Origin of the sequence: Sphingobacterium sp. UDSM-2020 (genome assembly GCF_016132525.1) — a bacterium.
GTDB lineage: Bacteria > Bacteroidota > Bacteroidia > Sphingobacteriales > Sphingobacteriaceae > Sphingobacterium > Sphingobacterium anhuiense.
Genome location: NZ_CP066166.1, coordinates 1,578,253 through 1,635,923 on the forward strand (window position 1 = coordinate 1,578,253; position 57,671 = coordinate 1,635,923).

The 57,671-nt window shown below is 35.6% G+C and carries 48 protein-coding genes and 2 rRNA genes (1 of these 50 running past the window's edge); 30 read left to right on the forward strand and 20 right to left on the reverse strand.

The window, feature by feature from the left end; genetic code table 11:
• The 5 genes from rrf (JAZ75_RS06905) (at nucleotide 1) to JAZ75_RS06925 (ending at nucleotide 5,970) form a co-directional block, all read left to right on the forward strand.
• Nucleotides 1-112 (forward strand): 5S ribosomal RNA (gene rrf, locus JAZ75_RS06905).
• Between the two features lie 80 nt (nucleotides 113-192).
• Nucleotides 193-304 (forward strand): 5S ribosomal RNA (gene rrf, locus JAZ75_RS06910).
• A gap of 214 nt (nucleotides 305-518) precedes the next feature.
• On the forward strand, nucleotides 519-1,577 hold the full coding sequence (locus JAZ75_RS06915) for an efflux RND transporter periplasmic adaptor subunit (protein ID WP_132770034.1): 1,059 nt from the start codon (nucleotides 519-521) through the stop codon (nucleotides 1,575-1,577).
• 9 nt (nucleotides 1,578-1,586) lie between these two features.
• On the forward strand, nucleotides 1,587-4,664 hold the full coding sequence (locus JAZ75_RS06920) for an efflux RND transporter permease subunit (protein ID WP_132770033.1): 3,078 nt from the start codon (nucleotides 1,587-1,589) through the stop codon (nucleotides 4,662-4,664).
• A gap of 1 nt (nucleotide 4,665) precedes the next feature.
• Nucleotides 4,666-5,970 (forward strand): TolC family protein, encoded by a 1,305-nt coding sequence (locus JAZ75_RS06925; RefSeq protein WP_207898688.1) that lies wholly within the window; start codon nucleotides 4,666-4,668, stop codon nucleotides 5,968-5,970.
• A gap of 37 nt (nucleotides 5,971-6,007) precedes the next feature.
• Here JAZ75_RS06925 and JAZ75_RS06930 read toward each other — a convergent pair whose 3' ends face one another.
• The 4 genes from JAZ75_RS06930 to JAZ75_RS06945 all read right to left on the reverse strand — a co-directional run bounded on the left by JAZ75_RS06930 (nucleotide 6,008) and on the right by JAZ75_RS06945 (nucleotide 9,107).
• On the reverse strand, nucleotides 6,008-6,397 hold the full coding sequence (locus JAZ75_RS06930; RefSeq protein WP_021190742.1) for an SRPBCC domain-containing protein: 390 nt from the start codon (nucleotides 6,395-6,397) through the stop codon (nucleotides 6,008-6,010).
• Nucleotides 6,398-6,620: 223 nt separating this feature from the next.
• Nucleotides 6,621-7,832 carry a bifunctional phosphopantothenoylcysteine decarboxylase/phosphopantothenate--cysteine ligase CoaBC gene (gene coaBC / locus JAZ75_RS06935; RefSeq protein WP_132844414.1) on the reverse strand — a complete coding sequence of 404 codons (1,212 nt, stop codon included), beginning with the start codon at nucleotides 7,830-7,832 and terminating at the stop codon, nucleotides 6,621-6,623.
• A 20-nt stretch (nucleotides 7,833-7,852) separates the two neighbouring features.
• The gene (locus tag JAZ75_RS06940; RefSeq protein ID WP_132770029.1) at nucleotides 7,853-8,182 is read right to left on the reverse strand and encodes a DNA-directed RNA polymerase subunit omega; all 330 of its coding nucleotides are present in this window, start codon (nucleotides 8,180-8,182) and stop codon (nucleotides 7,853-7,855) included.
• Nucleotides 8,166-9,107 carry an outer membrane protein assembly factor BamD gene (locus tag JAZ75_RS06945; protein WP_208700813.1) on the reverse strand — a complete coding sequence of 314 codons (942 nt, stop codon included), beginning with the start codon at nucleotides 9,105-9,107 and terminating at the stop codon, nucleotides 8,166-8,168. Before JAZ75_RS06945 ends, JAZ75_RS06940 begins: the two co-directional genes overlap by 17 nt.
• 229 nt (nucleotides 9,108-9,336) lie before the next feature.
• On the opposite strand from JAZ75_RS06945, the gene JAZ75_RS06950 reads away from it, so the two are divergent.
• On the forward strand, nucleotides 9,337-9,618 hold the full coding sequence (locus JAZ75_RS06950; protein WP_021190738.1) for a NifU family protein: 282 nt from the start codon (nucleotides 9,337-9,339) through the stop codon (nucleotides 9,616-9,618).
• Nucleotides 9,619-9,680: 62 nt separating this feature from the next.
• Nucleotides 9,681-10,313, forward strand: coding sequence for a hypothetical protein (locus JAZ75_RS06955; RefSeq protein ID WP_208700815.1), 633 nt, complete (start codon nucleotides 9,681-9,683; stop codon nucleotides 10,311-10,313).
• 8 nt (nucleotides 10,314-10,321) lie between these two features.
• On the opposite strand, the gene JAZ75_RS06960 is transcribed toward JAZ75_RS06955, so the two are convergent.
• The 11 genes from JAZ75_RS06960 to polA form a co-directional block, all read right to left on the reverse strand.
• Nucleotides 10,322-11,551 (reverse strand): FtsX-like permease family protein, encoded by a 1,230-nt coding sequence (locus JAZ75_RS06960; RefSeq protein ID WP_208700817.1) that lies wholly within the window; start codon nucleotides 11,549-11,551, stop codon nucleotides 10,322-10,324.
• 5 nt (nucleotides 11,552-11,556) lie between these two features.
• Nucleotides 11,557-12,198, reverse strand: a complete 642-nt coding sequence (locus JAZ75_RS06965; protein WP_208700819.1) for an MBL fold metallo-hydrolase — start codon at nucleotides 12,196-12,198, stop codon at nucleotides 11,557-11,559.
• Nucleotides 12,199-12,280: 82 nt separating this feature from the next.
• Entirely contained in the window at nucleotides 12,281-13,024 is a 744-nt protein-coding gene (locus JAZ75_RS06970; RefSeq protein WP_208700820.1) for a shikimate dehydrogenase family protein, read from the reverse strand.
• Entirely contained in the window at nucleotides 13,025-14,431 is a 1,407-nt protein-coding gene (locus JAZ75_RS06975) for a tetratricopeptide repeat protein (RefSeq protein WP_208702373.1), read from the reverse strand.
• Between the two features lie 178 nt (nucleotides 14,432-14,609).
• On the reverse strand, nucleotides 14,610-15,989 hold the full coding sequence (locus JAZ75_RS06980; protein WP_132844404.1) for an OmpA family protein: 1,380 nt from the start codon (nucleotides 15,987-15,989) through the stop codon (nucleotides 14,610-14,612).
• Between the two features lie 248 nt (nucleotides 15,990-16,237).
• Nucleotides 16,238-17,248 (reverse strand): inorganic phosphate transporter, encoded by a 1,011-nt coding sequence (locus tag JAZ75_RS06985; protein WP_132770020.1) that lies wholly within the window; start codon nucleotides 17,246-17,248, stop codon nucleotides 16,238-16,240.
• Between the two features lie 32 nt (nucleotides 17,249-17,280).
• Nucleotides 17,281-17,928, reverse strand: a complete 648-nt coding sequence (locus JAZ75_RS06990) for a DUF47 domain-containing protein (protein WP_021190730.1) — start codon at nucleotides 17,926-17,928, stop codon at nucleotides 17,281-17,283.
• Nucleotides 17,929-18,017: 89 nt separating this feature from the next.
• A complete protein-coding gene (locus JAZ75_RS06995; RefSeq protein WP_132844402.1) occupies nucleotides 18,018-19,052 on the reverse strand; it encodes a sensor histidine kinase in 1,035 nt (344 codons plus the stop codon).
• A gap of 69 nt (nucleotides 19,053-19,121) precedes the next feature.
• A complete protein-coding gene (locus JAZ75_RS07000) occupies nucleotides 19,122-19,775 on the reverse strand; it encodes a phosphatidylserine decarboxylase family protein (protein WP_208700822.1) in 654 nt (217 codons plus the stop codon).
• A gap of 35 nt (nucleotides 19,776-19,810) precedes the next feature.
• Nucleotides 19,811-20,914, reverse strand: coding sequence for a toxin-antitoxin system YwqK family antitoxin (locus JAZ75_RS07005; protein WP_208700824.1), 1,104 nt, complete (start codon nucleotides 20,912-20,914; stop codon nucleotides 19,811-19,813).
• A 22-nt stretch (nucleotides 20,915-20,936) separates the two neighbouring features.
• Nucleotides 20,937-23,723 carry a DNA polymerase I gene (polA, locus tag JAZ75_RS07010; RefSeq protein ID WP_208700826.1) on the reverse strand — a complete coding sequence of 929 codons (2,787 nt, stop codon included), beginning with the start codon at nucleotides 23,721-23,723 and terminating at the stop codon, nucleotides 20,937-20,939.
• 109 nt (nucleotides 23,724-23,832) lie between these two features.
• Between polA and rsgA the strand changes: the two genes are divergently transcribed.
• Nucleotides 23,833-24,753 carry a ribosome small subunit-dependent GTPase A gene (gene rsgA, locus JAZ75_RS07015; protein WP_208700828.1) on the forward strand — a complete coding sequence of 307 codons (921 nt, stop codon included), beginning with the start codon at nucleotides 23,833-23,835 and terminating at the stop codon, nucleotides 24,751-24,753.
• Between the two features lie 5 nt (nucleotides 24,754-24,758).
• On the opposite strand, the gene JAZ75_RS07020 is transcribed toward rsgA, so the two are convergent.
• Nucleotides 24,759-27,170, reverse strand: a complete 2,412-nt coding sequence (locus JAZ75_RS07020; RefSeq protein ID WP_208700830.1) for a hypothetical protein — start codon at nucleotides 27,168-27,170, stop codon at nucleotides 24,759-24,761.
• Nucleotides 27,136-28,035, reverse strand: coding sequence for a hypothetical protein (locus JAZ75_RS07025; RefSeq protein ID WP_231577846.1), 900 nt, complete (start codon nucleotides 28,033-28,035; stop codon nucleotides 27,136-27,138). The genes JAZ75_RS07020 and JAZ75_RS07025 overlap by 35 nt, the downstream gene beginning before the upstream one ends.
• A gap of 268 nt (nucleotides 28,036-28,303) precedes the next feature.
• Between JAZ75_RS07025 and JAZ75_RS07030 the strand changes: the two genes are divergently transcribed.
• The 4 genes from JAZ75_RS07030 to JAZ75_RS07045 all read left to right on the forward strand — a co-directional run bounded on the left by JAZ75_RS07030 (nucleotide 28,304) and on the right by JAZ75_RS07045 (nucleotide 35,244).
• A complete protein-coding gene (locus JAZ75_RS07030) occupies nucleotides 28,304-30,109 on the forward strand; it encodes a hypothetical protein (protein ID WP_132770010.1) in 1,806 nt (601 codons plus the stop codon).
• Nucleotides 30,110-30,254: 145 nt separating this feature from the next.
• On the forward strand, nucleotides 30,255-31,976 hold the full coding sequence (locus tag JAZ75_RS07035) for a TrkH family potassium uptake protein (protein ID WP_232789373.1): 1,722 nt from the start codon (nucleotides 30,255-30,257) through the stop codon (nucleotides 31,974-31,976).
• Between the two features lie 10 nt (nucleotides 31,977-31,986).
• Nucleotides 31,987-32,673, forward strand: coding sequence for a potassium channel family protein (locus JAZ75_RS07040; RefSeq protein WP_132770008.1), 687 nt, complete (start codon nucleotides 31,987-31,989; stop codon nucleotides 32,671-32,673).
• Between the two features lie 93 nt (nucleotides 32,674-32,766).
• Nucleotides 32,767-35,244: a YfhO family protein gene (locus JAZ75_RS07045; RefSeq protein ID WP_208700832.1), complete on the forward strand. Its 2,478-nt coding sequence runs from the start codon at nucleotides 32,767-32,769 to the stop codon at nucleotides 35,242-35,244.
• Nucleotides 35,245-35,279: 35 nt separating this feature from the next.
• On the opposite strand, the gene JAZ75_RS07050 is transcribed toward JAZ75_RS07045, so the two are convergent.
• A complete protein-coding gene (locus tag JAZ75_RS07050) occupies nucleotides 35,280-35,876 on the reverse strand; it encodes a ribonuclease HII (RefSeq protein ID WP_132770006.1) in 597 nt (198 codons plus the stop codon).
• A 431-nt stretch (nucleotides 35,877-36,307) separates the two neighbouring features.
• Between JAZ75_RS07050 and JAZ75_RS07055 the strand changes: the two genes are divergently transcribed.
• The 4 genes from JAZ75_RS07055 to fabD all read left to right on the forward strand — a co-directional run bounded on the left by JAZ75_RS07055 (nucleotide 36,308) and on the right by fabD (nucleotide 42,088).
• Nucleotides 36,308-39,148: an outer membrane beta-barrel protein gene (locus JAZ75_RS07055; protein WP_232789374.1), complete on the forward strand. Its 2,841-nt coding sequence runs from the start codon at nucleotides 36,308-36,310 to the stop codon at nucleotides 39,146-39,148.
• Nucleotides 39,149-39,309: 161 nt separating this feature from the next.
• A complete protein-coding gene (locus tag JAZ75_RS07060; protein WP_021190724.1) occupies nucleotides 39,310-39,762 on the forward strand; it encodes a GNAT family N-acetyltransferase in 453 nt (150 codons plus the stop codon).
• A 21-nt stretch (nucleotides 39,763-39,783) separates the two neighbouring features.
• Nucleotides 39,784-41,013, forward strand: a complete 1,230-nt coding sequence (locus tag JAZ75_RS07065) for a M16 family metallopeptidase (RefSeq protein WP_132844380.1) — start codon at nucleotides 39,784-39,786, stop codon at nucleotides 41,011-41,013.
• A 184-nt stretch (nucleotides 41,014-41,197) separates the two neighbouring features.
• Nucleotides 41,198-42,088: an ACP S-malonyltransferase gene (gene fabD, locus JAZ75_RS07070; protein WP_132770002.1), complete on the forward strand. Its 891-nt coding sequence runs from the start codon at nucleotides 41,198-41,200 to the stop codon at nucleotides 42,086-42,088.
• 45 nt (nucleotides 42,089-42,133) lie between these two features.
• Here the strand turns inward: fabD and JAZ75_RS07075 are convergent, their stop codons facing one another.
• Complete coding sequence (locus JAZ75_RS07075; protein ID WP_208700834.1) at nucleotides 42,134-42,859, reverse strand: RDD family protein; 726 nt, start codon at nucleotides 42,857-42,859, stop codon at nucleotides 42,134-42,136.
• 33 nt (nucleotides 42,860-42,892) lie between these two features.
• On the opposite strand from JAZ75_RS07075, the gene JAZ75_RS07080 reads away from it, so the two are divergent.
• Genes JAZ75_RS07080 through JAZ75_RS07105 form a run of 6 tightly spaced genes read left to right on the forward strand, consistent with a single transcriptional unit; the run spans nucleotide 42,893 to nucleotide 49,057 of the window.
• Entirely contained in the window at nucleotides 42,893-43,855 is a 963-nt protein-coding gene (locus JAZ75_RS07080; protein WP_132844376.1) for a stage II sporulation protein M, read from the forward strand.
• Nucleotides 43,846-44,760, forward strand: a complete 915-nt coding sequence (locus tag JAZ75_RS07085) for an ABC transporter permease (protein ID WP_208700836.1) — start codon at nucleotides 43,846-43,848, stop codon at nucleotides 44,758-44,760. Before JAZ75_RS07080 ends, JAZ75_RS07085 begins: the two co-directional genes overlap by 10 nt.
• Nucleotides 44,750-45,544 (forward strand): DUF4129 domain-containing protein, encoded by a 795-nt coding sequence (locus JAZ75_RS07090; protein ID WP_156169609.1) that lies wholly within the window; start codon nucleotides 44,750-44,752, stop codon nucleotides 45,542-45,544. Before JAZ75_RS07085 ends, JAZ75_RS07090 begins: the two co-directional genes overlap by 11 nt.
• Complete coding sequence (locus JAZ75_RS07095) at nucleotides 45,541-46,740, forward strand: DUF4350 domain-containing protein (RefSeq protein ID WP_208700838.1); 1,200 nt, start codon at nucleotides 45,541-45,543, stop codon at nucleotides 46,738-46,740. The genes JAZ75_RS07090 and JAZ75_RS07095 overlap by 4 nt, the downstream gene beginning before the upstream one ends.
• A complete protein-coding gene (locus tag JAZ75_RS07100; RefSeq protein ID WP_208700840.1) occupies nucleotides 46,740-47,729 on the forward strand; it encodes an AAA family ATPase in 990 nt (329 codons plus the stop codon). Before JAZ75_RS07095 ends, JAZ75_RS07100 begins: the two co-directional genes overlap by 1 nt.
• Nucleotides 47,729-49,057 (forward strand): DUF58 domain-containing protein, encoded by a 1,329-nt coding sequence (locus tag JAZ75_RS07105; RefSeq protein WP_232789375.1) that lies wholly within the window; start codon nucleotides 47,729-47,731, stop codon nucleotides 49,055-49,057. The genes JAZ75_RS07100 and JAZ75_RS07105 overlap by 1 nt, the downstream gene beginning before the upstream one ends.
• A 100-nt stretch (nucleotides 49,058-49,157) precedes the next feature.
• Here JAZ75_RS07105 and metK read toward each other — a convergent pair whose 3' ends face one another.
• Nucleotides 49,158-50,411, reverse strand: coding sequence for a methionine adenosyltransferase (gene metK, locus JAZ75_RS07110; RefSeq protein WP_021190713.1), 1,254 nt, complete (start codon nucleotides 50,409-50,411; stop codon nucleotides 49,158-49,160).
• A 312-nt stretch (nucleotides 50,412-50,723) separates the two neighbouring features.
• Between metK and JAZ75_RS07115 the strand changes: the two genes are divergently transcribed.
• The 8 genes from JAZ75_RS07115 to JAZ75_RS07150 form a co-directional block, all read left to right on the forward strand.
• Nucleotides 50,724-51,602, forward strand: coding sequence for a diacylglycerol/lipid kinase family protein (locus JAZ75_RS07115; protein WP_132844369.1), 879 nt, complete (start codon nucleotides 50,724-50,726; stop codon nucleotides 51,600-51,602).
• A gap of 8 nt (nucleotides 51,603-51,610) precedes the next feature.
• Nucleotides 51,611-51,961 (forward strand): translation initiation factor, encoded by a 351-nt coding sequence (locus tag JAZ75_RS07120; protein WP_031288702.1) that lies wholly within the window; start codon nucleotides 51,611-51,613, stop codon nucleotides 51,959-51,961.
• A gap of 468 nt (nucleotides 51,962-52,429) precedes the next feature.
• Entirely contained in the window at nucleotides 52,430-53,260 is an 831-nt protein-coding gene (locus tag JAZ75_RS07125; RefSeq protein ID WP_132769984.1) for a MotA/TolQ/ExbB proton channel family protein, read from the forward strand.
• Nucleotides 53,261-53,358: 98 nt separating this feature from the next.
• The gene (locus tag JAZ75_RS07130) at nucleotides 53,359-54,018 is read left to right on the forward strand and encodes an ExbD/TolR family protein (RefSeq protein WP_021190709.1); all 660 of its coding nucleotides are present in this window, start codon (nucleotides 53,359-53,361) and stop codon (nucleotides 54,016-54,018) included.
• A gap of 24 nt (nucleotides 54,019-54,042) precedes the next feature.
• On the forward strand, nucleotides 54,043-54,597 hold the full coding sequence (locus JAZ75_RS07135; protein ID WP_021190708.1) for an ExbD/TolR family protein: 555 nt from the start codon (nucleotides 54,043-54,045) through the stop codon (nucleotides 54,595-54,597).
• A gap of 36 nt (nucleotides 54,598-54,633) precedes the next feature.
• Nucleotides 54,634-55,521: an energy transducer TonB gene (locus JAZ75_RS07140; protein ID WP_021190707.1), complete on the forward strand. Its 888-nt coding sequence runs from the start codon at nucleotides 54,634-54,636 to the stop codon at nucleotides 55,519-55,521.
• Nucleotides 55,522-55,821: 300 nt separating this feature from the next.
• On the forward strand, nucleotides 55,822-56,757 hold the full coding sequence (locus tag JAZ75_RS07145; protein ID WP_208700843.1) for a PstS family phosphate ABC transporter substrate-binding protein: 936 nt from the start codon (nucleotides 55,822-55,824) through the stop codon (nucleotides 56,755-56,757).
• A gap of 26 nt (nucleotides 56,758-56,783) precedes the next feature.
• Nucleotides 56,784-57,671: the 5' portion of a tetratricopeptide repeat protein gene (locus JAZ75_RS07150; protein WP_132769978.1), read on the forward strand. 831 nt of this gene lie beyond the right edge of the window; only the first 888 of its 1,719 coding nucleotides appear in the window; it begins with the start codon at nucleotides 56,784-56,786; the stop codon falls past the right edge of the window.

Consider the following 57,671-nt stretch of genomic DNA (forward strand, 5'->3'; position numbering starts at 1 on the left):
TTAGGTGCCTATATCGGCGGTGTCTACCTCTTCCCATTCCGAACAGAGAAGTCAAGCCCGCCAGAGCCGATGGTATTGCCGTAACAGGTGGGAGAGTAGGTCGGTGCCTTTTTTTATACAGAATAGCCTTTTAACAAGGCTATTTTGCTTTAATCTGATTTGTTTACATCAACATTGTTGATTCAAAATATTTTAGGTGTCTATATCGGCGGTGTCTACCTCTTCCCATTCCGAACAGAGAAGTCAAGCCCGCCAGAGCCGATGGTATTGCCGTAACAGGTGGGAGAGTAGGTCGATGCCTTTTTTTATACAAAGCCTCTAGAATTATATTCTAGAGGCTTTTTGCTGTATAATGCTTTTTTATAGATCTGTAATTGTACAATTGGAATTTATAATGGTATTATTTATTCTGTTATTATCATAACAATATTACGAAGTTCTACTTATTTAGTCGTTAAATTTTTATAAACTTGAATATTGAAATGTATTTTACGCATTTCTATATGCTATACTGGATTATGAAAATTAAATATATTGTCATTGCGCTACTAATTCTTGTATTTGGATACTTGATCTGGCAAAGAATAACGACAAATAAAGAGAAGAATGAAGTTCCGACAGCCGGAAAAGGAAAAGCGGCTACCATGTCTGTATATGGTGCTGTTATTTTTGCTGAATCGTTCGCTGATAATCTTAATCTGACAGGTACCATTGAACCAGATGAACAAGTGGAAATTCGTTCTGAGGTTTCTGGATTAATAGATCAATTAAATTTTTCTGAAGGAAGTCGCGTAAACAAAGGTGCTATACTTGTGAAAATCGTTGCCTCAGATTTATTAGCACAATTAGAGCAAGCTAAAACAAGAACGCAATTGACTTCGGAAAATGAACGAAGAGCAAAACTGCTACTGGAGAAAGAGGCGATTAGTCAAGAGGAGTATGATATTGCAAGTGCTGATTATAGAACGGCGAAATCGCAAATCGCATATATCGAAGCACAATTATCTAAAACATACATACGGGCACCATTTTCTGGAATAATTGGTTTGCGATCTGTATCTAAAGGCGCATATATCACTCCTACTACCCCTATTGCGAAACTTGTAAAGTCAGATCGTGTTAAATTATCATTTGCGATCCCAGAAAAGTATGTAAGCAGAGTGTCGGTGGGTAAAAAGATTTCATTTACAATTCCTGAATCTAAGGAGGTTTTTGCAGCAGAAATTTTTGCTATTGATCCTGCTGTTGATTTGACAACTCGAACTTTACTAATAAAAGCTCGTGCTGATAATTCAAATAATAAATTTGTTCCTGGTGTCTTTGTGAATGTGATCTTACCACTGGAGAGCATTGATGATGCTTTAATGGTTCCTTCCGAAGCACTAATTCCTATTCAGAATGGAAAGAAAGTATTTGTTGTAAAAGAGGGGAAAGCAAGAGAGGTGATTGTAGAAACAGGAGGAAGAACTAAGGATAAGGTGAATGTATTGTCTGGTTTAATGAACGGTGATACTGTTTTGACTACAGGAGTAATGTCGCTGAAGAATGATGTTAAAGTGAAGGTTACATTACGTTAATCGTGTTATATGAGTTTATCTACAACAAGTATTAAACGCCCAGTATTAACTATTGTACTGAATTTGATGTTGATCTTATTTGGTATCATTGGTTATTCCTACTTGGGTGTACGAGAATTCCCTTCTATTGACCCGGCTCAAATATCGGTTAGGACAAGTTACGCTGGTGCTAATGCCGATATTATCGAGTCTCAGATTACGGAACCTTTGGAGAAGGCTATTAATTCCATCGATGGGATCCGAAATATTTCCTCATCGAGTAATCAAGGTACTAGTAATATAACGGTGGAATTTAATCTAGGTAAAAACCTAGAGGAAGCGGCAAATGATGTGCGCGATAAGGTGTCACAGGCTGTTCGAAGTCTACCTCAGGATATTGATGCAGCACCTGTGGTATCAAAAGCTGATGCAGACTCTGAACCTATTATTACCATGACAGTGCAAAGTTCTGAAAAGAATATTTTGGAATTGTCTGATTATGCTGAAAATACGATTTCACAGCGTCTTCAAACAATTCCAGGGGTTAGTTCGGTACAAATCTGGGGGCAGAAGAAATATGCTATGCGACTTTGGCTAGATCCAGTCAAATTGAATTCTTATGGTGTTACTGTTCTGGATGTGCGATCTGCTTTAAACCTACAGAATGTTGAATTACCTTCTGGTAAATTAACGGGTTCTAACACGGAGCTGACAGTAAAAACCATCGGTAACTTGGCTTCGGAAGAAGAGTTTAATAATATTATTATTAAATCGACAGGAAATAGTATTATCCGTCTGAGTGATGTTGGGAAAGCTGCGCTAGAGGCTGAAAATTTCGAAACTAAAATGTCTGACTCAGGATTACCCATGTTGAGTATGGCTGTGATCCCACAGCCCGGCACGAATTATCTGGAAATTGCAAAAAGTTTCTACAAGGAATTTGATCAGTTGAAAAAGGACCTCCCTGATGATATTGTCATGAAAATAGCACTTGATAATACGCTTTTTGTTAAGCGTGCTGTTCTAGAAGTCGCGGAAACATTATTGATTTCTGTTGTACTGGTGGTCCTCATCATTTTCCTATTCTTTCGGGATTGGTCGATTGCATTTCGACCTTTAATTGATATACCTGTTTCATTAATTGCTACATTTTTTGTGATGTATCTCTGTGGGTTCTCGATTAATGTGTTAACGTTATTAGCGATCGTTCTTGCCACAGGACTTGTTGTTGATGATGGTATCGTCGTCACAGAAAATATATTTAAGAAAGTGGAAGAAGGTATGTCTCCTATTCAGGCGGCTATTAAAGGTTCTAATGAAATTTTCTTTGCTGTTATATCGATTTCTATTACACTTGCCGCTGTATTCTTACCTGTGGTTTTTTTAGAGGGATTCGTAGGTCGGCTTTTTAGGGAGTTCGGAATCGTTATTGGAGCTGCTGTACTTATCTCAGCATTTGTCTCCTTAACATTGACTCCGATGTTGAATGCTTATTTAATGAAGGGCGGAGAACAGAAGAAAACTAAATTTTATGATCGGACAGAACCTTATTTTGTGGCGCTAACAGATGGATATGCAAGTTCTCTGATAAAATTTTTGAAAAAGAAATGGATCAGTTATCCAATTGTTTTAGCTTGTTTTGGTCTTATTTATCTTTTCTTTAGCTTATTACCAAAGGAAACGGCTCCCTATGATGATAGAAGCTATCTGACAGTGCGAGTCACTGCTCCTGAGGGTGTATCTTATGATTATATGGATCGTTTTATGACTGAATTAACAACTCTTGTCAATGATTCAGTTCCTGAAAAAGATGTCAGTTTGGTGATTACTTCTCCCGGATTTGGGTCAGCCGCGGCTAATAGTGGTATGATTCGTCTTGGTCTTGTACAGCAGGAGGACCGAGAGCGTACGCAGGCGGAAATAGCACGTGATTTGTCTCGTTTAACGCGATCTTCTTCTGAAGCTAAGGTTTCAGTTATGGAACAACCGACTATCTCTGTGAATAGACGAGGGGGGCTACCTGTTCAATATATTATACAGGCTCCTAATTTTCAGAAGTTGGAAGAGAAAATACCTGAATTTATGGACGCGGTGAATGATGATCCAACTTTTTCAATCTCTGATGTTAATTTGAAATTCAATAAACCTGAGCTTTATGTCAATATTGACCGTGAAAAGGCCTTAAGTTTAGGTGTTTCTATATTAGATGTTGCTCAAACATTACAAATGTCTCTTTCTGGACAGCGATTTGGGTATTTTATGATGAATGGGCGTCAGTACCAAGTTATTGGTCAGTTTGATAAAAAAGATACGAGTACGCCACTCGACCTTGCCTCGATCTTTGTTAAGAACAAGGATGGACAATTGATTCAGCTGGATAATATTGTAAAGATTGAGGAACGGAGCAGCCCTCCTCAGCTCTATCATAATAATCGCTACATGTCTGCTACTGTTTCTGCTGGTTTAGCCCCAGGAAAGAGTTTAGGAGAAGGAATAGAAGCAATGGACCGGATTAAAGCCAAGGTACTGGATGAGACTTTTACGACAGATTTAGGTGGTGAGTCGAGAGATTTTAAAGAGAGTGGATCCAATACAATGTTTGCCTTTGGTTTGGCTTTACTTTTAATTTATTTGATTTTAGCAGCGCAATTCGAAAGTTTTATTGATCCTTTCGTCATTATTATTACAGTACCACTAGCCGTTGCGGGAGCATTATTTTCACTTTGGTTATTTGGTCAGTCTTGGAATATATTTAGTCAGATTGGAACGATTATGTTGATTGGACTGGTAACGAAAAATGGTATTCTAATTGTAGAATTTGCCAATCAGTTAAGAGAAGAGGGGAAATCTAAATATGATGCAATTGTTGAGGCTTCTGCTGGGAGATTACGCCCGATTTTAATGACGTCTTTAGCAATCGCGCTTGGAGCCTTGCCGATTGCCTTGTCATTGGGAGCAGCCTCTACAAGTCGTATAGGAATGGGCGTTGTTATCGTAGGAGGAACTATGTTTTCACTCGTATTGACTTTATTTGTGATTCCTGCAATCTATTTAATGTGGTCTAGAATAAAGAAACACAATCCTGAACTGACGAATATTGAAGATTAATATGAATAAGATTTTTTATCTACTAGCCTTGCTTTTTATTCCTGTAGGCAGTGCTTTCTCACAAAATGTACTTACTGCTCACGATGCAGTTGCTATAGCTATGGAAAATAACTTTGATGTATTGCTGACAAAGAAGGATGTGATCATCGCTAAGGAAAATGCAACATATGGGAATGCTGGAATCTTACCAAATATTACTGCAAATTTTAGCCAGAGCAACAGTAATCAGAATTCCAAGCAAACACAAAGTACAGGTGAGGTGAGAGAGTTGGAAAACGCAAAAAATAACAGCATGAATTATGGTGTTAGTTTAGGCTGGACCATTTTTGATGGCTTTGGTATGTTTGCGCGGTACGAGAAATTGAATCAACTGAAAGCAAGGGGTGACCTCGAGTTGAAATCGATCATTTTAACAACTGTTGGCGATGTGCTGAATATGTATTATACAATTGTTCTGGAAGAGAATCTTTTGCACACCATAGATTCTTCAATAGTTATTTCCACTGATCGTTTAAAAACGGCAGAAAATCGTTTTCAAATTGGAAAAGCTTCTAAATTGGAAGTTCTCAATGTACAGGTGAACTTAAATGCGGACCAATCCTTGCGATTAAAAAAATTGGAAACTATTGCCAATTTGAAAACGGAGTTAAATAGATTGATGGCTCGGGATTTAACGATAGATTTTGAGGTTCAATATGAGTTTCAATTCAATGAGAATTTGGAAATTAATGCTTTATTAGAACAGGCTACTAATCAAAACATCGAGCTTCAATTAATCAAATTGGATAAACGTTTGGCCGAGCTGGAGCAAAAGGATGTCCGCTCGAAACGCTTACCTGTTGTTCGTCTTAATTCTGGCTATAACTTTTCGTCATCAGAATCTAGTTTGGGATTTGTTTCTCAATCTAATGCAAGAGGTTTGACTTATGGTGTAACGGCATCGATGAATATTTTTGATGGTTTTAATCAACGGAGGAGTGAGCGAGTGGCTAAACAAATGGTGGAAAAAGCCTCGATTCAAATTGAGAGATCCAAAGAACTCATTAATGCCACTATTTTGAAAGCATATCAAAGCTATGTGACAAATATCAGCTTAGCTAAACTGGAAGAGCGAAATGAAAAAATCGCAAAGCAAAATTTAAATATAACTTTAGACAAGTATAAGATAGGTACGATAAGTGCAGTTGAATTTAGAGATGCTCAAGAAAACTATGTAAATGCTATGAGCAGGCTTAAAGAGGCTAGCTATCAGGCTAAGCTGTCTGAGATAGGTTTAAAAGAATTAGTCGGTAACTTAGACCTCTAACTCTTTTATAAATAAGCTAAGAGCCTTAAAAGGGCTCTTAACGTCCATCTTCTGTATAGAAGTCTAATAAAGAGCTCATGTATGGATCATCCCATCCATCAACAATATCATCATAAGCTTCATCAGGTATATTGACGTGGTTTATCTCGACTGAAGTTCCTTTTTTGTGTTCATGTAGTTTGATGGTAACAATGGAATCAGCCTCTTCTTCTCCAAAATACCATTGCTGAACAATCGTTTTATTGGGAACCAAATCGATAAATTTTCCTGTGATAGCACCATCCCACATCGAGAACTCACCACCGATAACAGGATCGATTTCTACTAAATCACCTGTCCAAAGACGTATGGTAATGTCCGTCGTCAGTGCTAGGTATATTTCTTCTGGCTCTGCAGGTATTATATAATATTTTTTGAAATCTTTCATAGCACAAAAATACGTTAATTATGAAAGAGTGCCTTCATCTATTTTAATCTTTTCTTGAATGAAAAAGGCTCTTGGAAAATATTTAGAAAACTGTTATTTGTTTTATGATGGGGTGATCTAACAGGGAACAGCTTGGTAAGAGATCGTGCAATATCTGATCAGTTTTAATTATGATGGAATAGTATCTTGTTCAGCTTTTGAGGAGAAGCTATAGTTAATAGTACTATTTTTGAGTTAAAATAGGGTGTTGTACGATCAGTTGACAAATATCTTTTGCAACATCTTCTTTTGATTTTAATGTAAATTCTTGAATATGCTGAAAACGGTCAATTACAGTTACTTTATTGGTATCTGTTGCAAAACCTGCTCCTTTATCCTGCATTGAATTTAAGACAATGAAATCCAGGTTTTTACGCATTAATTTATCTTTTGCATGCTCAACTTCGTTATTTGTTTCTAAAGCAAAGCCGATTAAGAGCTGTTTTTCTGTTTTCTTAGTTCCGATAGATGCTAGAATATCTGTCGTTTTCTTGAGTGCAATGGAGAATTGATCTTCTTTCTTTTTTATTTTCTGCGAAGCAACTTCGATCGGAGTATAATCCGCAACAGCAGCACTCATAACAATAATGTCTGATTGTGAAAAATGTTGTACGACAGCTTCAAGCATTTCATGTGCAGAAGTAACTTGAATACGATCTACGTTTTGCGGGGCATCTAAAGCGGTAGGTCCACTGATTAAGGTTACCTTAGCACCAAGAGCTACAAGCTGTTTTGCTAAAGCATAGCCCATTTTTCCACTAGAATGATTCCCAATAAATCGTACAGGGTCTATCGCTTCATATGTAGGTCCAGCAGTGACTAATGCATTCCTTCCGCTTAAAGGGAGTTGAGGAGAAAAGCTTTGCGTAATAAAATCTAAAATTTCTTCAGGTTCTGCAAGTCTTCCTTCTCCAATTAAGCCGCTAGCTAGTTCTCCATTACCGGGATGAATTATTCTGTTTCCATAGGATTGGACTAAGCGGATATTGTTTTGAGTCGAGGGATGTTTCCACATGTCTAGATCCATCGCAGGAGCTATAAACACAGGACATTTTGCAGATAGGTAGACCGCAGTTAACAAGCTATCACAGATTCCATTTGCGAGTTTTCCAATAGTATTGGCAGTTGCTGGTGCAACCAGTATCAGATCAGCTTGTAATCCGATATGGACATGATTATTCCATTCCCCTGTTTTAGGATCGAAATAATCGATTAAAACGGGGTTATTTGAAAGGGTTGACAACGTGAGTGGGGTAATAAATTCAGCCGCTTCTTTTGTCATAATGATCTGAACATTCGCTTTTTCTTTAACTAGCAGTCTAGTCAAATGTGCAATTTTGTATGCGGCAATACTACCGCATACAGCAATCACAATATTTTTTTTAGCTAAGCTCATATCAACTAGGATGAAGCAAATTATTCTTGCTCTTTAGCGGGATTTCTGAAATAAACCTTATCATGTAAGAATTCATCAATCGCAATAAGGGTAGCTTTTGGCATACGCTCATAGTGTTTTGAGATTTCAATTTGCTCACGGTTTTCGAATACCTCTTCTAAGTTATCATTGTTAGTAGCAAATTCTGCAAGTTTGCTATTCAACTCCTCTTTGATGTCAACAGAAATTTGATTAGCACGTTTGCTGATCACTACGATTGACTCATAAATATTGTCGGTAACGGTGTCTAATTGTCTTAAATCACGAGTTACAGTTGAAGTTGCTACAGTGCTGTTATTTTTTTGACTCATTTTTTTGGGTATTATCTTTATTATCTTTATTTTCTTTAGCGGCTATTGCTGCTTTTCTTTCTTTTTCTTGCTCAGCTATGGCTTTATTAACAGTTGCCATGTAGTTCTCAGCAGTTTTCATTTTTTTCTCGGCGCTATCGCGAAGAGATTCAACTTCCTTCATATACTTGCTATTCGGGAACGACATTGCAAATGAGCGATAGTAGTCAATAACTTCAGAAAATCGATCTGCTTGCTTAACAGGATTACTCTGAGTTGCAAGATTATATTGAGACTTTAAGGTAAGGTACTCAATTTCTTCTGCATACTTCGTGTCAGGGTAAGCTTTCAATACGTTTTGCAATGCAATCACAGCAGCTCTATAATCATCGTTTAATCCCATGTCATAAAGTAGTTTAGCATTTGAAAACGCTTTAAACTCTAATTTATCACGCAGCTTTTGAATTAAATCTCCTGCTTCTTTTGCCCTTTCAGATTCGGGATACAAATTGACAAATAACTGTAGTGCATCGATTGCTTTCCTTGTATTCTCTTGGTCAAGACTTGACTTTGGAGAATCTAGATAATAACAATATGCAGACATAAAACGACATTCTTCGGCTCTAGGACTGTTGGGATATACATCTGCGAAATCTTTAAAATGATAACGTGCAGAGGTGTAATCCTTTAGTCTGTAGCTTGCAAAAGCTGTGAAATAATATAAATTTTCTGCTTCGGCCTGTCCTCTAAATTTAGTTCTTAAATCTTCGAACAATATTAAAGCCTTGCTATATTTTTTGTTTTCGTATAGTTTCACCGCTTCTTCGTACTTCTGAGCGATATTATTGCTTGCTCGCAACTTCTCAAACTTACTCTTACAGCTACTGAACGATACCAATAACAAAATTCCGGCACATAAAGCCGCTATACGCCTATTTAAAAACATTTTACAAAGATAAGTGAATTTGTAATACTAATCAATTAAATTTTTATGTTGCAATATAGTGCAATATTGGAAGCTATACAATGAATTTAATCATATTAACTTTTTTTAACCATAAATTCTGGAATGTTTATGCTATTGTCATTTGCTTGTTTAAAAACAGTATCAATCGGATAGTCTTCTTATCATTTTAGTAAATTTTGATTATATTTACATTCAAATTGTTTTTAGTATGACATTAAAAGAAAGAGTTGAACAAGCATTGGATACAATTAGACCGTATTTGGAAACTGATGGTGGTGATGTTAGTGTGGAAGAAATCACTGCAGATAATGTTGTTCGTTTGAAATTATTGGGAGCATGTGCTTCATGCTCTATGAGTATAATGACTTTTAAGGCTGGTCTTGAACAAGCCATTAGAAAGGCTGTACCTGAAATTACTGCTGTGGAAGCGATTAATATTACGGACATGAATGACCCTAATGCTAGTTTGCCGACACCTAAGGCATTATAATTGACCGCTTTAATTAACACAATTTAACAGCAGTGTAACTGTTAATGTCTTAGATTTGTGCTATGAAATTCAACTACCACTTTATTTTTGTTCTATTTTTCATCCTCTCTGGGTATGCTTCATATTCCCAAGAGCGCAAAATCTTGCAGTTTAGTGGTATTGTAGAAACGATTAGCTCTGGTCTTCCTGTGGGCTATACAACTATAACGAATGAAAGCTTTCGCAATGAAGCCTATATGGCCAATAACGAGGGCTTTTTCTCTTTTGTAGCGCATGTCGGAGACACGCTCCGTTTTACATCTGTCGGTTATGAGACCTTAAGGTATGTTATTCCAAATATTCAGGGTGATCGTTTGTCCACTGCGATCGTTATGAAAAATCTGATTACGGAGTTACCGATGGTGACACCTTATCCTTGGGCAAGTATTGAGGAATTTAACATTGCATTTATGAATCTGGAGGTTGATTCAGACAATATTATTCGTGCGAAGCGAAATTTGTCGAAGGAATCTTTAGATGCTTTGGCAGCTAGAGTACCTCGAACTGCCGATGAGATGCATAATTATAATGTAAATGATAATCATCGCAGTATGAATAATAAAGTTATTAATCAGCGGTATGCGAATCCTCTATTAAACCCTTTTGCTTGGGGCAACTTAATTCAACAAATTTCCAAAGGGAAAAAAGGGAAGTAAACTATCCTTTATTCTGTCGCTTCTAATTTATTTAATTCCAGTACACTTATTTTCGAAGTAAAATAGGCAATCAATCCAGCTATGCTTGTTATGGTAAAGAAGACGATGATAAAATCTGTCCAACGGATCGCAATGGGGTAGCTGTCAATTAACATATTAGCTCCCTCTTCCACTTTTATGATACCATAGTTTATTTGTAAATAACAAAAGATGTAACCAATTAGCAAGCCCGTGACACAACCCACTAAGGATATCATTAGTCCTTCATAGAAAAATATTCTTTGTATTAACGAGCTGTTAGCACCGAGATTCTTTAAGATGATCATATCTTCTTTTTTATCTAGTACGAGCATGGTTAATGATCCTACAATATTGAAAAGGGCAATTATACTGATCAATGTCAAAATAAAAAATACGGCCCATCTTTCAACGCGAACATTTTTATAAAGAGTCGGATTTTGTTCTTCCCTGTTTTTTACAATATATTTTTCTCCAAGATCCGTCTGTAGTTTCTTTTTGAAATGTTGAAGATTTGCTTTGTCTTTTACATAAAATTCAATTGCTGAAACGCGATTATATTCTCCAAGCACTTCTTGTGCAAAGGAAATTGGGGTGATAATTAAATTGTCAAAATCTTGTTGACTTTTTAATATTCCTTTTGGCTGTATAGATCTGATATTAAATTCATCGGCAGGATTTGCTGCATTTTTAACCCCCTTTCTAGGTGAATATACATCAATATTACGGAGGCCACTGTGAATGGATACGCCCAAGTTTGCTTGAACACCGGCTCCAATGACCGCAGATGGAATACTGTCAGTTTGCAAGTTATAACTTCCACTTATTAGTAAACTATCTTTCCTTTTATGGTCTATTGAATTTGCTTGAATACCTTTAATAGTACCAATATACTGACGGTTATCGTATTCCAATAGTACCTTTTCCTGCAATACTTCGGTGTAATCGATTACATTGGAATCTTTTTTTAACGCAAGGATAGCAGGTTGATTTGCATCAAACAGCTTTCCTTTTGCAGGTTCTATCTTTATTTCTGGCACAAACTGGCTATACATGGAAATTATCAGGTTTTCCATACCGTTAAATGAAGACAGTAAGATAATGAGTGCTGCACTGCTTACCATAACACCAACGATGCTAATACCAGATATAATATTGATCGCATTAACAGATTTTTTTGAAAATAAGTATCTTTTAGCAAAAAGGTATGGTAAGTTCATTTTGATTAGCCTCTAATAAATGGGTTGGTCGCTTTTTCAAAACCGATGGTCGTAGTCGGTCCATGTCCAGGATAAATAGTAACTTCATCGGGAAGTACATATATTTTTTCCTTGATATTCTTTAATAACAAGTCATGATTACCTCCTGGAAGGTCTGTTCTACCAATGCTGTTTCTAAATAAAACATCGCCGCCAATCAGAAATTTTTGTGGTTCACTATAAAAACATAAATGCGCAGGGGAATGACCGGGAGAAAATATAATTTTCAATTCGTGATCACCAATCTTTACCACGTTTTCTTCAGTAAGAAATGTTTCTCCAATCGGGGAGATATCATACCTGAAACCCATTTGTGGAGCATAGTTCTGTACCTCGATCAATACCGGAAGTTCTCCCTCATGAAACTGGGGATAAAGATCATAAGTGTCAAATATGAATCTATTACCTAGAACATGGTCAATGTGACAATGTGTATTTAATAAGATCTTTGGGTTTAAACTATTTTGCTCAATGAAGTCTGTCAACATTCTTTCATCAGCGGGTCCATACATACCGGGGTCAATGATGATACAGTTTTTTTGTTCATCATATATGAGGTAAGTATTTTCTTGGTACGGGTTAAAGGTAAAAGTCTTGATCTGCAACATAATTTGTAAAATTAAAGTTTTATTTCGGATGTAGGGTATTCAAATTGTTTTCTATAAAACCATTGTAAATGAATATATTAAATTACAATTCATTCCAAATTTCCCAATTTTTCTCCGCCTGAAGCTCAAGCATTTCCAGTCCATTCTTAATTTTTGCGCCGTTCTCTTTGCCTTTTTTAAGAAATGCGGTTTCTGCAGGATTATAAACAAGATCGTATAATAAATGTTTATTGCCAATATATTCATAAGGAATATTGGGTGCATCTTCGATATTAGGAAAAGTTCCAACAGGCGAGCAGTTAATAATAATGTAATGTTCATTGAAGATGTCGGCATCAAGTTCGCTGTAAATCAGATTGTTTTCACTTTTATTGCGGCTAACAAATTTATAGCTAATACCAAGTTCATTTAATGCATACTCCACAGCTTTGGCCGCACCCCCATTACCTAGAATCAAAGCTTTTGTATGTTGCTCTTCCAGCAGTGGTTTCAGCGATTCCTTAAAGCCATAAACATCCGTATTGAAACCTTTTAAGAAGGGACCTGTCGGCGTGTGTTTAATTTGAATACAGTTTACTGCCTGAATTGCTTCGGCCTCGGGAGATAGCTCCTGAAGATAAGGTAGCACATTGATCTTATGTGGTATTGTTACATTAACACCATAAAAGTTTTGATCGTTAAAAATCCGTTCAAATTCCCGAATGTCTTCTATACTATATAGATCATAATTAATATCTGTAATAATTTCTTTATCAAATTTATCGAGATAGTATTTTTTAGAAAATGAATGTCCTAATGGAAAACCGATGAGTCCTAATTTCTTCATTTATTTAGGAGTATATTTTTTTATGATTTCTGAAATAATATGATTTCCTTGCAATTGCGGAAGATAGTCAAAAAGAATATAATGTTTTTCAGGGTCGGTTGCCAATCCTAATTCAAGAAACACAATAGCATCATTATACTTGCCATTAGCAAATAAATAGGCTACCATTCTAAAATATAATTCGGCAGCTTCTGGATTATTCGTAATAGCCTCCGATACAATTTCTATTGCTTCATCTACTTTATCTTGTTCAAAGAAGATAGAAGAATAATCTAACCAGGCATCAACATCTAGTGGATTTAATGTGACAACCTTAGCATATGCTTCTTGTGCAAGATCAATCTGTTTTAATTTATAGCGCGCATCCGCGATTGCAAACCAGTAATCTGGATTAGCATCGTCAAGTTCAAGTGCTTTTTTATAAAAATGGAGTGATTCAAAGTGTCTTTCTTCAAAGTCTAGTGTAACGCCTATCCCAAACCAGGCATCTGCTAAATCACCGTCCATTTTGACTGCTTTTTTATAGAAGACTCGAGCTTCTTCCATTTGCTCTAATTTTTCTAGGCACTCCCCTATAGCACAATAGGTGTCGGCGCTAGGTTTTTCATATTCAAAAGTTTGTTTATAAACCTCTAGAGCCTCCTGGTAGCGATCAAGGTTTACTAAAGCATTGCCTTTATTGAAATATGCTGAAGAAAAATTTTCTTTAATTAAAATAGCATAATCGTAAGCATCAATAGCTTCCGGATATTGCGTAAGCTTGTGATAAGCGTTACCTAGATTATACCAGGCATAATAAGAGTAAGGCTCAGAATCGATGTATTTTTTATAAAACTCTACGCTCTCCTCTTGTTTGTCCAATATGTCATAGCAGTAAGCAAGTTCATAAAGTGCTTCTTGATTTTCCATATTGAGTTCAAGCGTTTTCTTTAAATAGTAAATCGCTTTTTCAAAATCACCTTCTCCCTGATAAACTACGCTAATGTGGAAATAGATTTCATCCTTATTGTCTGAAAGGCTCAATGCTTGGAATAATTGTTCCTTGGCTTCATTAAATTGTCCTCTAGAACCATAGACTCCGCCTCGGATAAAAAAAATATCTCCTTCAGAGGGTTCTAGCAATTCCGCTTTTGAAAGTGCATGCAATGCTTTATCAAATTGCTGTGTTGAAGAATAGAGTTGTGCCTGTTTGAGTAAAAATGTAATATCAAAAGGGTGCTGATTAATTGCGTAATCGGCAACCTGTAATGCTTTTATAGGATCATTTTTTTCAATGTAATAGTCTATAATCCCTTCAAATGCTTTGGAATCAAAGAAATATTGGTCTTCGTTCCTAATCATTTCTTCGTACCGATCCACCGAGATTTTTCTTTCCTCAGGGGATTCAAAATCAAATTCCTCTTCCATCATCCTTGTTTAATCTATCAATAAACCCAACTTAGTTGAAAATAGTGATTTTTAATAACTATGTCTAATTAATTTACTAATAAAATTAATTTAACAATACAAAGATACGGATTAAAGTATGCAAAATAAAAAAGCCGATTCTTGCGAATCGGCTTTCTAAATTATATGTTAGCTATAATTATTTTTTGATCTCAACACGACGGTTTTGAACACGACCTTCTTCAGTTGCATTAGATGCTACTGGATTAGCCTCACCGTAACCGTTAGCTGTGATTTTAGAAGAAGCAACACCAGCGTTAACTAAGTATTGTTTTACTGCGTTAGCACGGTCTTTAGATAAAGAAACGTTATAAGCTTCAGAACCTTCAGCAGATGCATAACCATCTAAAGTAACAGATGAGTTGTTATCACGTACTTCTTTAGCAACTTTGTCTAATGTAGCGTAAGATTGAGTTTTCAATACAGAGCTATCAAATTCAAATTGAATAGGAGCAACGTAACCGTTTGATGAAGTGAATTCATTTGCAACTGGCTCAGGGAATTTGATTTGACGACCAGATCCATCAACTACTGCACCTGCAGGAGAGTTAGGCTCTTTATCGAATTTATCAGAAACACCGTCACCGTCAGAATCAGTATTTAAAGCATTAACTGTACCTTCTAAAGTAGATACGCGTTGTTTTAAAGCTTCAACTTCGTTACGTAATGAAGGATCTTTCAACTCATCATACATTGTAGCAACTGGGTTAGCAAAAGTCAAGTTTTGTTTGTCTCTTGAACCTAAAGTGAATTCTAAACCTCCGTATACGTTAGAGAAACGTTGTTTGCTAGTTCCTTGTCTGCTTGGTCCGTATAATAAAGCCTCATCCGTGAAGTTCATTGTGTAACCTAAGTTTAAAGCAACAACTTCAGATAATTTGAATTTAGCACCAACTCCAACTGGAACGTACATACCTAAACGGTAATCTCTATCACCTTTGTATTCTCTATCGCCAAATACAGCCTCACCAACTTTACCTTTGTTGTCATAAACAACAGTTCCAGTGAAGTCATTGTTAGCATATTGAACAGGGTTATAAGCCATAACACCTAAACCAACTTTAGCGTAAAAGTTTACTGAATTTTCTCTTCTCAAGAAATCGATAGTACCTAATTGGAATACACCATTTAAGCTAGCAGCCCAGTTAACTTCAGTTTCAGCAGATTTAGCACCACCTTTGTTCTCTACAGCAGGTCCTGACTCAGCATGGTTAAAAGTTTTGATTTTACCACGGTTACCTTCAACTTCTAAACCAAATAAGTGAGAAAATTGTTTACGAACTGTTAATCCGTAGTACTCACCTACTTTATTTTGGAAGTAACCAACTTTCTGACCGAAAGCATTGTTACCACCGATCAAAGCGTTAGGTGTAGTGATACCACCTTGAACACCGATTGACCAAGTTCTGTATTGTGATCTTCCACCAAATACAGTTTGAGCTTGTGCTACATCAGCGAAGCCTAAAGCGGCAACTAAGGAAGCAGCAACAGCTGTTTTTTTAATTGTAGAATAGTTCATACTCTTGTTTTAAGGTTATTATTAAATTTTAATTGTTCTTGTTTTGTATGCAATTGTTTAAAGTGCAATCACGGTTTGAAATAATCAAACACCGTGCCGAAATTAAAAAAGGATCAATTGTTTTAATTCTTACTATAATAAAAACTCATTTTTCCCGCTTTTATTGCAAAGCAGTAAAACAAAAATCCGGACGAATGTACCAAATTTTTGTTTTACTTTATATTTTTTTGAGAAAATACTTTAAATTATTACAATATGTAGTGTATAATAAACAATGTGATCGCGCCAAGCAATGCAGAGACAGGAATAGTTAATACCCAGGCCCATAATAAACTAATGGTAACCCCCCATCTTACTGCCGAAACTCTTTTAACAATACCTACCCCGATAATTGAACCGGTGATGGTATGCGTAGTAGAAGCTGGAATACCGAAGTGTTCAGTAAGTCCTAAAGTCAAGGCACCTGCAGTTTCTGCTGCTACACCTTCCAGAGGAGTCACTTTCGTAATTTTAGTACCCATTGTTTTTACAATTTTCCAACCACCACTCATTGTTCCCAATGAAATTGCTAGATAACATGTTAATGGAATCCACTCAGGCATATGCTCTGTGTTTGGTAAATAACCTCCTGCAACCATAGCTACTAAGATAATACCCATTACTTTTTGTGCATCATTACCACCATGAGCAAAACTTAATGCTGCAGAAGAAACAAGTTGTAATACTTTAAACCATTTCTCTGCCACTGCAGGTCGTGAGTTTTTGGCAATGTTAATAATGACAAGGGTGATGATAATGGATATGATCATCCCAATAATGGGGGCGAGGACAATAAATGCAATGATTTTTAATGTTGCATCAATATTAATCGCATGGATTGGATCTCCACCTACAATGAAAGCATAAGCCATACCTGAACCTGCAAATCCACCAATAAGTGTGTGAGAAGAGCTAGATGGTACACCATAGTACCAAGTGAAAAGGTTCCAACCTATTGCGGCTAGTAAACCAGCAAAAATAACTTCTAATGTAATATATTCTTCTAATACAGTTTTTGCAACCGTATTGGCCACTTTATGGTCGGTAAAGTAAAAGTAAGCTGCGAAGTTGAAAATCGCGGCCCACAATACTGCCATAAAGGGGGTTAGTACTTTTGTTGAAACAACTGTAGCAATTGAGTTGGCCGCATCATGAAAACCATTAATGTAGTCAAAAGCAATCGCTAGTATAATTACAACAATTAATAATGTTGACATCATAATATGAATGTGTTAATATGCTAAATTCGCAATTATGCGTTTTTAACCAAGATGCTTTCTAATACGTTTGCTACGTCTTCACATTTGTCTGTAGCGTCTTCCATTGCAGATAATACTTCTTTGTGTTTAATTAAAGTAATCGCATCTTTTTCGAATTCGAATAAGTCAGCTACCGCTTTGTCAAATATATAATCAGCTTTATTTTCAACACTGTTGATACGAACACAAGAATCTGTGATGTTACGAATATTTTTTAAATCTTTTAATTCAAAAATTGCTTTTGCAACATGGTCAGTAGCCTCAACGATCAGATCCGCCATTTCTATCATGGGCTCAGTTGCTTTTTGAACCTTGTATAGATCCATTTTATTAGAAGCACCATTAATGAAATCAGCAACGTCGTCTAGTGAGCTTGCTAATGCGTGGATATCCTCACGGTCAAAAGGAGTGATAAAATTTTTACCTAATTCTAAGTGTATTTGGTGTGTGATGTTGTCACCTTTATGTTCTAAATCTTCGATTTTGCGAACGATTTCTTTACGTTTTTCCGCGTCACTAGCGTTAACGGCTTCTTTAAGTAGCTTAGACATTTCTATCAAATTACTACCTGCTTGTTCAAATAAAGGGAAAAACTTTTTATCCTTAGGAACGAAATACTGAAAAATGCTATTTAAAGACATATCATTATTAATTATTTTTTGCGAAATTACTAAGTTAATGTTAAGTTAATGTTAAGTTTTGAGGAATGTTAAGTTGCGTTTTGTTAACATTAGATCTGCGAAACTTTTTCTAAAGTAAACCCAAATGTTGTACCTATACCTTCTGTACTTCTTACATTTACATTTTGCTGATGGGCTTCAATAATGTGTTTAACAATGGATAAACCAAGGCCAGAGCCACCTATTCCCCTAGATCTACTTTTATCGATTCTATAAAATCGTTCGAAAACACGGCTTAGATTTTTCTCTTCAATTCCATAGCCATCATCTGTTATCTCCACCAAAACTTGTTCAAATAGCGGGAATATCCTGATTTGGCTTTTGCCCCCGTTCTTACCATATTTAATGGAATTCTCAATTAAATTGACAAGTACTTGACTAATCTTATGCTTGTCGGCTTTCACCCAGTAGGGAGTACCAGGTTTAGTTTTTAGTTGAATCTCTATATTATGTGCTTTTGCTTTGTCATCCAGAGATTCTTTTGTCTCTTTAATAAGTTCTACGATATCAAATTTTTCGATATTTAAAACCATTTTACCAGATTCAAGTTTTGAGATTTCGTCTAAATCTTGAATGAGGTAATTCAAACGATCTACATTTTTAGATGCTTTGTTTAGAAATGTCTTAGCCATCTCGATATCCTCTTCCATCAGCCCATCCTGTAATGTTTCTATATATCCTTGTATGGAGAATAAGGGGGTTTTAAACTCGTGTGACACATTTGACAAAAATTCTCTTCGAAACTTCTCCTGTGATCTAAGTTGTTCTATTTCTATTTTCTTTGCTTTTGCCCATGCCTTGACCTCATTTTCTGCATCTCCGATAGGATCTGCTGTAACATGTTCACCCAATGCGTCCTTTAGATCCTTACCTAATTTTAGGTTATGAATCAGTTTGTACATGGTATTGATCCTTTTATAAATATAGCGTTCAAATACAAAGTTGAACATGAGAAAACTGATCAGCGTAGAAACGGCGAAAATAATGAGGAAAGATTTCCAGTCCGAATGATAGTAAAAACTAACAGCAGAAATAGCTAATCCTACGGCTAATGAACAATTTAAAACAAGCTGTCTAAAATTCATGTATGTAATAAAAAAGGCTTTAGTAAAAATACCAAAGCCTAAGTTAGTGATTCCTTTATTAATAAATTGTTATAATTTTCCTATGATTGTTTTACCTCCCACTACTTTATCGCCAATATTGACATCGATCTGTGTTCCCAGGGGGAGGAATAAATCTACTCGTGATCCGAATTTAATAAAGCCAAATTCCGAACCTTGTGTAACAGCATCATTTTCTTTTAAATACCAAACAATACGACGGGCAAGTGCTCCTGCAATTTGTCTAAAAAGAACCTCTACGCCATTAGCATTTTTAACAACTACTGTTGTTCTTTCATTGTCTGTTGAAGATTTTGGATGCCAAGCGACTAAAAACTTTCCTGGATGGTATTTGAAATAGCTGACAATTCCAGAAATCGGGTTACGATTTACGTGTACATTTATAGGTGACATGAAGATGGAAACCTGTAATCTTCTGTCATGAAAATATTCGTTCTCTTCTGTTTCCTCAATCACAACAACTTTTCCATCTGCAGGACATAAGATCGTTCCTTCCTGTACAACGATTTGTTTTGTTGGACTACGGAAAAATTGAACAATCGTAATAAAAAGAAATGCTGAAAGGATGTAAATTATCCATTTAATAACTTCAGGAGCATCATAGTAGTCCGCGATTGCGTTAGCAATAAATATTACTAAAACAGTAATTGCCAGACTTGTATATCCTTCTTTGTGAAATTTCATGTCTATAAGTTTTTTGCAAATATAATCAAATAGTCCTATTGTCCTTTTTCTCGATGAATTATTATCGGTAAGACTTCAATTTTACCTTCCGAATTTTTGTACATTTTACCTGTCACTGTAATCATATCAGCTATTGGTTTACCATTTTCTAATGATGGATAATAGAAGCTGATATCCGCAATTAATTGTTCTAGTATGTTATTAAGATTTTCAGAGGATGTCTTTTTTATAAAATCTACTTTTGAAGGATTCCCTTCTTTATCTAATTTAGTTTTGTATTCAAAACTCTCTTCTGTAAAGTTTTCAGCACTGATTAGGATCATTGAATTGGTTAGTTCTTTACTAATGAGCATATTGAAGTTAGAGAAATCGTCAAAATTACATGCTTTGAATGTAAGAAATTCTCCTCTAGAAAAATTATCATAGGGAATAATGCCAAATTTACTATTTCGGTAATTATTGTCTAAAAAGTAATCCTCTGCGATTAGTAGATTGCCGTTTTGATATTTTTCTATAGCTATTAACGTTTCCTTTCCTCCTCTATCATGACCCAATATTTGCCAATTTCCATCCTGTTTGCCGTTTTTAATTTTTCCTTTTCCAAGATAATATTCGAAACCATATTGATTGTAACCTTCAAATGGTATTGAAAAGGAGTAGTTTCCTTCCCCGTTTTTTACTTTCTGTGTTCCATCTGGAAGCCAAAAATCCTGAATCAAGATAACGCTATCGGTATACAAAAGCTCCATAGCCACTTTATCACTTGGGTAACGATGTATAACGTTACCCATCGGCATATCATTCTTAAATATCGCTTCCCATTTTACGATCCCATTTGGATGATAAGCTTTAAAAGGACCTTCTTTACTTCCGTCAATATAGGTTCCCTCTAGAATTAAGCGGCCATTGTTATTAAAGTCTTTAAATGCACCGTCAAATTTTTGCGTCTTCGGATTTAATGTCGCAACACGTTCTATGGATTTGAACTCACAAGATTTGTCAGCTAAATAATAATTCTTATCAAAATAGAATCGGAACATATTGCTATCTAATTTTTCATAATAGATTGCTTTTTCTTGTCCAAAGGCAAAATTTAGCAACAAAATCAAGGATGATAATATGAACAGAAATTTTTTCATAATTCTTGTTTACAAAATGTTATTAATGTGCTTCCAGCCAGTTTTTACCCTGTCCAATCTCTACTACCAGTGGAATTTCTGTCTTAATCGCGGTCGTCATTTTTGTTTGGATGATTTCTTTAAAAATTTCTACCTCATTTTCTGGGATATCAAAAACAAGCTCATCATGTACCTGCATAATCATCTTGCCGGATAATCCCTGCTCGGTAATCGCTTTCTGGATTCCAAGCATGGCTATTTTAATTAAATCTGCTGCCGATCCCTGAATAGGAGCATTAATGGCATTTCGTTCAGCAAAGCCCCTAACAGTCATATTGGCCGAGTTGATATCTCTTAAATAACGTCTTCTTTTGAGGATTGTTTCCACATATCCATTTTCTTTTGCAAAGTCTAAAACCTCGCTCATGTATTTTTTTATCCCGGCATATTGACTAAAGTACTGATCAATAATTTCTGCTGCTTCTTTGCGGGGAATAGCAAGACTTTGGGATAGCCCAAATGCAGATTGCCCATAGATAATACCAAAGTTTACTGCTTTTGCATTTCTACGTTGATCTGATGTTACCTCCTCTAGCTCTAAACCATAAACTCTGGCTGCTGTGGCGCGGTGAATGTCATGACCGGAAGTAAATGCTTCCATCATATTTGGATCTTTACTCAACTCTGCAATGAGACGCAGTTCAATTTGAGAATAATCGGCAGAGAGTATAACATTATTTTCATGACGCGGAATAAATGCTTTTCTAACCTCACGGCCTCTTTCTGTGCGAATCGGAATATTTTGCAAGTTGGGATTGGTTGAACTTAAACGGCCGGTCGCAGCGACAGCTTGATTGTATGAAGTATGAATTAAACCGGTATCAGGATTAATTAAACCAGGGAGTGCATCTACATAGGTCGATTTTAGTTTTTGTAGCTGTCTAAAACTTAATATATCTTGTACGATATCCGATTTATAAGCTAAAGCCAATAAAACATCTTCGCCTGTTTTATATTGACCTGTTTTGGTCTTTTTCGCTTTTGGATCTAATTTTAATTTATCAAAAAGCACTTCTCCAAGTTGTTTTGGTGAAGCGATATTGAAATTAACACCTGCTTTTTCATAGATAGTCTCCTCCAATTGTCGGATATCTATTTCAAGATTTTGTGAGAACTGTTGTAATGCATCGGTATCGATCCGAACACCGTTTCGTTCTATCTCTGATAAAACATATACTAATGGAAACTCGACTTCATTTGCTAAATTTAGCGTATTTGTTTCCTCCAGTAGTGGTTTGAAGATTTCTTTGAGCTGTAAAGTAATATCGGCATCTTCGGCGGCATATTCCTTGATGATCTCCAGCTCAACATCGCGCATATTACCTTGTTTTTTTCCTTTGCTACCAATTAGTTCTGTGATAGAAAGGGGCTTATAATTAAGATAGTTTTCGGCAAGTACATCCATACCATGTCTGGTGTCCGGATCAATTAAATAGTGCGCCAGCATCGTATCGAAAATAGGGCCTTTTACTGCTACCTGATATCTCGCTAATAACAAAATGTCGTATTTGATATTTTGCCCTATTTTTTCTATTTGTTCATTTTCTAAAACAGGTTTAAAAATATTGATCACCTCCTGCGCTTGGTCACGATCCGCGGGGGTTGGCACATAATATGCCTTTCCTTTTTCAAAAGCAAAAGAAAGACCTACAATAGCGGCCAAATTAGCATCTAAACCCGTAGATTCAGTATCAAAACAGAAGCTGGAAAGTGTTGCTAGTTGTTTTGCTAGTGCTTCTTGCTCCTCTTTGGTATTCACTAAAATATAATCATGTGGAGTGTTCTCAAGGCTATTGACTGGCCCTGTGTACGGTACTCCTTCTTCTGTATCTGTCTGTTGTGGCAATGAAAATAAATCCATTTGACCATTTGTACTTCTAGGAGCATCTGCTACACTATTGGTTTCTCCAAAAACACGTTTACCTATTGTTCTAAATTCGAGTTCGTTGAATAAGGGTTCTAGTATTTCTTTATTAGGTTCTTCTATTAATAAGTTTTCTTCTTCAAGTTCTACCGGGACATCCAGCAGGATGGTGGCTAATTTTTTTGAAATCAAACCTTGTTCAGCATAATTTTCAACGTTTTCACGTTGTTTGCCTTTCAATTTATCTGCATTTGCAATGATATTTTCCATTGATCCAAATTCTTGGATCAATTTTTTAGCTGTTTTTTCACCGATACCCGGTATTCCGGGTATATTGTCAACAGCATCACCCCAAAGACCTAATATATCGATCACCTGATTGACGTCTGTTATTTCCCATTTTTCAAGAATTTCTTTTACCCCTTGTATTTCAGCACCATTACCCATACGGGCAGGTTTGTAGATAAAGATATTTTCAGACACAAGCTGTCCAAAATCTTTATCTGGCGTCATACAGTAAACGGTGAAGCCTTTTTTTTCTGCTTTTTTTGCAAGCGTTCCGATGATATCATCGGCCTCGTAACCGTCCTTTGTAATAATGGGGATATTAAAACCGGTGATTAATTTGAAGATATAGGGGATTGATGCTGAAAGATCTTCAGGCATCTTTTCGCGGTGTGCCTTGTACGATTCAAATTCAATATGACGTGCTGTGGGTGCTTCAGTATCAAACACTACTGCTAAATGAGATGGTTTCTGATTTTTTAATATTTCTAACAAAGTGTTAGTAAATCCCATTATCGCACCGGTATTTAAACCATTAGAGGTAATACGAGGTGTTTTGTTTAATGCAAAATAGGCTCTGTAAATCAGGGCCATTCCATCTAGAAGAAATAGTTTTTTCACGAATGCTAATTTTAAGGTAACTCTTACAAAGATAATAAAAACGATAAACCTTAAGTTTAATAAATTTTTACGATTTTTGTAAGATGATATATGCACAAAAGGAACTTATATGAGAGGATTAGTAACCAAATCTACGGGTAGTTGGTATCAGGTGCTGGGTGAGGATGAACAACGTTATGACTGTCGTATAAAAGGGAAATTTCGTACCAAAGGTATTAAAAGTACTAACCCTGTTGCTGTTGGAGATTGGGTACATTTTGAAGTAGAACCGGATCTTGAAAGTGCTGTTATCAATGAATTGGAACCTAGACGTAACTATATTATCCGTAAATCTGTCAACCTTTCGAAGCAAACACAGATTATTGGTGCGAATCTGGATCAAGCCTTTTTAGTTGTAACATTGGCTTCTCCTCCTACTTCTCTTGGTTTTATCGATCGTTTCTTAGTTACTACAGAAGCATATGGTATACCTGCTGTTTTGATTTTCAATAAGCTGGATTTGTTCAGTGATGAGGGACTAGCTATTTTACAGGACTATAAGAGTATTTATGAACGAATCGGTTATCCATGTTACGAAGTTTCAGCTTTGAACGGCATGAATATAGATCAATTAAAGGAAGTGCTTAAAGATAAAACCACTTTAATTTCTGGACATTCGGGAGTAGGAAAATCTACATTACTGAATTCAATTGTTCCAGAATACGCCGTTAAGACAGGTGATATTTCAGACTGGTCTGATAAAGGAAAGCATACCACAACTTTTGCAGAGATGTATGACCTTCCTTTTGGTGGAAAATTAATCGATACTCCTGGGATACGTGAGTTAGGAATTGTCGATATCGAAAAGCAGGAATTATCACATTTCTTTCCAGAAATGCGAGCGCTAATGAACCAATGTCGATTTGACAATTGTCGACATGTGAATGAACCAGGTTGTGTCGTTATAGAAGCTGTAGAAGAGGGAGAAATCGAATCCTCTCGTTATGATAGTTATTTAAGTATCTACCATAACGAGAACAATCGGATGTAAATGTATTATTTACTGGCTATAAAGTCTCTTAAATAAGTACATTCGTGGACTGCAGTTTGGTAAAATGCAGTCTTACTGTATTGTGATTTTAATTGATGAAAGTATTTATTATGTAATGAGAACTTGTAAAATGGGTTTTCACTACTATTTTCATAGTATGTCCATCTCATGTCGTCTTTTAACTCGAAGTCTTTCTGTTCGCACTTTGCTAGCATAAAGGTACACTTGGCTTTAAAGTCCAGGCTTGTAGCCAATTCTCGAGCTTTTAGGTACCACTCTTTTGCAGTTTTTGCCTGTTTGTAGTTTCTTTCCCAATACCTGTCTGGTTTGGCATTGTTGTCATATGATGACCAACTGTACGATACTAAAGACCAGGCATTACCATAGGTGCTTGTTTGATATATGCCATTAGCCATATGAAAATAGTAATCGGCTTTTTTACCATTGTTTTGTTCATCCTTTATTAATGTCTGGTACTTGAGCATTCGAGCTGCATATTCAAGTTTTGTCATACTTGATTGTCCAATCTTTTTAGGATAATCATTGATCGTAACGATAAATGGATTTGGAGCAATTGTTTCTTCCGCATACCAATTGCTGTATTCTTTTGATTTATAGGTTCCTGGTAAATTTTTGAAAGTTTTTACGGCATTTGTAAAGTCTAATTCTCTTAAATATGCTGTCCCTATCAATTCAGTTAAATAATTACTGTTTACTTTTTTAATATCTTCAAGTAGAAACTGGACCATTTTCGTCTGTTTTTCAGGAGACTGTATATACCTTTGAACTTGTATTAAGGTTTTGGGAGTTAAATCTTCTTGCCAAAACCGAATGGTACTGTATTGCATGTTGTTTTCAAGTGTGTCATTAACGTATCCATGGTTATAAAAAATATCTCCCTTTACTGCTGCTAAACTTGCCAGTGCGGTATCTCCTTTGGTAAGGTATTGGTTAACAACGATATTTTGTATGATGTTTTTTGAAATGAGACTGTAAGAACCATTCTCAAAAGAACTCCATGAATTATTGTTTTCCATGTTTTTTTCCTTCTTAGCTTTTTCCTGCAACCACTTCAGTGTTGCAATCAATTGATTTTCATCTAAGGATTTTTCTTTTTCCCAATCTGTCAATAAGGTTAACATTTCTGTAATGCGTAACTGATCTTTCAGATTTTCATTTAAAGATTTGGGCTCTACCATCTTTAAGTATTTTTTTGCGAGATCATTTTCGGCATTGAGCCAACTCAAGTAGGCCGCTGTAACTAAGCCTATTTGTGGTTGAATATATTTTTTATCCTTATACATGGTTAGCGCAAGTTCTCGGATGTTTTGGAGGTGTTTTTGAATTTCTTCTTTGTTTTCATCATGATACCACTGCGATATATTATAACCTAATGTATGGTCTTTAATGAAGAAATTTTCTATTTTGTTAACCTCCCGTGTGAGGAGTACGGCATTTATAGTATTAGCAGGATCCAGCTTATAACAGTTTTCGAGATATTCAATAGTACTATTTGGGTTATTGAAACCAATGATTGCATTGATATTGAATTTGTCTGCTTTAGTTTTGGTATAGGCAGAAATTTCAGCATCAGTTGCTTGTATATAATGAAAATTGTTGTACGCGAGTATTCTTCTTTCGGGCGATAGCGTAAATACGCTAGAAAATAAAAAGGCAGCTTTTGCAGGTTCACCATTTTTCCTGACAGCACCTGCATAATTGGATAATGCCCAACCTAATACGGGAGATTTCAGTTTTGACCGAGCGATGTATTTATCATAAACGGTGATGCTTTTTTCATATTCTTTAGCAAAAAGAAATAATCTTGCCGCTTGATATGCGTAACGTAATAATAAGAAACTATTGTTCTTATGGACCGAAATTTTACTTTCTGCCTCAAGCGCAAATTGCTTTATTTCATCGAAATTACGCTCATCAGGACTCCAAGGGTCTTGTGCAATATTGGTGACAGGTTCTTGCTCTTTTGTAAAATGAAAGTAAGCGAGTTCCTTTTTATTTTTAGGAAGAAATAGACTTTGAATAAATGTGTTATTTCGAAGTGAATCTGGAAGATTATCCAGGATTGCTGTATTCTTTAAAACCTGTATTGTTTCCGGGTTTGATTGGTACATGACTGCGTATAGATCATCTGGTTTCACATTTTTTCCTAAATGATTTACCCAGTCTGTAACATTTACAGACGCTTCCAGTACAGGTTCCTGTTCTGTATATAGAAATTGATAGGGAATAAACTGAAAAGCGGAGTAGCTATTATCTTCCAGATTTGGTAGGAAATAGGTCTGTTGATTGTCATAAGGGTCTATTTCGGGACCACAAGCGATATTAATCGCAATTTCACTGAAATAGAGCATAAATGTAGCGCTAAAAAGCAGCAATAACTTCTTGTAAATCTGCATAATTATAGTTCGATAAAACTTCTGGGGCCAAATGGTAGAAGATGATTCTTTTCTCTTTTCCTTGAAGTTCTTTATTTAAAAATTTGGCGGTTGCAATTAACTGTTCCTTCGTTATAAATTCATGACGGATCACATCTCCTTTTTTTAGATTCGCTTTTTGTAAGTCCTGGTTCAGAATAAATAATTCCGTCTTTGGATTTCTTGTAAAGAGTGATTTATCATCCAAATCGCTCTTGTCGATATACTTAGAAATACCAATATATTGATGATCGCGAAAGGCTACATACCAATCGAATAGGGGTAAAGCAATATCTAATTCTAAAGGATAGTCTTTAAGAGTTCCACTCAGGTAAGTTGTTAAATCTTGCTGATTTAAAATAGAATTATGATCTCCAAATTGTCTTAAATTTCCCATATTATAGCACATCAGTGTTGCTCTTTTTACAGGAGGTATACCACTGGACTGAATATTTTTAACTTGATGAAGCCTTAATGTCGTGGTTATCGTCACTTCATTTAATTCAGGTATCTTTTGTAGGTATTCTAGCAGATAGAAAAATTTATCACGGGAGCTTTTAGTCCAGTCGCAATCAATCTGTAATTCTTTAAAGTCTTCTTTTCCGGATTGTTTAGCCTTTTCAGATACAAAAGGTATCATTTTATGTGCAAGTCCTCTAATCTGGAGACTATCTAATTCTGTAAATATTCTTTGGTTGATAAATACAACAGGCACAAGTGTTTGATTTGATGGAAGAGTTTTTTCAAAAGAAATTGGAGAGATGGGAACGGGCTCAATACCCCCATCAGTAAAATCAATATCCATTATACGAACGAATAATGTATTTGATTTTAGATCTTGTATCATCTTTTGTGATAAGGTGTCGGACTTATAGTTTGTCTTCCAATAATAAAAGCCTACGGAGGGTTCTTTTTTTTGACAGGAAATGTGTAATATTATACTAAGCGAGATACAGAAGAACAGCTTTATTTTATATGGTGTCATGAATTTGGGACCAAGTGAAAGAATCGATACTAATCTACTTTTATTGAAAATCAAACAAAAGTATTAATAAGTTGTTTTGTATTAGATAAAAATAACCAAATAAATTTACTAAAAGAGGAGCGCGTTTTACATGAAGGCTGTTTGGAAATGGATAATCGGTATTTTCGTAATACTGTTGATTGTGCTTGGTGGGGTTGTTTGGTATTTTAGTGTGCATTGGAAGCCAATTGTAGACCAAAAATTCAGAGAAATAGTGCTCGCATCTACCGATAGTTTGTACACGGTTGATTATGATGACTTGGATATTAATCTTGCTTTAGGAAATGTAACGATAAGCAATCTGGTTTTACGCTCGGACAGCAATGTTTATGCGCGACTAGAAGGAATAAATAAAGCTCCTGATAATCGTTTTCAAATCGAAGTCGCCAAATTAAAATTTCGTAATTTCTCTATACGGGATATGCTGCTGAATAAAGAGCTTTATTTAAAGAATGTCGTTTTAGATACTCCGAGTGTCCATATGATCAATAAGTATCATTCCTATAATGATACAGCATCTACAGAAAAGAGTAAACCCTTATATGATAAAATAAAGAATACCCTAAAAAGAATCCGCATAACCGGAATCGATTTGAATAAGGTCAATTTTAAATATTCGCAGATTCAAAAAAGTATCTACCAAGATTTTGAGATCAAGAAAGTCAATATAAAGATTCAGGATGTTTTGGTCGACTCGACATCAATTTCCGATGCGACACGTTTCTATCATACCAAAATGGTTGATATAGAAGTTCCTGCATTTACTTATAAAACTCCTGATGGATTTTATAAGGTTGATTTTGATCAATTAAAAATCAATACTAGGGATCGTAATATCATGTTGACAAAGGTGGCTTACCAACCTATTTTGGGTAAGTCGGCCTATTATAAAGCAAAGGGTAAAGGAGGAAGCTATGTTGTCATGAAATTCGACACGGTTCGTTTTGAATCTTTTGATTTTAATAGTTTGTTACGTAATAAGAAGATCTATGCAGGAAAAGCGCAACTGAAAAATGGACTCTTGGATATTTATTCGGACAAGCATTATAAATCAACACCTGTAAATAAAGTTGGAAGATCTCCGCATCAAGCTTTAATGCATATGAAAACGCAATTAGCAATAGATACGGTATTGGTACAAAATGCTGATATAAGCTATTCGGAGTTAAGTGGTAAATATAACCAGGTCGGGAAGATTACCTTCGATAAGAGTTATGCGACTATTAGTAACATGACCAATGATGTTTCAAGTCTGGCTAAAAATAAGTGGATGCGTGTCGATGTTCTGACAAAAGTGATGAATAGTGGGCGTTTACATGTTTTATTCGGATTTGATATGACATCGAAAACAGGTTTTCATACTTATAAAGGAACAGTAGGAGCAATGCAGGCACCAGCCTTTAATAAAATTTTAAAGCCGCTCTTAAATGTAGAAATAGCCTCGGGAAATATCAAAAAAATAGCTTTTGATATGGAAGCAACCGATCACAGAAATTGGGGAAAGTTTAATTTTGATTATGATGATCTAAAAATCACCATTTTAGAGAAGAAAGAAGATGGGACTGTTAAAAGAAAAGGTTTTATCTCTTTACTGGTGAATGAACTTTTGGTTAACGGTAGTAATCCAAACCTTTCTGGAGAATATATTATTGGAAAGGTCAATTGGCATAGGCATGCTGACCACACTTTTTTTAAGACCCTTTGGCAAAGTCTATTGGATGGAATAAAGCAATGTGTGGGGCTTAGCAAGGAGCGGGAAGCTAAATTAATGCGTACTGCTGACCGCGCACAACATACAGTAGAGAAAGCCAATACTGTTGTTGGCAAAACGAAAAGTTTTGTATCGAAGCTTTTTAAGAAGAAAAAAGGTGACGAAGAGAGCAAAGTCGCCGAATAAAAAAGAGGGTTTCACGTGAAATATGATCATCGGGGCAGGAAGTTCTGTTTTTCCTAAGTTATCAGTATGTTTGTGACAGATGGGGTCAATATTGAGTTTTTTAAAATTCGTCTTTAAGTATAAGAATAGCATTGTAGATCAAATCATGTTTTATGTCAGCATGATCTGTGCTTTTGCCGTTATTTTCAATGTGGGCTATGTAAGAGATCCAAATCTTGCAAACCTCCTCGATCATATCATTAATGCAATGTTCTATGTTTTGTTCATCATGACAGGACTTCGTACAGCTTCTTCTATTTTTGCGTTGAAAAGAATTGAAGTAGAACATTATTCAGGGCTGGTGATCCTAAGCTATTTTGCTTTAATCATAATAGCGCGATTTGCAAGTGTTCCCGCAGTTGATCTTTTCGGTAAAGATCAGTGGATCTATCTAGGTATTTATCTGGTGTTTATTGCAGAGCTTTCCAAGAGTACCTTGTTTTTTGATAACTTCTATTTTAATCCCACTATTTTATTTGTTATCAGTTTTTTTGCATTGATTCTTATCGGTACTGTTTTGTTGATGTTGCCCCGAACAACAATAGAAGCCCCTTTGAGTTTTATTGATGCACTATTTATGGCGACAAGTGCTGTATGTATTACGGGACTATCGGTGACAGATATTTCAACTAACTTTTCTCTCTTTGGACAAACAATTATTCTGGTGTTGATCCAGATTGGTGGATTGGGAATTATGACTTTTACCGGTTTTTTCGGATACTTCTTTTCAGGTGGTTTTTCGTTCAAGAATCAATTGATGTTTGGCGAAATTCTTGGTGAAAATAAAGTGGGATCGGTGGTTAAAACACTTCTCACGATAATTTTTATTACATTATTATTTGAACTTCTCGGTGCTTTATTAATCTTTAGCACGCTAGATGCAACTCTTTTTCCTTCTCTGGGAAATCAGGTATTTTTCGCTATTTTTCATTCTGTATCTTCTTTTTGTAATGCTGGTTTTTCGATCCTAACGGATGGAATCACCAATGATGGCTATAAATTTAATTACAACTTCCAATTGGCTTTGTCTGTATTATTTATACTAGGTGGATTGGGTTTTGGGATCGTATTGAATATTTATTCCTATGTAAAAGATTCTTGTATTTACTGGTATCATCGGTTGGTGACGAAGAAGAATTATAAGCATAAAGCTTGGAACTTCAGTTTTAATTCAAAATTAGTGCTGGCGTGTAATGCGGTTGTCGTTGTGTTGGCAACAATATTCTTTTTTCTGTTAGAGCGGAACAAGACTCTTTCTTTGGAACAGGGGCAGATGGGCGAGTGGATAACCTCATTTTTTATGGCCAATGCTTCGCGTTCGGCTGGATTTAATAGTGTTGATCTCTCATTTGTATCCATGCCCACAGTCTTGTTAATTATCCTACTCATGTGGGTAGGAGCATCTCCTGGTTCCACTGGTGGTGGTGTTAAAGTTACGACCATTGCGGTGTCTATAATGAATATCATTGCTTTGGCAAGAGGAAAAGAGCATATTGAACTTTTTAAAAGACGGATCGCAGGCGAATCTGTACATAAAGCATTTGCCATTATTCTATTGTCGCTATTTACGATCGGTGTGAGTTTTATGCTGCTGGTTTTTTCAGATCCTGATAAGAGTTTTAAAGCATTGTTATTTGAGGCAGTATCTGCCTATACGACCTGTGGGCTGAGCTTGGGAATTACACCATCTTTGAGTGTTGCAGGTAAATTTATTGTAATGATGACGATGTTTGTCGGTCGTGTCGGTACATTGACATTATTGGTGGCTTTTATTAAAAATATAACACGAAGAAATTACACTTTTCCAGAGGAAAAGATACTCTATTAATCGAATTTATATGAAATATATCGTTTTAGGACTAGGGCATTTTGGACGATCACTTGCAGTTCATTTGACAGAATTGGGGCATGAGGTGATCGGGGCGGATAAAAGTCTGATTATTGTTGAGCAATTAAAAGATAAAGTAACACATACGGTCTGTCTGGATACAACAGACCGGGAGGCAGTATCATCTTTACCGCTTAAGGACTGCCATGCCGTTATTATTGCTATTGGAGAGGATGAAGGAGCTTCATTGCTAACAGTAGCTTTAATGAAACAATTAAAAGTAAAGCGAATCATAGGAAGAATTGTTTCGGATCTTCAGAAAACAGTGCTTGAAGCAATGGAAATCGCCGAATACATTATGCCAGAGGAAGAGGCTGCAGAAAGGCTAGCGATGCGTTTGGACAATATTGATATTGTAGATTCATTCAAAGTATCTGAAAAATACAGTATTATTGAGACAAAAGTTCCATCAAAATATGTTGGAATGACCCTTCGTGAAGCTAACCTAACTAATCTTTTTAAAGTGATCGTCATGACAACACTCAAGATAACCGAGGTAAAAGATAGCATCAAAAAGAAAGAAATTAAGGAGGCTTCGGGTATAGCGACTTCGGAAACATTATTGGAAGAAGGGGATATATTGGTTCTTTTTGGTGAATTGTCCAATATTAATAAGCTTATCCAAAAAGGGGAATAGGAGAAATAAGTCTTGGGTTTGGAAAATAATATAAATTGTAAAATCAAATGTATATTTTTGATTTTCGTAAGTTTTAATAACCTAATAATATAAATGAAAAATTGGTTTAAGGAAAATTCAGCACATCTTATCGTGATAGCGATTTTTGTAGCGCTTGTATTCTTTTATTTTACTCCAGTGTGGCAAGGGCAGACTTTGGCACAAAGTGATGTTGTGCAGGCTCAAGCTGCACAGAAGGAAATGTTCGATTATAAAGCTCAAGATGGAAAAGCTCCGTTGTGGACAAATTCAATGTTTGGTGGCATGCCCACTTATCAAATCTGGTCTGCAAGTGAAAATAATATTGGAACCTATATCTTAGCGGCGGTCAAAACCGTTTTTCCACAACCCATTGATATCGTTTTATTTTATTTATTGGGAGGGTATTTCTTATTGAGTGTATTACGTGTTCGACCATGGCTAGCCGCATTAGGCGCCGTTGCTATTGCGTTTACATCTTATAATTTTATTTATATCGAAGCTGGACACGTCACAAAAGCGTATGCTATTGCTTTTATTCCTGCTGTCATAGGAGCGGTGATCATGTGCTTTAGAGGGAGCAGAGTTTGGGGCCCTGTTCTGTTGGCCTTATTTATGGCTCTTGAGATCCGTGTCAACCATTTACAAATGACTTATTATATGCTTATCGCATTGATGGTTTATGTAATCTTTGCCTTGGTATACGCCATTCGTGATAAAAAGATCAAGGAGTTTTTTATTGCTTCGGGTTTACAGTTGGCTGCAGTAATTGTCGCTATTTTAGTGAATGCTTCGATTTTAATTCCGACTTATGAGTACAGTAAATTAAGTACACGCGGTCACGCCAATATTACTAAAGTGGATGCCTCGAAAGAAAAGGGATTAGATAAACAATATGCTTACGAATGGAGCCAAGGTGTAGGAGAAACATTGACATTTTTGATTCCGAATGCGTATGGAGGAGGAAATAGTGGTATTTTGGATGAAAAGTCTAATGTCGCAAAGTTTTTGCAGTCTACTTTTGGAGCACAGGGAATGAGCACTGTTCAGGCAGGTGAATTCGCAAGTAGAATGCCGGTTTATTGGGGAGACAAACCATTTACTTCTGGTCCATGGTATTTTGGAGCTGGTGTATTGTTTCTTTTCATTTTAGGTCTATTTATTGTCAACAATAGACTAAAATGGTGGATTCTTACAACAACTGTCCTAATTTTATTGCTGTCGTTCGGAAAGAATTTTACATTGGTTTCAGACATATTCTTTGACTACTTCCCGATGTACAATAAGTTCAGAGCGGTCGAGTCGATATTGGTGATCGCGGCAATTTTGATTCCATTGATGGCGGTGTTAACGTTGAATGAGTTGATCACAAAGGCAGATAAAATTGAGAAATTAGATAAGAAAGTACTGTATACTTTTATCGGATTAGGTGCTATTTGTTTACTTGTTGCTTTTGTACCAGATCTATTTTTAAGTTTTAAAAAGAAAGAGGATGTGCAATTGCTGGAGCAACTGACAAGCCAGGTCGGTGATCAGGCAGTTGCAAATCAGTGGTTAAACAATTTAATAAAAGATCGTTCGGCAGTGGCGAGTGCAGATGCGTATCGTTCTTTTGCCATCGTTTTGATTACCTTTTTAGCAGTATGGTTTTTTATTAAGAAGAAGCTTTCTGCAAATGTTTTGATTATTGGATTGGCGGTTGTTTTTCTGTTTGATCTCTGGAGTGTCGATAAGCGCTTTTTAAATGACAAATCATTTGTAGAGAAACGCATGGTAACAGGTCAGGCTTTTCAAGAGCGGGAGGTCGATCAATTGATTCGTATGGACAAGGATTTGAGTTACCGTGTCATTGATTTAACCACAAATCCATTTTCAGATGCCCGTGCGTCATATTATCATAAATCTTTAGGTGGTTACCATGCTGCGAAATTGATGCGGTTTCAGGAGATTTTGGAGAACCAATTTAATGGAGCTATAAACGAAGACGTGTTGGATATGTTTAATGTCCGTTATGTCATTACAGGAGATGAACAAAAGGGGCAACGGATACAACGTAGAAGTTCTGCTGCTGGAAATGCCTGGTTTGTTGATCAAGTAACATTTGTTAAAGACAATGCGCAGGAGATGCAGGCGATTGGTAGTTTCACTCCTTCAAAAGAGGCTTTTGTTAGTGAAGAATTTAAAGATAAATTTGACGGTAAAAGTTTAGGTTTGCCCGTTAATGCATCGATAAAGCTGACTTCTTACCATCCTGATAAAATGGTTTATGAATATTCTACTCCTACAGATGCATTTGCTGTATTCTCTGAGGTATATTATGAAAAAGGCTGGAAGGCTTTTGTTGACGGTAAAGAGGTGCCAATTATACGTGCTGACTATATTCTGAGAGCATTACAATTACCAGGTGGGAATCATAAGGTCGAGTTTATTTTCGATCCGGCATCTCATAAGCTCGGTAATATATTGACATTAATTGCGTCCATAATTTTAGGATTAGGGATTGCTGTTGCAATTTACTTCTCAATCAAAAAGAATAAAAAAGCAACAATCTAGAAAGATTGTTGCTAAAAATAATTTTTTAAAAACCTTTAGAATAACTTGAGCTGTGGATCAGTTATTCTAAAGGTTTTTCTATGATGTGGTGTTATTCCTCTGGCAAGTACTGCACTTCTGTGCTTGACTGTAGGGTAGCCCTTATTGTTTAGCCAATCATACTCAGGATAATCTTTTGCAATATTGTCCATATAATCATCACGGTACGTTTTAGCTAAGATGGATGCTGCCGCAATAGATAAATATTTTCCGTCACCTTTAACAATACAATTATGGGGGATTTCCTGATAGGGAATAAATTTATTACCATCGACTAAAATGTACTCGGCTTTTAATTTTAATTGATCCAGAGCTCGATGCATGGCGACATAAGAGGCATTATGAATATTTATCCGATCAATCTCTTCTGCGGAAACGCTAGCTACTGCATATGCTAAAGCCTCCTGCTCTATAATACTGCGCAATTGCATTCTTTTTTTTGCACTAAGCTGCTTGGAGTCATTTAATACTTCATGATGGTAGTCTTTTGGGAAAATCACTGCAGCAGCAAAAACTGGCCCCGCCAAACAACCTCTCCCAGCCTCATCACAACCCGCCTCTATAAACTCATCTTGAAAATATGATAATAGCATTTTATTTATTTTTGAGTAGCAAAAATACAATATATTATTAATAGCAAAAGGATGTGTTTATAGTAGCTTTATATATGAATTGTGGTATTTGATTTTTTGAACAAAATGCGAACGATTTTTTATACTTCGATTCATCTTTAAAAAGTTTTTATTAGCCCGCCAACTGTCGTGAAATTAGGTTTTATTGTAACTATTATGTTAAAATTTAGGTTTTACGTTTATTAACACTACTATTTTCTTCTTTTGTATAAGTATCAAATGAATATAACCCTGTGCTGTATACGATCGTTGTTTACCTGTTGGCTTTATTCTTTATGTTAGAAAGATTCAGTACAGCGTATCATGAGATGAATGGGAAGATTGGGTTGATTTATTTGAGCCTGGTGGGATTACCACACAGAATAAGAACCGATAATTACAAAAAGATGTATATGATGAGGATTACTTTCCTTTTATTTTGCAGTATGTTATTGAGCTGGGTTGCTCAAGGACAGACGAAATCCGTTCAAGGGATGTTGAAAGATGACAAGATTCGTGTTGTCGCTGGAGCTTCAGTAAAATTGATTTCAGATCAAGATTCCCTAGTAACCAGTTCTTCGATTGCCGGTATATTTATTTTTAATAATGTAAAGGCGAGTAAGTTTAAAATTTCTGTTTCAAACTTAGGTTTTGAAAGATTTGAGCAAGAGTTTACCTATCCGGAAGGAGAAAGTAAATACATTATTCCAAGCTTTACATTAAAGCCGGCCTCAGAATTATTGGAAGAAGTGGTTATTGATGGTGTGCCGACTATTGTTGTTAAAGGTGATACATTGGAATATACCATGAAGGATCTAAAATTACGAGATGGATCTGTGGCCGAAGATGCGTTGAAGAAATTACAGGGAGTTGAGGTGGATAAAGACGGTAATGTAACTGCTCAAGGTGAATCCGTGAAACGTGTACGCATTAACGGTAAAGATTTCTTTGGTGGGGATGTCAAAACTGCAACACAGAATCTTCCTGCCAATATCATTGAGAAGATGCAGATTGTTGATGACTATGGAGATATGGCCAATATAACAGGCAACAAAAATGGTGATTCGGAGAAAGTTTTGAATATCCAGATTGATCCCAAATATAATAAAGGGCAAATGGCAACTTTACGTGCTGGTTACGGTACAGAAGACCGTTATCAAGCTACCGGTATGTGGATGGGTATGAGAGAAGGAGAGCAGATTTCTATTTTAGGAAATCTTAATAATACAAATGCACCATTATTTGATTTTAATACTACCGGTGGGGGAGCTCGCCGTCAACAAGGTGGTGGAGGTCGTCGAGGTGGCGGTATGTTTGGTGGATCAGATGGTTTGACAAAATTGGGCTCAATTGGTTTGAATGCAAGGAAAGATTTTTCGGATAAGCTGACTGTTTATGGAAGCTATAGCTACAGTCATAGTGATAATACTACTTTGTCCGAGCAATTTCAAGAGATTACCTTGAGAGGTATCACGCAAAATGATAGTATAAAGTCAAACTCAAATAATATTGGTGCCAGTCATCGTTTCGAGGCCAATCTGGAATGGAAACCATCGACAAAGGATTATATTAAAATAACACCTCAGTTTGGATTTGATGATGGTGATGCGAATACAGTAACAAATTCGATTACTTTTAGAAATGAGGAATTTAATAATTCGCAAGATCAAAGTATTTTTTCAAATTCAACGGCCCCGCGTTATGGTATAAGTGGTTTATATAATCGTAAGTTGAATGAAAATGGCCGTAATATTTTCATGAATATGAATTATAATAACGCCAAAACAGATAAGGATCAAAATGCAATATTACAACGATTATTGGAAGATCCTAATAATGCTGATGCCTCTTTAAATTCAATCTACGAGAAAACTATCCAAGAAGCAAAAAATAAGAGTTGGAATGCGGGAGGTTCATTGAACTACACAGAACCTTTGTCAAAGAACGGTAAATTAGAATTTACATATGACTTCAATAAGAATAAATATGATAATTCAAACCAACAACAGGGTTATGATAAAGATGAAAATGAGATTCTTAACGATCCTAAATTGAACTTTGATTATAATTATGACTACTCGTTCACAACGCATAGAGTTGGAGCTAATTATTTGTATAGTGGAGAAAAAGTAACTTATTCCATTGGTGCGGCCGCGCAACCGTCTCAATTAAGAGGTAGTGCCTTGAGTTCAGATTTATCTGTACCTATTCATCGTAATAACTTGAACTGGATGCCAATTGCACGGTTTGAATACAAATTTTCGCGCCAATCTAATATTTCCCTAAATTATAGTGGATCAACAACTGAGCCATCAGTAACACAGATTCTTCCGTTTGATATGAGTACCAACCGTACCAGTATTGTTATGGGTAATGCGAATCTAAATCCCGAGTTTAATCATCAAATGAATATTAGATTTCGTAAAAATGATTTTCAGAAGGGAAATAATTTCTTTGCTTTTGTAAATGCAAATTTAGCAGAAAATAAAATTGTAAGTTTAAATAAATCATATTTGGGCCGTTTAAAGAATAGTAATACAGGAGGAGTCGATACTACTTTAATTTCTGAGACGCGCTATCTCAATGAATCAAATGATCATCCATTTGGAATTAGTTCCTTCTATCATTATGGTAAATCTTTGAAAGAAAAGACGTATAACATCATGTTGATGGGAGGTGTTTCTTATAACAAAAGAATAGGCTATTCATCAACAGATAGTCTTGATAATATTGGTTTGAAAAATGTGTCTAGAAATATTGTATTCAATCAAGGATTAATGTTGCGATATAATCCTTCAGAGAATCTGGAGATTAATCCTGGAGTTAGGTATCAATATAATCATACTGAAAATTCATTAACAAATAGAACCACTAATATTTCATCTTGGACACCAACCTTAATTGGTTCTGTAAATATTACCCCTACCACAATTTTCGGGGCAGATTTGTCAAAACAATTCAATCAGGGTTATGGGGATGGTATAAATGCTAATCCATTTATCATCAATACTTATGTGGAACAAAAGTTTTTAAAAGGTCAGCGTGGAACAGTGCGCTTACAGGCATTTGACCTCTTAAATGAGCAAACAAATGTTTCCAGAACAGTTAGTGAATCTATGGTTGTCGATAGTCGTACTAATAGATTGGGACGTTACTTTATGCTATTATTCACATATAAATTTCAAAAATTTGCATTAGGCTCTCCGACAGGAGATGGTGGCGGTCATGGAGGCATGCGCCCGCCACGCATGTAAGCTTACCACCTACCTATCGAAAAACAAGTGGATAAAATGGTTCTGATCGTAAGATCAGAACCATTTTTTGTTTGGTGATCTATCCCATCCACGTCATTTTTCGACTGTTATAGAATTCGACTGTTTTTATTTAGTTATTTTTGCCACTAAACGAATGCATTATGATCACATTTGAAAAATTAACGTCTGAAAATATTGATATCATTGTTGCTATGATGCAAGATTTTTATGCAATTGATGGATATGATATCGATCCTATTGTAAGCCGAGAAAATTTTAGAATTTTTCTTGACGATGAAAAGCTGGGGCAGTCTTGGCTAATTAAAGAAAATGATTTAGTCCTGGGGTATATTATTGTTGTTTATTTCTTTAGCTTTGAATTTAAGGGAACGGTAGCTTTGCTGGACGAATTATATTTAAATGCTGATGCAAGAGGCAAAGGTTTAGGTAAAAAGGCTGTTGAGTTTGTCAAAGAATATGTTCAGGACAAGGGCTGTAAATTGGTTCTGCTAGAGGTTGAACCGCATAACTTACCGGCACAAAAATTATATGAAAGTCAAGGTTTTGGTTTTCATCCTAGAAATATAATGCGATATGGCATTAAAAATAATTAAATAGAATCTCCAAATTAATATATGGAATACGAAATAATACGCTTATCCAATGGTATCCGTGTGGTTTTTCAACCGCAAAACCTACCGATTACACATGCTTGTATGTTAATCAATGCAGGGTCAAGAGATGAAAAAGAAGGTAAATTTGGCGTTGCACATTTTATTGAGCACCTACTTTTTAAAAGAACTGAACGTAGAAGTACGAATCAGATTTTAAACCATTTGGAAGCTGTTGGTGGAGATCTTAATGCCTATACGACAAAAGAATATACATGTGTACATGCATCATTTTTGACCCCGTATTTGGATAAAGCTTTAGATCTATTTGAGGATATCTTTTTTCATTCGACTTTTCCTGAGGAGGAATTAGATAAAGAGAAATCGGTTATTGTCGATGAAATGGCTTCTTATCTGGACAGTCCTGAAGAATCTATTGTAGATGATTTTGAAGATCTATTATTCAAAGGAGCTGGTTTGGGGCATAATATACTCGGTCTTGAGGATCAATTGTTGGCACTTACAAAAAGCGATATTCATGATTTTATTCAGTCAAATTACGATACAAATGAAATCGTGATTTCGATTACAGGAAATTATACGGTTAAACAGGTCGAAAGGCTTGCCAATAAAATTTTTGCATCCGTTGCTGAAAATAAAATTCAGCGGGAGAGGAATGATGTTGTTGCGGTGCCTGTATCGCATGTCGAGATTCCTAAACCAATTAATCAGGTCCATTATATGGTCGGTGCACATGCATATAGTTTTAGAGACGACCGAAAAACAGGTTTATTGTTATTAAATAATATGCTGGGAGGAATGGGGATGAGTTCGATATTGAATCTTTCCATTCGTGAAAAATATGGAATAGCTTATACAATCGAATCTAATTATACCATGTTTTCAGATTCGGGCTTATTTAGTATTTATTTGGGAACAGATGAAGAAAAGATAGAGAAAGCAAAAAAACTTGTTTTTAGGGAGCTTAATAAATTTTGTGAAAAGGAGATGAGTGCTGTACAGCTTCAGAAAGCAAAACGCAAATTTATCGGTCAGATCGCACTTTCAGAGGAAAACAGGATGAGCATGATCATTGCTGCGGCAAAAAATGTGATGGACTACAACCAGATTATTGAACTAGATGTTATTATTGATAAAATAAAAGCGATTTCAACGACAGAATTATTGGAAACATCACGGGAGATTTTAGATCCCGCTCGCATGACATCACTGAGTTTTGTTCCTGAATCTTAGTGTTTAATTTTTTTATTCCTTAAAGGAATTTAAGAGATGCATAAACGGATTGACTGTATACGATTTCATGAATTAAAATATTAAAGTATAGGTAACGCGTACAGCTTCTGATATTCGACTTTATGATATTGTATATAAAAGACAATTTATCTAAGTTTGTGCATTAGAACAGATAATTTTAAATATGAAAACAGCATATGTATTTCCTGGTCAAGGCGCTCAATTCGTAGGAATGGGGCAGGACCTGTATAATCTGAATGAAGAAACAAAAGCTTTATTTGAAAAAGCAAACGATATATTAGGGTTTCGTATTACCGATATTATGTTTGCAGGAACTGATGAGCAGCTGAAACAGACCAACGTTACTCAACCAGCGATTTTTTTACATTCAGTGATTTTAGCGAAAGCCTTGGGAGATCAATTTCAGCCTGATATGGTTGCAGGTCATTCTTTAGGTGAGTTTTCTGCTTTAGTATCAGCGGGAGCTTTGTCTTTTGAGGATGGATTGAAATTAGTGTCACAACGTGCTAACGCGATGCAAAAAGCTTGTGAATTGGAGCCTTCCACTATGGCTGCGATTTTAGGTCTTGAAGATGCTGTTGTGGAGGATATTTGTGCAAAAGTGGATGATGTGGTGGTTGCGGCAAATTATAATTGTCCAGGTCAATTGGTAATTTCTGGCTCTATCGCCGGAGTAGATAAAGCTTGTGCGCTTTTGACCGAGGCTGGCGCTAAACGTGCTTTGAAATTAAATGTTGGCGGTGCTTTTCACTCTCCATTGATGGAGCCGGCTAAAGTTGAGCTACAGGCAGCAATCGAAGCGGTTGAAATTAACACGCCGATTTGTCCTGTTTATCAAAATGTGGATGCAAAGCCATATACAGATGCAGCAACGATAAAAGAGAATTTGATCGCACAGTTAACTGGTGCAGTACGTTGGACTCAAACAGTTCAAAATATGTTAGCAGACGGAGCAGAAGCTTTTGTCGAAGTAGGCCCGGGCAATGTGTTACAAGGTTTGGTGAAAAAGGTGAACCGTCAGGTACAGACTTCTGCAGCAAGTATTGCGGAGTAATTACTTTAAGAATAAATAGAAAAAGTCGCCCATAGGCGGCTTTTTCTATTTATTACGGAATAAGATATAATGATCTTTCATGACTTGATTGACAAAATCATTAGGATGCATCGTTGATTTAACATCCATAATGTTTTCTAGTTTCTGAGTAAGGGCTAAAAGAATATTGTAGTCTTTCCTTCTGACAGCGCCATCGTAAATATCCTTTACCTTATTTGCATCTTGATCGCTCAATTTAATTACTTGCGGAAAGATGATGTCTTTTTCTGATGGGACATCCTCAAAGATGGTCTGTTGTAGGTTTAATTTTGCTTTTAAACTAATGACAGATGTCTCACCGGATAAATCGCCAATACGTTGTCCATATTTGGATAGGGCAATTGAAGTAATTGCAATCCCGCCCATACACATCCAGATATCAACCAGAGAAAATGTCCAACGGGCAAAATATTGATAAAAGTTGGCGCGGGTTCCGTCGATCTTAACCACTTTAATTTTCATGATTTTCTTTCCTATGCTTTGTCCTGACATTGCGGTTTCCATAACAAGAGGATAGAAGAGGGCGGGAAGTGTCAATAATGATAGAATACCAAAGAATAACCAGGAATCTCCCATATTAATATGGAAAGAGTCAAGAATGACAATTATTAAGATATAATAAACAAGAATAATAAAGTAATCAATAGCAAAAGCAATAATTCTAGAACCTAATGAAGCTAAATTGTATTCTATTTTTACGTTCTGTGGAGTATTTATTAATAGTTTATTCATATATTTGAAATAGCCGGTTTAAAATTTATATTCATGAGAGAAGCATCATTCATCGAGCGAAATAAGGAAAAATGGTTGTCAATTGAAAATAATTTATCCATTCATGTTGATGTTAATCCCGATGAACTGGCGTCAAATTATATTGAACTCACCAATGACCTAGCCTATGCACAAACTTTCTATCCAGAAAGTAGGACAAAAGATTATTTAAATGAGTTGGCCATTTTAGCACATCAAAAAATATATAAAGATCAGAAAGCTTCTGAAAATAAACTTAAGCATTTTTTTTCATATGAAATACCTTATGCTGTTTGGCAAATGCGGCGGCCGTTGTTGTTTTCTTTTTTGATTTTTCTTTTGGCGAGCATTATTGGTTTTTTGTCTGCTCACTATGATGAAAATTTTGTGAGGTTAATTTTAGGAGATGCCTATGTCGATCAGTCCATTGATAATATCCGAAAAGGGGATCCTGCTGCCATTTATGCATCAGGGAATAATTTTGGATCTGCGCTAGCGATCACCATTAATAATGTACGGGTAGCTTTTTTAGCTTTTACGTTTGGTGTTTTTTTTAGTGTGGGAACGGGTTATATTCTTTTCTCTAACGGTATCATGTTAGGTGCATTTCATTATATGTTTTATGAATACGGGGTTTTACAAAAGGCGATGTCTGCCATATGGATACACGGAACTATAGAAATTTCTGTTATTATCATAGCAGGAGGTTGTGGTTTGATGTTAGGTAATAGTTTCTTGTTTCCAAAATCCTATAGTAGAATGGAAGCCTTTATTCGAGCGGCAAAATTATCAATGAAGGTTTTAGCGAGTACAATTCCATTTTTTATACTTGCTGGTACATTGGAGGGGTTTGTTACCCGTTACTATCATATTTCTATGACCATGTGCTTGCTGATCATAATAATTACATTGGTGATGATTTTATATTATTATATTCTCCGTCCTTTTCAATTAGCTAAAATCAATCAATGGAAATAAATTTCGAATTTCAGAAGGAACGTAAAATTGGCGATTTTTTACAGAGTTTTATCGATTTGTTAAAAATTGTTTTGGGTCATTTTGTCGGAACAGTTTTTAGTGTTTCTATTATACCCTTGAGTATCACGACAATCCTCTATTATTTCCTGTCTACAAAGATTACGTTTTCATCCGAAAGTGATTCGTTTGAAGATCTTAACGTGTATTTATGGGTAAGTCTTCTGTGTGTTACTATCTTATTATTAGGATTATACATTTACGGTATCTGCATCGAATATTTTATTTTATTGAAGAATCAAAAAAATACGGACTTTACAGGTAGAGATTTATTGAACGCATTTCGAAACCACATCGGTATGTACGTGAAATTTTTCTTCGCTTCTTTGTTGGTCGTCGTAATAATTGGCATTCCCGCAGGGATAGCCATGATTATTCTGATGTTTATTCCTTTGTTTGGCAGCTTTGCTATTGGAATCTTATTTTCAATAATTGGATTGTGGTTTTTCTGCTCGTTCTTGTTTTATCGGGAAGGATATTTTTCTTTGACGACGACTTTTTTAGAGACATTTAATGTCATTCGAAAGAATATTGTTCAATATGGTATTGCCACTTATATTGTTAGTTTCATTTTTCAAGTAGTAATGATGATGTTAACTTTCATTCCAGGTTTAATCATCGGACTAATTTCCTATAATTTCTTAGAATTTGATAGCTCTTTTTTCGATGGATCTTTTGGGAAAATGTTAATGACCATAGGAGCGCTCCTTGTAACTCTTCTGACAATTTTTTTATATATGGGAGGTGTTCTGGCAAATGGGATTATTTACGAAACGGCGAAAGATTTTAAATATGGCGATCGTATCTATGCGATGATTGCAAATTTGGGAAGGAAAAATGATGAATAGATATTTTTTTGTTATTCTTTTATTTTTCACGACAGCTAGCTATGCAAATAAAGACTCTACGCGTATGGCTATGCCGAGTATAGATACAATAAAACAAACACGCGTCGATATCTGGAACAAGAATTTGTTTCAGGAAATTCCGAAAGATAATCGTGCTGCTACAGTAACGATTACAGATTATAAAAGTGTCTTGGATCGCTATCAATCCGAAGAGTTTATCTATTCTGAGAATATTAAAGATAAAATTGGTTTTTTTGATCGTTTAATGACCCGTTTCAATCGTTGGTTAAGCAGTTTGATGCCAAATTCTTCTTTTAATTATAATGAAGAGTTTTTCTATTTCTTAGGAATATTAGGTTTAGTGGTATTGATTTATATCTTTTATAAATTAATTTATTCAGGCAACAGTTTCTTTAGAAAAGACAATAAAGAGCCTGAAACAGAAGGTGTTCAAAATTTGGGGTATGTAGAAAAGAATTTGATGAATACCGATTTAAAGCCCTATCTCGTTGATGCGATTAAGGACAGAAATTATACTCTCGCTATTCGTTATATGCAATTGTTAAATATTCAAAAACTAGCACATGCTCATGTGATCAAGTGGAAGTATAGTAAAACAAATAATGATTTTGCAAATGAAATTTCAGATTCAGTTTTAAAAAATGAGTTTATTAAATGCACTCGGGTGTTTGAATATGTTTGGTTTGGTGATTTTAATTTAACTGCTACCGATTTTGAGCGTTATCAACAAGATTTTAAAAATTTTCAATCTAAAATCTCATGAAAGGCTCGTTAAAATTTAGCGTATTTATTTTTATAATTGTATTCGTTGCAATCGGTATCATTGATCTAACGAGTAAGAAACCTATTATTTGGGACAGAACATTTGATCAAAAAGATAAAAATCCCTTCGGACTTTATGTGACCCATGAAGAGCTTCCACATATGTTTGACAAACAGGCGAAGGTTATCGATATTAAAGAAGATCTATTTACCTACTTTGAATCAGACAATAGACTTAATGCTCCAAAAGAACAGCTGTTGTTTATTTCAGAAGCGTTTGACCTTGGTGATGCTGTTAATAATCGCATATTAAAATTCGCGACAAATGGCGGCAAAGTTTTTATTGCTGCCGAGCAGATCAATCAAAAATTATTAGATACGTTACAGGTTGATTATGAATACTTCTATGATAATCAAGATGATATTGAGGAAGAAATAAAAGTTGAGCTTACCCAAGATGGGATACCTATTTCTTTTAATAAGAGTACTTTGGATTATTCGTTCACCAAACTACCAAAGTCTGCAACGATCTTAGGTGGTTTGCGCTATAAGGAACATTTGTTGCCGAACTTTATTTCTTTGAAAATAGGTAAAGGGAGCATCATGCTACATATTACACCCGAGTTATTTGGTAATTATTATTTGTTGAACAATCAAAAGCAATATCAATATGTCGCCAGAGCTTTTAGCTATTTGGATGGACAGACTATTGGGTGGTATGATTTTAAGAGTAAATATAATGAATCGAAAACACCGCTTCGTGTTCTGTTAAATCATATGGGATTGAGACAAGCATGGTATTTACTGCTAGTCAGCTTATTATTGTTTTTAATTTTTAAGAGTAGAAGAGAGCAGCGCGCTGTTAAAACAGTTCTTCCAGAACCTAATTTGTCTAAGCAGTTCTGTGAAACCATTGCAACATTATATTATGAAAATGGTTCTCCGGAAAATATGGTTCACAAAAAGATTGATTATTTTTTACATGATATTCGCAAAAAATTTCATGTTGATACATTACTTATTCATGAAGAAGAATTTTTAGAGAACTTGTCTGAACGCTCTGGTGTATCAAAAGAAATAACAGCAGAAATGATTCAATTGATAACACAATGCCAAAAAGGAAGTCATTTTACAGAACAGGATTTAAGAAATGTCAATACTAAAATAGAAGAATTTAAAGTTAAAGCAGAAATGTAATGAGTGAATTTGAAAAATATATGCCTTTTGAGAATCGTTTAGATTTGACGGTTCTATATGAAAAAATGGCAGCTGTAAAAGCTGAAGTAAAGAAAGTGATTGTTGGTCAGGATCAACTCTTGGATATGCTATTGATTTCGATCCTAGCATCAGGTCACTCTTTGATTGAAGGTTTGCCAGGCGTGGCAAAGACATTATCTGCTAAATTGGTTTCAAAAACAATTGCTAGTGATTTCAAACGAATCCAGTTTACACCCGATTTAATGCCCTCAGATGTCACAGGTTCTTCTATTTTGGATTTAAAGACGAATGAATTTATTTTTAAGAGAGGGCCTATTTTTGCGAATATCATCTTAATTGATGAAATAAATCGTGCTCCTGCCAAAACTCAGGCGTCTTTATTTGAATCTATGGCCGAACGCCAGGTAACAGTTGATGGAGAAACTTATTTTTTACCAACCCCGTTTATTGTATTTGCAACACAAAATCCAATTGAGCACGAAGGAACTTATCGACTTCCAGAGGCACAATTAGATCGTTTTCTTTTTAAAATAGATGTTCATTACCCTGATCAAGAACAGGAGTTGTTGATTTTAAAGGAGCATCACTTACAAAAGGCGCAAGATAAAGAAGCGTTGGTTCAACAGGTCGTGTCTTCGCAAGAAATTGCTGATTTTCAGCGTTTGATCAAATCCATATATGTACATGATGAAATTTTGGTTTATATCGCTCATTTAATTTCTAAGACCAGAAACAATCCTAATTTGACATTAGGTGCATCACCTCGAGCTTCAATTGCTATTTTGGAATCTGCTAAAGCTTCAGCAGCACTAAATGGTCGTGATTTTGTCACACCTGAAGATATTAAAAAAGTTGCTTTTGCGGTTTTAGGACACCGTGTTATGCTGACTCCTGAGAAGGAAATGGAAGGTTTCACAACAGATTACATTATTGATCAAATCATTGCTAGTATAGAAATTCCGAGATAATGAAGAAGCTCAAACAACTGTATTTCACAAATCGATTTTTTTATGGTCTGCTGACCATTGCAACATTTTTTGTTATTTCATTTTTTGTGAAAGTGTTGTTTATTCCTGTAGCTATTCTTTTTTGGATCTTAACTGCCGTGATGATCTGGGATTTGATATTCTTATTTTCTGATAAAGGGAATGTTTCTGTGATACGGAATTATCCAGAAAAATTTTCTAATGGTGACGACAACCCACTTATTATCAGAGCCGAAAGTCGGTATCCCCGTCGGATATTCGTTCGTATATTAGAAGAATTTCCAGTGGAATTACAGGTTCGAGATAAAGATTTTGAAATTACATTATCCCCTTTCTTAGAAAAGGAAATTCATTATAGTCTGAAATTGACACGTCGGGGTATTTATTCTTTTGGAAAATGTTGTGCTATGGCTCGTTTTTTGGGTTTTTTTGAAAGAAGGTTTGCAACAAATGATACCTTAAGCATTCCATGTTATCCTTCTTTTATTCAATTACGTAAATATCAGCTTTTAGCCACGACCAACAGGTTGAATGAAATGGGTATTAAGCGTATTCGAAGAATTGGTGCAGCCATGGAGTTTGATCATGTGCGTGATTATGTGCAAGGAGATGATTACAGAAGGATGAATTGGAAGGCTTCAGCCAAAGTTAAGAAATTGATGATAAATCAATTTGAAGAAGAAAAATCACAACCCATTTATAGTTTCATTGACACTGGACGAGCGATGCGTATGCCGTTTGAAGAGATGACATTATTGGATTATTCCATTAATGCTACTTTAGTTTTATCAAATGCGGCTATTCTGAAACATGATCGTGCAGGGATGCTTACTTTTTCAAAAGAGATCGGTAATCAGGTTGTTGCAGAGAAACGTAATAATCAAATGATGCGGATTTCAGAGGCACTCTATCATATTCAAACCGAATTTCAGGAGTCTGAATTTGGCAATTTATATACTTACGCGAATAAGCATATTAATAAACGTTCTCTTATCTTTATTTACACAAATTTCGAGACTTTGGACGCTCTTAATAGGCAGTTAGCTTATTTAAGAATGCTCAATCGTTCCCATATCTTAGTGGTTATCGTATTTCAAAATACAGAATTGGATGAACTCGCGAAAAGTTCGCCTCACAGGACGATTGAAATATATAACCAAATTATTGCGGAGAAATTCATTTATGAGAAAAATCTCATTATTCAAGAATTGCATAGAAACGGAATTCAAACAATTTATACAGCACCAGAAAATCTGACCATTAATTCCATTAACAAATACTTAGAGATTAAAGCACGAGGTCTTATCTAATCTGTGTGTTGAGATATTAAACTAACGTATCATAAAAAGACAACAGGCCCATCAAAGATGGGCCTGTTGTCTTTTTATGAGTGTAGCCAAATTTAAATGACTATAAACCAAAAGCTGTCTTTACTTTATCAATAAAGTCTAGTTTTTCCCAAGTAAATAACTCAACTTCAACTGTTTTTTTATCACCGTTAGAATTTTCAAATTCTTTCGTTACAGTTTTTGGGGTTCTACCCATATGTCCATATGCTGCAGTTTCCGAATAGATTGGGTTTCTTAGGCCTAATCTGGTTTCAATACCGTAAGGAGTCATGTCAAAAATTTCAGTGATTTTATCGGCAATTTGACTGTCGTTTAATTCCACTTTGCTTGTTCCATAAGTATTGACATAAATTCCCATTGGATCTTTTACACCAATTGCATAAGAAATCTGAACTAAAATTTCATCTGCAATACCTGCGGCAACTAAGTTTTTAGCAATGTGACGTGTTGCATAGGCAGCAGAACGGTCTACTTTTGACGGATCTTTTCCTGAAAAAGCTCCACCTCCATGTGCACCTTTACCACCGTAGGTATCAACAATAATTTTGCGACCTGTCAAACCGGTGTCACCATGTGGTCCACCAATAACAAATTTTCCTGTTGGGTTAATATGAAACTTGATATCACCATTAAATAATTCTTGCAGTTCTGGTTTTAATTGTGCTTTAACCCTTGGGATTAAGATATTTTTAATATCAGCTGTAATTTTTTCACGCATCTCTTCTTCTGATGAAAAATCATCGTGTTGTGTAGAGATCACGATGGTGTCGATACGTGCTGGTTTATGATCTTCCGTATATTCTAACGTTACTTGTGATTTAGCATCAGGGCGTAAATAAGTAATTTCCTTATTTTCACGACGTAATGCCGCTAATTCATAAAGTAAGCGATGCGATAAATCTAAGGCCAGGGGCATATAGTTATCCGTTTCATTGCTTGCATATCCAAACATGATTCCTTGATCGCCGGCACCTTGATCTTGCTTTGCCTTACGGTCTACACCCTGATTAATATCTGCCGATTGTTCATGGATAGCCGATAATACACCACATGAATTTGCTTCAAACATATATTCAGACTTGGTATAACCAATGCGCTCTATTACTGCACGTGTTATTTTTTGAACATCTAAATATATTTTTGATTTCACTTCACCTGCAAGTACAACCTGTCCCGTTGTTACCAAAGTTTCGATTGCAACGCGTGCATCTTCGTCCCAAGCTAAAAAATTGTCAATCAGTGCATCTGAGATTTGATCAGCAATTTTGTCTGGATGTCCTTCTGAAACAGATTCGGACGTAAATAAGTAAGCCATATTACCTTTTTTAATATTATATTATAAGGATTTGCGAGGAGAGGTTGTTTCAATAGAAAAGTACTAAATAGCCTTGCTATATGATGGTTTTAGCACTTTTTTACTGTGGTTGCAATCTCCTGTTATATTCTCATTAAGAATATACTACGCAAATCAGTCCACATTTTTTATTGTCGACACAAAACTACAATACTTTCTGTTAAGTTTAAAGATTTCTTGTAGAATAGTTTAAAATAGCTGGATCAATCTTTATGGTATTTAAGAATTTTGACATTGTTTCAAGAAATTAGTGAATAAGCGTATATTTGATTTATGGGAAAACGTAAACAAATACTGTTTGTTATCAATCCGATTTCGGGAGGGAAGCGCAAAACATCTTTTAAGAAGCAGGTGTTGGATGTGCTTGATTTACAAAAGTTTGATCCTACTTTTCAGGAGACATCCTATGCCAATCATGCGTACGAAATTGGTTTGCGAGCTGTTGAAGAAAAGTACGATGCAGTGATAGCAGTAGGTGGCGATGGAACAATAAATGAGTTAGGATCTGCATTAGCAGAGAGCGGTATACCCTTAGGTATTGTTCCTGAAGGTTCAGGGAATGGGCTTGCCTTATATCTTGGTATTCCCTTAAATGAGACTGCTGCAATTCGTCGCATAAATCGATTTGAATTTGTAGAGGTTGATTGTGGCACGATAAATAATCGCAAATTTTTTAATATTGCTGGATTAGGTTTTGATGCATCCGTTAGCGAGAATTTCGCTAATGAGAATATTCGTGGGCCTTTGGGATATTTGAAATCGGCAATAAACGTACTGAGTAAATATAAACCGTGCGACTATAAACTATGGATTGATGGTAAAGAATACGAGCGTAAAGCGTTTATGATTTCTGTCGCCAATTCACCACAATATGGTAATAACGCTTACATCGCACCACAGGCATCTGTTAATGACGGGATATTAGATGTGTGTATTGTTCATCAATTTCCAATGTATATTTTACCAAAAATGTTGTTTCATTTGTTTAATAAGTCTGCGGATCAGTCCGACTACGTCGAAATAATTCCGGGAAGAAATATTAAGATTGAAGCGATTGTAAAATCGGTAGTTCACATTGATGGTGAGCCAGTTGACTTGGGTTCAAGTCTTGATATTGGCATTATTCCTAAGGCATTGAAAGTTATTTGTTAAAAAAAGTTATGAGTAAAAATAAGAAACAGCAGTATGAAGGCGTTGTATATTCAACAGATAACAGTTTTGAATATCAATTTTCAGAATTATTAGAGGACCTAGAAACACTTCCTAATCAACAGCAACAGCTCAAAGTTCAATTGGATCGTAAGATGCGAAAAGGGAAAGTTGTCACACTAGTTACCGGATTTAAAGGTAAACAAGAAGACCTGGAAGCGTTATGTAAATTTTTAAAACAGAAATGCGGTGTTGGAGGAAGTGCTAAGGATGCTGAAATAGTTGTACAAGGAGACTTTAAACAGAAAGTTGCTGATCTGTTACTTTCTGAAGGATACAAAGTAAAATTGGTGGGAGGTTAGTATTCCATTATTTTAGCCCCAAACAGGTCATATTGAACAGGGGTGCGCGTTGTAAATGGTTGAAAATTAATAAGTAATATCCGTTTAAACATAGATTGAAAGTTTTTTGATAGATGTAGATAGGTGAGTGAGCGGTTACTTGAATTTGCAATTAAATCGTTTGTTTTCTTGCATATCAAAAAAAAAATGGTTTTCATTGTAAAAAATTTATTGCTTTCTCCTGATAAAAGGGATTAGTAGCATTAGATTGAAAGTCGGAACCGCTGAGGTGATAACTTAATATTAAGGAATTGTAAAGGGAATTTAAAGTCTCTTTTATATTTCTAATATATTTCGCTTTAAGATTTTAAATATGGCATAAAAGACTATATTTGCTTGACAAATTTTAAAACGAATACATACAACAAGCATATAATTAAAAAAAACATATTATATTTAACAACAGTAAAAAACTAAAAAATTAGAAAAATGGCAAACGCACCTAAAACAAGTCCTGCTGCAAAACAAGAGAGCAATAATTCAGGTTCTTTCTTTGCACAAGCTGCAATTATCATTTGTTTCATTCTCGGTTACCTTTTATGGAAATTTGTGATGGGTAGTCCTTCAAACTTTCTTGATAATAATCCAGAGAACCAACCTTTACCAGGTAACTATTTAGGAATGGTTTATCACGCAGGTGCTGTAGTACCGGTTTTATTAGGTTTATTCTTCATGGTATGGGTATTCTCTATTGAGCGTTTCATTGTAATTGGAAAAGCTTCTGGAACAGGAAATGTTGGTAATTTCGTAAGAAAAGTACAAGTATTAATTAATGGCGGTAATTTAGATTCAGCTATTGCTGAGTGTGACAAACAAAAAGGTTCTGTTGCAAACGTAATCAAAGCTGGTTTAGTAAAATACAAATCAGTTTCTGCTGATACTGCTGTAGATACTGAGAAAGCAACAATTGCAATTCAAAAAGAGATCGAAGAAACAACAGCATTAGAAATGCCGATGTTAGAGAAAAACTTAAACGTAATCGCTACATTAGTTTCTATCGGTACATTAACAGGTTTATTAGGTACAGTAACAGGTATGATCAAGGCCTTCAGTGCGTTAGCAACAGGTGGTACTCCTGATTCAGCTAAATTAGCAAATGGTATTTCTGAGGCCCTAATCAATACAGCGACAGGTATCGGTACTTCTACAATTGCGATTGTAATGTACAATATCTTAACAGCTAAAATTGATAAATTAACTTATTCAATCGACGAAGCTGGATTCTCAATCGTACAAACATACGCTGCGAACCACAAATAGTAATTATATGATGTTTTTGAAAATTATTTTATGGAATAATTGTTTCATTAGCATCATATAGAAAGAGATTGAATAATTAATTTATAAAGAAGTTTAAAATGGGTAAAGCAAAAATAAAAAGAGCCAGTACATCCATTGATATGACCGCGATGTGTGACGTATCATTCTTGCTTCTTTCATTCTTCGTAATGACATCTACAGCGAAACAACCGGAAGCATTCGAGGTTGATACGCCGGCGTCTACCACGAAAGATAAATTACCAGATTCAAACGTAGGTATTATTACGGTTGGAGATAAAGGTAAAATATTTTTTGGTGCGACAGACCGCGATGTTAGGGTTAAAACTTTAGAGAAAATGTCATCAAGATATGGCGTTAACTTTTCTCAACAAGATTACGACCAGTTTGCGTTGATGGAAAATGTCGGTACTCCTATGAAAGCGATCAAGCAAGTGTTGGCAATGGAGCCAAGCAAACGTCTTGAGCCTGGTGTTCAGAATGGTATTCCTGTCGATAGTACAGAAACATTATCTAATGAATTATACCAATGGATACAAACAGCACGTTTAGCTGCAGAAGAGGTAAATAAGGCAAAAGAAGGGGAAAAGGATTTTGTTTATCCAGGACCATTGAAAATTGCTATCAGAGCTGACGCAACGGAAAAGTATCCTTCAATTAATGCGGTAATCGAAACATTACGTAATCAAAAGCAAAATAAATTCAGTTTCATTACTGGTTTACGTGCTGAAGATAAATAATGTTGATTTAATAAAAAGACATAAATGGCAGAATTAAATCAAGACAGTGGTAAGGGTGGCAAAGGCGGAAAAGTAAGATCTAAGAAAAACGGTGGTAAAGTCGATTTGACAGCCATGGTAGATTTAGCATTCTTATTAATTACCTTCTTCATGTTAACTACGTCTTTAAATAAACCACAAGCAATGGACGTTGCGATGCCTGATAAAAATAAAATTAAGGATGAACAATCTGAAGTACTAACAGCAGATAACCGTTCCGTAACGATTTTATTAGGATCTGACAACAAAGTTTCTTGGTATTATGGACAGGTAAAAGCACCTATTGAAGGTCCAACGGTTACAGGTTTCGGAGCAGATGGAATACGCAAGGTTTTAATTGAGAAAAAAGCTTACGTTCCTCGTGTTTCTGGCGGAAAAGATGTAATCGTGATTATCAGACCTAGTGATATGTCTACACAAAAAGATCTTGTTGATATTCTTGATGAGATGAAGATTGTAGATATTAAGCGTTATATGATTGCGAAGATTAGTCCTGAAGAAATAGATGTTTTAAAACGTGATAATATTTATAATGACTAAGTTAGTTATTATAGAAATCACGAAAACTATAGAAATATGATTGGGTCAAAATTAGATATTTTTAAAAAGGAATGGCTTGATGTAGTATTTCAAGGCAGAAACAAGGAGTATGGTGCTTACGAACTTCGTAAGCTTGCTCCTAAAGCTACAAACGTAGGTTTGTTGGCTGTAGTTGTTGCTGTGGTACTATTGAGTCTTCTTAGATTATTTGGAGGTAGCTTATTTCCTGATAAACCTGTTGAAGCCCCTCCAGTTGTTACTGAAGTGACTTTAGAGGATTTGGAGGAAATTAAACCACCTGAACCAGAAGAAGAAGAACCACTTCCGATTGAGGAGGAGAAGCCTCAGCAAGTGGCTATGGACATACCAAAAGAAGATTTGGTACGTTTTCCAGAACCAAAAGTAGCTCCGGCTGCACAAGTGAAAGAAGAAGTTGCTGCTCAAGAAGAGTTTAAGGATGATAAAAAAACTCCTGCTCGTTTAACTTTAAAAGGTAGCGCAACAGGTTCTTCAGTAGCTCGTGGTGAGTTCGGTACTAAAAAACAGGATGGTGCTATTACAGGTGTTAAGAAAGGTGATCCAAATGGTGATCCAGATGGATTAATTTCCTTCAATGCAGTAGAGGTTCAACCATTGCCTCCTGGAGGTATGGCTGCTTTTATGAAGTGGGTAGGAGAAACTTATGAATATCCTTCTGGAGCTTTAGAAAATGGTATCATGGGTGTAGTTGAAGTATCTTTCGTTGTTGAAAAAGATGGTAGTTTAACAGATATTTCTGTAAAACGCGATCTTAAATACGGAACTGGTGATGCTGCAGTTAGAATGTTGAAAAAAGCTAAGAAATGGAAACCAGGTATTCAAAATGGTCGTCCTGTTCGTGTAGCTTATACATTACCTATTCGCTTAAACACACAAAATCAGTAATTAGTGGCGAACTTTAATTCGAATAATACAAATTACAGACAGAAATCGCCTATAAAGCGATTTCTGTCTATTTTAGGACTATTTATGTTTGGCCTATATTTTGGGCTGGGCTTACTGGTTATTTTTTGGAAAGATTTACCCTTGGACATCAATCCAACATATAGAACATTGTTTGGAGTTGTTCTGATTGTTTATTCTTTCCTTCGTTTCGTCAGATTGTGGCAAAGTAATTTTAACTAGTCTCATTACGAAATTAGAATTGCTTTAATTTTTGCAACCTATTTATTAAATGATTGCCCTATGAAAAACAGCTTAAAAATAATTTTATTTTCAATTTTTGGAGTTTTAATGTTAGTGAGTTGTAATCGTAATGGGAAGCAAGCTCCAACAGCTCCCAGCGAGGATATCTTGCGTGGTAAGGTAAATGTGCTTGTTGATGAGACCTTGTATCCAATCATTAAAGAACAGGTTGATGTATTTCAAAGTTCATACTCAGATGCTACTATTCAATTGTTGGCCAAACCTGAAATTAAAGCCATAAATGCTTTGTTGGCGGATACTTCAAATGTGATTATTTTAACACGTAAGTTGACAGCAGCTGAGGGGAAAAACTTTAAGGACCGAAAAATTGTTCCAAAGGAATATCAAATTGGGAGTGATGCAATCGCTTTGATAAATAATGTTGGTGATGCAGATACTATCATCACACTTTCTGACGTTAAATCATTGTTAAACGGCACACTTAAAGGTAAGTACAAAGTAGTTTTTGATAATGCAAACTCAAGTACTTTACGATTTTTAAAGGAATATCTATCTATCGATAAAATTGATCCAACAGCGATTTCTGCCTTAGAGAATAATACTGATGTCATCAAATATGTGAGTGAGAATAAAGGAAGTATCGGAATTGTAGGTTTCAACTGGATATTGGATATGACTCAAAAAAAATCTGAATTATTGAATAAAATTCGTACATTGAGCGTAGAAAATGCTTTAGGAGCTAAGAAAGACGGTTTGTTCTACAAACCTTCGCAATCCAATATATCTTTAGGTGTATATCCTTTTACAAGACCTATATATGTATTGAATTATCAGCCGAACATGGGCTTAGGCCTGGGCTTTAGTGCCTTTTTGACAGGAGATAGAGGTCAGCGTATTTTTTTAAAAGCTGGACTTTTACCTGCAACAATGCCAGGACGTGATATTATTATTAGAGAAGAAAACAGTTTAAATTAGAGTATAAAATAGTACAACAATAGATTATGACAAACAGTAAATTATTATTTAGTCTGTTATTAGCAGGTTCTGTTGGCACAGCAAGTGCACAAAGTTTAAAGGATGCTAGAGCGGCTATTGAAACAGAAAACTACGGTAAAGCAAAAACAATTTTGCAACAATTAGTAAGTAAACAAGCTAAGGTTGGTGATAATTACTTCTATTTAGGTCAGATTTATTTAGTCAATGATAAGCCTGATTCTGCGGCAATTTTCTTCAATCAAGGTTTGACTGCTGATCCAAAATCACAGATTAATAACGTTGGTTTAGGCTACATTGATTTGTTGAAAAAAGATAAGGCTTCGGCTGAAGCTAAATTTTCTGCAGCTAGTGCAAACTTAAAGAAAAAAGATTACGAAGAATTGTTGGAAATTGGTCGTGCTTATATTAAGGCGCCAGAGCCAGACTATGCAAAAGCTTTGGATTATTTAACACAAGCTAAGGCAAAGAATGCTAAAGATGCCGCTATTCCGTTGGCATTAGGAGATGCTTATAGAGGATTGAAGGAAGCAAGTAGCGCTTACTCAAGTTATAGTGAAGCAACTGATTTGGATCCGAATTCAACTCGTGCTAAAATTGGACTTGCAGTAATTGTTCGTGGTGCACAAGCTTTTGATGAGGCAGTTGCTCAATTGACAGAGATTACTACAGCGTCACCTACTTATGCTCCGACTTACCGTGAATTAGCGGAGACTTACAATATGTGGTCAAAAGCACCTGGTACATCTGACGAGAAGTATGTGGAATTAAATAAAAAAGGTGTTGAGCAATATAAAAAGTATTTAGAAGTTAATGGTGATAACTCTTTGGAAGCAAAGATCCGTTATGCCGATTTCTTGGTTTATGCTAGACAATATGATGAGTTAGGAGCAGTT

Coding starts and splice junctions, on each gene's coding strand:
- JAZ75_RS06915 (WP_132770034.1), top strand. CDS start 519: ATGAAAATTAAATATATTGTCATTGCGCTACTAATTCTTGTATTTGGA.
- JAZ75_RS06920 (WP_132770033.1), top strand. CDS start 1,587: ATGAGTTTATCTACAACAAGTATTAAACGCCCAGTATTAACTATTGTA.
- JAZ75_RS06925 (WP_207898688.1), top strand. CDS start 4,666: ATGAATAAGATTTTTTATCTACTAGCCTTGCTTTTTATTCCTGTAGGC.
- JAZ75_RS06930 (WP_021190742.1), bottom strand. CDS start 6,397: ATGAAAGATTTCAAAAAATATTATATAATACCTGCAGAGCCAGAAGAA.
- coaBC (WP_132844414.1), bottom strand. CDS start 7,832: ATGAGCTTAGCTAAAAAAAATATTGTGATTGCTGTATGCGGTAGTATT.
- JAZ75_RS06940 (WP_132770029.1), bottom strand. CDS start 8,182: ATGAGTCAAAAAAATAACAGCACTGTAGCAACTTCAACTGTAACTCGT.
- JAZ75_RS06945 (WP_208700813.1), bottom strand. CDS start 9,107: ATGTTTTTAAATAGGCGTATAGCGGCTTTATGTGCCGGAATTTTGTTA.
- JAZ75_RS06950 (WP_021190738.1), top strand. CDS start 9,337: ATGACATTAAAAGAAAGAGTTGAACAAGCATTGGATACAATTAGACCG.
- JAZ75_RS06955 (WP_208700815.1), top strand. CDS start 9,681: ATGAAATTCAACTACCACTTTATTTTTGTTCTATTTTTCATCCTCTCT.
- JAZ75_RS06960 (WP_208700817.1), bottom strand. CDS start 11,551: ATGAACTTACCATACCTTTTTGCTAAAAGATACTTATTTTCAAAAAAA.
- JAZ75_RS06965 (WP_208700819.1), bottom strand. CDS start 12,198: ATGTTGCAGATCAAGACTTTTACCTTTAACCCGTACCAAGAAAATACT.
- JAZ75_RS06970 (WP_208700820.1), bottom strand. CDS start 13,024: ATGAAGAAATTAGGACTCATCGGTTTTCCATTAGGACATTCATTTTCT.
- JAZ75_RS06975 (WP_208702373.1), bottom strand. CDS start 14,431: ATGGAAGAGGAATTTGATTTTGAATCCCCTGAGGAAAGAAAAATCTCG.
- JAZ75_RS06980 (WP_132844404.1), bottom strand. CDS start 15,989: ATGAACTATTCTACAATTAAAAAAACAGCTGTTGCTGCTTCCTTAGTT.
- JAZ75_RS06985 (WP_132770020.1), bottom strand. CDS start 17,248: ATGATGTCAACATTATTAATTGTTGTAATTATACTAGCGATTGCTTTT.
- JAZ75_RS06990 (WP_021190730.1), bottom strand. CDS start 17,928: ATGTCTTTAAATAGCATTTTTCAGTATTTCGTTCCTAAGGATAAAAAG.
- JAZ75_RS06995 (WP_132844402.1), bottom strand. CDS start 19,052: ATGAATTTTAGACAGCTTGTTTTAAATTGTTCATTAGCCGTAGGATTA.
- JAZ75_RS07000 (WP_208700822.1), bottom strand. CDS start 19,775: ATGAAATTTCACAAAGAAGGATATACAAGTCTGGCAATTACTGTTTTA.
- JAZ75_RS07005 (WP_208700824.1), bottom strand. CDS start 20,914: ATGAAAAAATTTCTGTTCATATTATCATCCTTGATTTTGTTGCTAAAT.
- rsgA (WP_208700828.1), top strand. CDS start 23,833: ATGAGAGGATTAGTAACCAAATCTACGGGTAGTTGGTATCAGGTGCTG.
- JAZ75_RS07020 (WP_208700830.1), bottom strand. CDS start 27,170: ATGCAGATTTACAAGAAGTTATTGCTGCTTTTTAGCGCTACATTTATG.
- JAZ75_RS07025 (WP_231577846.1), bottom strand. CDS start 28,035: ATGATACAAGATCTAAAATCAAATACATTATTCGTTCGTATAATGGAT.
- JAZ75_RS07030 (WP_132770010.1), top strand. CDS start 28,304: ATGAAGGCTGTTTGGAAATGGATAATCGGTATTTTCGTAATACTGTTG.
- JAZ75_RS07035 (WP_232789373.1), top strand. CDS start 30,255: ATGTTTTATGTCAGCATGATCTGTGCTTTTGCCGTTATTTTCAATGTG.
- JAZ75_RS07040 (WP_132770008.1), top strand. CDS start 31,987: ATGAAATATATCGTTTTAGGACTAGGGCATTTTGGACGATCACTTGCA.
- JAZ75_RS07045 (WP_208700832.1), top strand. CDS start 32,767: ATGAAAAATTGGTTTAAGGAAAATTCAGCACATCTTATCGTGATAGCG.
- JAZ75_RS07050 (WP_132770006.1), bottom strand. CDS start 35,876: ATGCTATTATCATATTTTCAAGATGAGTTTATAGAGGCGGGTTGTGAT.
- JAZ75_RS07055 (WP_232789374.1), top strand. CDS start 36,308: ATGATGAGGATTACTTTCCTTTTATTTTGCAGTATGTTATTGAGCTGG.
- JAZ75_RS07060 (WP_021190724.1), top strand. CDS start 39,310: ATGATCACATTTGAAAAATTAACGTCTGAAAATATTGATATCATTGTT.
- JAZ75_RS07065 (WP_132844380.1), top strand. CDS start 39,784: ATGGAATACGAAATAATACGCTTATCCAATGGTATCCGTGTGGTTTTT.
- fabD (WP_132770002.1), top strand. CDS start 41,198: ATGAAAACAGCATATGTATTTCCTGGTCAAGGCGCTCAATTCGTAGGA.
- JAZ75_RS07075 (WP_208700834.1), bottom strand. CDS start 42,859: ATGAATAAACTATTAATAAATACTCCACAGAACGTAAAAATAGAATAC.
- JAZ75_RS07080 (WP_132844376.1), top strand. CDS start 42,893: ATGAGAGAAGCATCATTCATCGAGCGAAATAAGGAAAAATGGTTGTCA.
- JAZ75_RS07085 (WP_208700836.1), top strand. CDS start 43,846: ATGGAAATAAATTTCGAATTTCAGAAGGAACGTAAAATTGGCGATTTT.
- JAZ75_RS07090 (WP_156169609.1), top strand. CDS start 44,750: ATGATGAATAGATATTTTTTTGTTATTCTTTTATTTTTCACGACAGCT.
- JAZ75_RS07095 (WP_208700838.1), top strand. CDS start 45,541: ATGAAAGGCTCGTTAAAATTTAGCGTATTTATTTTTATAATTGTATTC.
- JAZ75_RS07100 (WP_208700840.1), top strand. CDS start 46,740: ATGAGTGAATTTGAAAAATATATGCCTTTTGAGAATCGTTTAGATTTG.
- JAZ75_RS07105 (WP_232789375.1), top strand. CDS start 47,729: ATGAAGAAGCTCAAACAACTGTATTTCACAAATCGATTTTTTTATGGT.
- metK (WP_021190713.1), bottom strand. CDS start 50,411: ATGGCTTACTTATTTACGTCCGAATCTGTTTCAGAAGGACATCCAGAC.
- JAZ75_RS07115 (WP_132844369.1), top strand. CDS start 50,724: ATGGGAAAACGTAAACAAATACTGTTTGTTATCAATCCGATTTCGGGA.
- JAZ75_RS07120 (WP_031288702.1), top strand. CDS start 51,611: ATGAGTAAAAATAAGAAACAGCAGTATGAAGGCGTTGTATATTCAACA.
- JAZ75_RS07125 (WP_132769984.1), top strand. CDS start 52,430: ATGGCAAACGCACCTAAAACAAGTCCTGCTGCAAAACAAGAGAGCAAT.
- JAZ75_RS07130 (WP_021190709.1), top strand. CDS start 53,359: ATGGGTAAAGCAAAAATAAAAAGAGCCAGTACATCCATTGATATGACC.
- JAZ75_RS07135 (WP_021190708.1), top strand. CDS start 54,043: ATGGCAGAATTAAATCAAGACAGTGGTAAGGGTGGCAAAGGCGGAAAA.
- JAZ75_RS07140 (WP_021190707.1), top strand. CDS start 54,634: ATGATTGGGTCAAAATTAGATATTTTTAAAAAGGAATGGCTTGATGTA.
- JAZ75_RS07145 (WP_208700843.1), top strand. CDS start 55,822: ATGAAAAACAGCTTAAAAATAATTTTATTTTCAATTTTTGGAGTTTTA.